The organism is Flavobacterium sp. W22_SRS_FP1 (assembly GCF_052113685.1).
GTDB lineage: Bacteria > Bacteroidota > Bacteroidia > Flavobacteriales > Flavobacteriaceae > Flavobacterium.
The window spans coordinates 57,672-102,339 of sequence record NZ_JBGQOE010000012.1; the positions used below are offsets into that span (position 1 = coordinate 57,672).

Consider the following 44,668-nt stretch of genomic DNA (forward strand, 5'->3'; position numbering starts at 1 on the left):
TCCTTTTCTAGACGGTATTTGTTTACTCCTATGATGATATCTTGTGAGCTGTCAATACGCGCTTGTTTTCTGGCGGCAGCTTCTTCAATCCTTAGTTTAGGAATCCCCGCTTCAATCGCCTTAGTCATTCCGCCAAGCTCTTCCACTTCTTCGATTAGTTTCCATGCATTTTGCGCGATTTCATGCGTCAAAGTTTCTACATAATAGCTTCCGGCCCAAGGATCAACTGTTCTTGTGATTTTGGTTTCTTCTTGTAAGTATATCTGTGTATTTCTTGCAATCCTTGCCGAAAAATCAGTTGGTAATGCTATAGCTTCGTCAAGTGCATTGGTATGTAGGGATTGTGTACCTCCAAATGCTGCTGCTGAGGCTTCAATGCAGGTACGGGCCACATTATTGAAGGGGTCTTGCTCTGTTAAACTCCATCCGCTTGTTTGGGAATGGGTTCTTAAAGCCAATGATTTGTCATCTTTTGGATCAAACCGTTTTACTAATTTAGCCCAAATCATTCTCGCGGCGCGCATTTTGGCTATCTCCATAAAATGATTCATACCTATAGCCCAGAAAAAGGAAAGACGCGGGGCAAAGTCATCTATTTTCATACCGGTTGATAAACCGGTTTTGATGTATTCTAATCCATCAGCAAGGGTGTAAGCCAATTCAATATCGGCCGTTGCACCTGCTTCCTGCATATGGTAGCCAGATATCGATATGGAATTGAATTTAGGCATTCGTTTGCTACTATATTCAAATATATCTGCAATGATCTTCATCGAGGGAGCAGGAGGGTAGATGTAAGTGTTACGCACCATAAATTCCTTAAGGATGTCATTCTGTATGGTTCCTGAAAGTTGTTCTGGTTTTACGCCTTGTTCTTCAGCTGCCACGATATAAAATGCCATTATGGGTAATACTGCGCCGTTCATGGTCATGGATACCGACATTTCATCTAATGGAATCTGGTCAAACAATACTTTCATATCTTCAACAGAATCGATTGCTACGCCTGCTTTCCCGACATCTCCAACGACGCGTTCATGATCTGAGTCATAGCCGCGGTGCGTGGGTAAATCAAATGCAATAGACAACCCTTTTTGACCCGCAGCAAGATTACGTCTGTAAAAAGCATTGCTTTCTTCGGCTGTTGAAAATCCGGCATATTGTCTAATTGTCCAGGGACGACGAACATACATAGTTGTGTATGGCCCCCGTAAATTGGGTGCGAAGCCAGCCGCAAAATCAAGATGCTTGAGATTTTCAATATCTTTTTCGGTATAGGTTTCTTTGAGTTCGATTCCTTCTGCGGTTAAGTAATTTTCGGCCAAAGAATTGGGAAGATCGTTTTTCGATTTTTTAACTTGTAATTGGATATGTTTTAGATCATTTCTTATCATTTCTGATTCTGATTTACACGATTCGTAGTTGATTGCTTTGGTTGGTTTTTATTCTAAATCGAGACGTTCCTGCTCAATTTTTTCAGCCAGTCGTTTTTCGATAATTGGGGTAATCAAGGTCTTTCGCGGTTTTATTTTTACAAAAGGGAACAATTCTAAATCATGTTTCATTTTGTCATCTTGGTTGGGATATTTATTGGTTCCTAACAACACTTCTTTTCCTGAATCAAAAAGTTCCTGTTCCTTGTCTGCACTCTCCTGTATTTTTCTTTTGATGACCCCTTCGTTCAGTTGTTTTAGAAAACCACCTGTAGCCTCGATATCTTTAAACAAGAGCAATGCTTTTTCAGCTAGCTGACTGGTGAGCGTTTCTATATAATAACTTCCGTCTGCAGGGTTATTCACTTTGTCAAAATAACTTTCGTTTTTAAGAACCAACAGTTGGTTGCGTGCGATTCTATCTGCAAATTCATTGTCCTTGTGATACAATGAGTCATAAGGTAAATTAGCAATGGCATTAGCACCACCTATAATTGCCGACATACATTCGGTGGTGGTTCTCAACATGTTTATATTGTAATCGTAAAGGGTTTTATTTCGTTTTGTAGGCGAAACAAGAAGATGGCATTCTAAATTATGGTTGTACTCTTTGGCTATTAAATTAAATAGTAAGCGGAATGCACGCAACTTGGCAATTTCGAAAAAGTAATTTGTTCCTACCGAAACCTCGAAGACGATCGGTTTATTGATAATTGGCATTCTATTGAAATATTCATTGGCGTGCGCGAGGGCATAGGCAATCTGCTGGACCATATTGGCTCCGGCATTTTGGTATAACCCAGCATCAATACTTATTATTGAGCTGTCTGGAGTCGCAGTGATTATGAGGTTAAGCGTATCAAAATTGTTTTTGTCCTTGGTTTTAAACCAATTTCCCTCTTTAGCTAATTGTCCTATGGGATCCAGATTGTAAAACGCTTTAGCCTTTTTTTGCAAGACTATAACATCAATTTTTTTAACGAAATCGATTGAAATAAAGTTAAAGTTGAAATAAATGGCGACCTTTTCCAGAGGCAATTTTTCCAATAGCTTTGCAACATCAATTTTTTCGTCGGTAATGGTGAAGCGAAGACTTTCGGCACCACGGGATAATGAGTCCATAGCTCTTTCCACCGATTTATCGATATCGAAAACAAAAATATTTTGGCAAATCTTGCATTCTGAAGCTTTTGTGGTCACAGGAAAAACTTTTGTCAACTCATCTTTATGATAAAAAGGTTTTACTTTAATATCTTCAGCTGAAGTCCAAATCAGGGTTTCATTGTAATCTGCACCCTTGAGTTCAAACTGTATTTTTTGTTTCCATTGCTTGGAGCTAACCGGATCGAAACTTTCGAATAAAGTAGTGGCCATTTTAATTGTTGTTTTTAATAATTCAAGATTTGGTGTCATTTTCAATGCTATCACCTTCTAACTCTATGATATATATATCCTCGTTTTCCTTCTTCATATAGTACTTCTCACGAGCGTATTTTTCTATTTGTTCTGGATTTTTCAACTGTTTTATTTGTTTTTCGTCTTTCTTTATTTCCTCCTTGTAGTATTCTTTGTTGTCCTCGAGCTCATTGACTTGGTTGTCTAAAAAACGATGGTCAAAATAAGAATAGTTGTCCAGGAAAATCATCCAAGACGAAAAAAACAACAATACCCATACATATTTATTCCTCAGGAATTTAAACCAAGATTTGTCCTTATGTGGATTTATCATTTTATTTTTTTTAGCCCCGATGGCCCCGATATCTCAGGCTTTTTAACTTGGACAAAGGGTAAAGCGGGAAGCGGCTCCTGATTCTTCCTAATATTGGGAAGAGATAATGGAATTATATTTAGGTTAAAATTACAATAAAATTATAGAATTCTTTGATTTATTACCGCACGAACTACATCTATGGCTACAGTATTATACCTGTCATTGGGTATGATAATATCAGCAAACGCTTTTGTTGGTTCTATAAATTGTTGATGCATAGGTTTTAAGGTATTTTGATAACGTGTTAAAACCTCGTCCATATCTCGTCCGCGGTCTGCGACATCTCGCTTTAATCGACGGATTAATCTTTCATCAGAGTCTGCATGCACATAAATTTTTACGTCAAAAAGATCTCTTAGCTCTGGATTAGCTAAAATCAAAATTCCTTCCACAATCATTACTTTGCGGGGGTGGGTAGTAATTGTGTCTTCCGTTCTATTATGGGTTAAAAAAGAATATACGGGTTGGTGGATTGTTTTTTCTTCTTTTAGTTCTTTTAGATGTGACACTAATAAGTCAAAATCAATGGCCCTAGGGTGGTCAAAATTAATAAGAGCCCTTTCGTCAAAACTTAAGTTATGGTTCTCCTTGTAGTAGGAGTCTTGAGAAATAATACCTACTTCTTTTTCAGGTAATTCATTCATAATTTGATGAACTACGGTCGTTTTTCCGCTTCCTGTTCCGCCTGCAATCCCTATAATGAGCATAAATGGTTGTGTTATTTATTGGTACCGCAAAAATAGCGTTTTTATTGGGAGTGAATTTTATTTTTTTAAATCTTTTAATGATTTATAGCGTTTTAATATGGAGCTAATCCAACTGTCTGTTTCAAGTTTTTGCTTGAATTACTTTTCTTCTTTTGCCCTTCAAGGAGCTTCCTTTGGTCGCTCTTTCTGGACTAGAAAAAAGTGTATTTCAAGCGGCAAAGCTTTTCACGTCCATTTGGGCTAGGTTGGCTGTTTTTCATATTGGAGATTAGCTTTTTAGAAATGTTTAAGTTCTATTGCGATTTAAACGGAAAAAGGAGCCTTTTGTTTGGCTCCTCTTTCTCACGTTCAATTATCTGGTATTATTTGTTTTTCTTCGATTTAATCATCATTTCCATTTGGTCCCAAAGCTCCTCAGGAATATCTTCGAGCATATTAAATTCCCCAGCACCTTTTAGCCATTCGCCGCCATCGATTACTACGACTTCACCGTTAATATACGCGGAGAAGTCAGAAACCAGATAAGCAGCTAAATTAGCTAGTTCCTGGTGGTCTCCCACGCGTTGTACGGGAACTTTTTTAGCCATATCAAATTTTTCGGCAAGATCTCCGGGTAACAATCTGTCCCAGGCACCTTTGGTTGGGAATGGTCCGGGCGCTATTGCATTAGAACGAATTCCGTATTTGCCCCATTCTACGGCAAGACTTCTGGTCATGGCCAGAACTCCCGCTTTGGCGGTTGCACTTGGTACAACATAGGCAGAACCCGTAAAGGCGTAGGTAGTTACAATATTCAAAATCGTGGAAGAGCTTTGCTTAGTTTCTATCCAGTGTTTTCCGAAAGCGAGGGTGCAATTTTTGGAGCCTTTCAAAACGATATCAATGACGGTGTCAAAAGCATTCGCAGAAAGTCTTTCTGTCGGCGAAATGAAATTCCCAGCGGCATTGTTTAGTAATACATCCACTTTGCCAAAGGCTTTCAAAACGCCTTGCAGCATATTTTCGACTTCATTATAGTGGCGTACGTCGCACTGTAGCGGTAGACAGATTCCGCCCGTTTCAGACTCCAGTTCTGAAGCAGTATTTTTTAGTTTGTCAAAATCTCTGGAAGTAATGGCCACCTTTGCACCCAATTCCATAAAATACTTAGTCATTGCTTTTCCTAACCCACTGCCTCCACCAGTAACAACAATTACTTTTCCTTTTAATGCGTCGTCACGTAACATTTTGTCTGTATAGTTCATATCGTATTATGTTTTTCAATTGTAAATATAGCAAAAAATACTATGCGTGCATAATAAATAAATAGTACTTAAATTATATACTGCACAATCTTTTGGCAGCTTGCTCTAAAGTGGCATTGTCTTTTGCAAAACAAAAACGGATCAAGTGCAGGTCTTTTTTATTCTCATAGAAAGTCGAAATAGGTATAGCAGCGACTCCATGTTCTGTAATTAATCTTTTGCAAAATTCTACGTCATTTTCAGGGGAGATAGCAGAATAGCTGGCTACTTGGAAGTAGGTTCCTTCACAAGGCTTGAGTTCAAACCTGCTATTCGTAAGTAAAAGTCTAAAATAGTCTCTTTTTTCCTTGTACATACTGCTAATTTCCTGAACGGAAACGAGGTCCAAATACTCACTAATGGCTACCTGAGAAAGACTATTGACACTAAAAACTAAAAACTGATGTACTTTTTTTATTTCTTTCATTAAATGTTCTGGCGCAACGAGGTAGCCCACTTTCCAACCTGTTACGTGAAATGTTTTACCGAAAGAGGAAACCATCACGCAGCGATTTAGGAGCTGGCTGCGCGTATGTGCCGAAATGTGTTTTTCTTCAAATGTGATGTATTCATACACTTCATCCGAAAGTAAAATTATTTCGGGAAATTTCATCAATATATTTCCTAAGGCCTCAAAATCTAATTCTGTTAGAATTTTCCCCGTTGGATTATGAGGATTGTTGATTATAATCATTTTGGTTTTCGGTGAGCACGCTTTTTCTATCCTTTCCCAATTAGGGGTGTAATCTTCATTAAGGGCAATACGAATGGGATTGGCTTTACATAAAAGTACTGGCGCTTCATAGCAATCATAACTAGGGTCGAGGATAATGACGTCCTCATCAATCTCAATTAAGGCTTGTATTGTTGCGAAGATGGCTTGTGTTGCTCCAGCTGTAACTAGTATTTCGGTCTCTGGATGAAGAATTCTACCATAAGAATTTAGGACTAAAAGAGCTATTTTTTCCAGAAGCGGCGGATATCCCGCCATAGGTAGGTATTGATGCACATCCTTTTTTGCTAGCCCAGCAACAATATTTACTAGTCTTTCGTCAACTGGGAAATTGGGAAATCCTTGCGAAAGATTAATAGCATTGTATTCGTGTGCCATTTTCGACATTACAGTAAATATACTTGTACCAATGTTAGGAAGCTTTGACATACTTTTCTTTTTAATTATTTAAAAGTAGGCAAATGGTTTGACCTTGTAAAGTGTTATTTTTAGATTTATTACTTCAAAAAAACATAAAGCAAAATACAGTTCTGTTTCGATGTTTTTTTAACACAAATAAAACACTCCAATTGAAGTGCTTTATTTGTGAATTTAGGTATTAAAGTTTTATTTTTTTGAATAGGGCATATCGGAACTTACCATATCTCTTATGCAAATGTATTTGCCATCTCTTTTTTCAAATAGACTCATGAAGTTTCCACTCATCATTTTTGTATTTGTGGAGTCAACAACTGTATATCCTCCAATTTCCACAACTTGGTTTCCGTCATTTGCAAGGTGAACTTCTCTGGTCTGGAATGATATTTTTGCTCCTTTTGGGAATGTTGCTAAATCTTCCTTTATGGACTCATGAATTGCCGCCTTACCTTGTAATGGTTTTTTTTCGTTTGAAAAACTGATGGCGTCGTCCGCATAATACATTATCTCGTCTGGATTTCTTGCATTATATGCTGCAGCAAAGGCGTCTTCCGTCGCTTGAATTTCAGTTTTAATGGCATCTTTGTCAACTGTGAATGTTAGAGCTTCTTTTTTTTCATTACAGCCGAGCATTAGAGACATGAGAACCAACAGTAACCCTCCTTTTAAAATCTTGTTTTTCATATTTTTTTTTAAAAAATTTATAATCGCGATTTTATTCTTGAGATAAAGGGATTTAAAATTAATTATAAATTATTGATTGTCAATGTAATAGGAGTTTTTTTTCGAAAAATTACTTTCATACCTTCGAAGTAATGAATTTAGTTAACCAAAGGTATACTGTTTTTTGGAGTGGAGATTGCCAAAATAAGGAGGTAAGAGGCTCAAAAAAAACAGACTATCTTAAAACGTATCTGTTTTGTAATAGTACGGGTTGTGTTCTTTGATTATATGCTTCGTTACCCTTTTGAGCAACATATTTATTTGTCAATACTTTAATCGGAATTAAGTCCGTTATAATATGCCTCCATAAAGGCAGCTTTAGATTCTTTCCAGTTGTAAACACTTTCTATTATAAATAGAGCAACCATTGTTAGTATCACTCCTGTAAGGAAATTTTTTAGTCCGTTCATTTTTTGGTATGTAAATACTTTTGAAATATTTTTTAGTTTGTTTTAGTTGCAGTCGGTTGGTTGTAACCATCATGCCAACCATTAGATATATCTTGTTTAACTTCTTTCCAGCTATAGATAGATTCTATTGCAAAAAAGGCAATCATACCTAATATAAATATCCTAATGTCTCTTTTGGTTATTTTCATTTTAATTAGTTTACGGGTTTAGTTTTTACTAAGATATGAAAATATTCCAGTTGTAATATAAAAATTACATTTTATGGATAATAAAAATTGTTGGACGTTTATGTAAATCAATAGTTTCTTTTTTCCAGGCTACGATTTTCTTGGTTTTGATATACTCTGTTGGTAAGGTGATATCAGTAGCGATGCATAAATGCGTTTCTGGATGCAAGGTTTGCAACAAATCTTCTAATAATTTATTGTTGCGGTAGGGCGTTTCAATAAAAATTTGGGATTGATTTTGTTCGAAAGATGTTTTTTCAAGATTTTTGAAACTTGCTCTCTTTTCGTCTTTTTCAATAGGTAAATAACCATGAAACGTAAAACTTTGTCCGTTCATTCCAGAGGCCATCATAGCCAAGAGGATAGAGGAAGGGCCCACTAAAGGCACCACTTGGATTCCTTTTTCATGTGCCAGTTTTACGATAACCGCACCAGGGTCAGCTACTCCAGGGCAACCAGCTTCACTCATTAACCCCATGTTTTTACCTTCCAACAAAGGTTTAATAAAATCAAGGTGTTCTTTTACTTCGGTGCGTTTGTTTAAAGTAAATAGGACCAGTTCAGATTGCTTTTTTTCCGGGTTTACCTCTTTTATTGATTTACGTGCTGTTTTGTCATTCTCAACAATGTAATGATCAATAAAATCAATGGTTCTTTTAACGGTTTGCGGTAAAACATCCATAGGGTCACAATCTCCCATAGTGGTTGGGATAAGATAGAGTTTTCCTAATGAGGTATTTGGTTTCATTAAAATTGATTTTTGTTTGTAATCTAATTTAGAAATGCAAAGAAAAGCATTAATAAAGAAACAGATAAGTAATTAAAATTTAAAAGAGATCAAGAATTATTGGTGGGTTACTTTTAACTTGTCCGCTATAATATCGCAAACTTCATTTAGCATATTGTAAACAATTTCGAAGCCATTTGGCATACCAAAATAAGGATCTGGAACATCAACATTTTCATTTGGATACAACTCATTCAAAATTATTTGCACTTTATTTTTTTGCTCAGAAGTTTGAGCTAATTCGATTACGTCGTCATAATTGGACTTGTCCATTACATAGATATAATCATAAGCTGCAAAATCATTGATGTTGAATTGCCTTCCTTTTTGCTTTGAAATGTCAAGCTTATTTTTTTTGGCGGTAGAAATAGAGCGCGGGTCCGGAGAATGACCAATGTGCCATGAACCTGTTCCTGCAGAATCTACGTTAAATTTATCTTTGGGAAGTTTAGACGCCATTATACCTTCTGCCAATGGTGATCGGCAAATGTTTCCTAAACAGACCATTAAAATATTTACAGGCATGATGGTATTATAACGTTAATTTTTTGTGGATATCTTCGACAAATTTCTTGAACTGTTTGTCGGTCGCTACTAAGTTGTCCACCGTTTTACAAGCGTGCAATACGGTAGCATGATCGCGGTCGCCAATTTGGGAACCGATATTTGCTAAAGACGCTTTCGTGAATTTTTTTGCGAAAAACATAGCCAATTGTCTTGCTTGGACTACATGTCTTTTTCTGGTTTTTGACTGTAATATTTCAAGATCCAATTGAAAATAATCGGAAACTGTTTTTTGGATGTAATCAATAGAAATTTCTCTTTTTACATTCTTCACGAATTTTTCGACAACACTTTTTGCCAAGTCAATGGTAACTTCTTTTTTATTGAATGAGGATTGTGCAATTAATGAGATAATTGCGCCTTCTAATTCACGAACATTTGATTTGATGTTGCGGGCTACATATTCGATGATTTCTTCTGGAATTTCGACACCATCACGATACAAAATGTTTTTAAGGATCGAAATTCTAGTTTCGTAATCCGGTTGGTGCAATTCAGCTGACAATCCCCATTTGAAACGAGATAATAAGCGTTGCTCTATATCTTGCATGTCAACTGGCGCTTTATCTGAAGTCAGAATAACCTGCTTGCCATTCTGGTGCAAATAATTAAATATGTGGAAAAAAACGTCTTGTGTCCCTGTTTTACCAGAAAGAAACTGAACATCGTCAATAATTAGAACATCAATTAGTTGATAAAAATGAATAAAATCATTTCTGTTATTTTTCTTTACCGAATCAATATACTGTTGTGTAAATATTTCGGCAGAAATATATAAAACTGTTTTATCAGGATGTTTGTCTTTGATCTCCACTCCAATAGCGTGCGCTAAGTGCGTTTTTCCCAGTCCTACCCCTCCAAAAATCAATAATGGGTTGAACGAGGTTCCGCCTGGCTTATTGGCAACAGCCATTCCCGCTGACCGCGCTAATCTGTTTGAATCTCCTTCAAGGAAATTGTCGAAACTATAATTGGCATTCAGCTGAGATTCAATTTTTAAATTTCTAATTCCAGGAATTACAAAAGGATTTCGTAATTCGGGATCTAGATTTTTAAAAGGAGCATCAACATTTTGGGGTTTCATCGGGGCACGGTTCGCACTTGGCAATTGTTCCGTAAACGGTTGTTTATTGCCATAAGTGTTTTCCATTTTGATTTTATAAAGTAACTTCGCATTTTTACCAAGCTCTTTTGTTAAGGCCACTTTTAATAGTTTTACATAGTGTTCTTCTAACCATTCATAAAAGAATTTACTAGGAACTTGAATGTATAATGCGTTATCGGTAAGTTCAACTGACTTGATCGGTTCAAACCAAGTTTTGAATGCTTGGTCCTGAATGTTGTCTTTAATAAAAGACAGGCAGTTTTCCCATACTGATTGAGCAGTTTTGTTCATAGATTCTAGCTGAATTATTTTATTTAGTAGTCGGTATCTTATTAAAAAAATAGCGTGATTTTGGCCATTTTTCGGGTTAACAAATATGTGAACAATTTTCTGTAAAAAAAAATAAATGGGTATATAATTTGTAAAAATATTGTTGTAAGAGTAGTTGAATGAGTAAATTTATTAAATAAAAACTTAAATATAAGTATGAAAGAACATGAATTTAATGTAAGGGTAAGGTACTCTGAAACGGACCAAATGGGAGTGGTTTACCACGGTAATTATGCACAGTATTTTGAGATGGGACGCGTTGAATGGCTTAGAAACATGGGTGTTTCTTACAAGTGGATGGAGGAAAACGGAATTATGCTTCCTGTGGTTTCTTTGAATATAAATTACAAAAAACCGGCACGGTATGATGACCTATTAACGGTTAAAACTATTTTTAAAAGTCAAACTTCAGTCAAGATAGAGTTTGACTATGAAATTTATAATGAGAACAAAGAGTTGTTAACAATTGCTAGTTCTATTTTAGTTTTTGTGGACATGAAAACGTCTCGTCCGACGCTTCCTCCGGACTACGTAAATGAAAAACTTGCTAAAATGTAAAATAATCGGTCTTAAACAAAATTATTCTTTAATTTTTATGTCGATTTCGAATAAAGAGTCAAAAATGTCGAATATCATTTCGGCATTTTTTTTTCGTATTTTTATCTCGATTAAGCCAATTGGCAATCCCGTTTCCTCAGGTATTTCCATTTCCTGGGATACGATTTCTAGTTTTTTTTCTTTGATCACTCTCATAACTTTATTCATGTTTTTATAATCAAATGATATCTGGTAATCTACGTCTATTGTTTTTTCAATTATTTTTGAAGATTCAAGGGTCATTTGAGCTGTAGCTTTGTATGCGGATATTAATCCTCCGACACCCAGTTTTGTTCCTCCAAAAATTCTTACTACAACCACAGCTGTGTTTGTGACTGCAAAGGACTGTATTTGACCATAAATAGGCATTCCTGCGCTATTGCTTGGTTCTCCATCATCATTAGCCCTATAGGAAAGGATTTCTGTACCTATTTGATAGGCATAACAAAAATGGCCTGCGTGGGGATGCTTTTTTCTTAATTGATCGAGAATTGGTTTTAGTTCCTCTTCGGATTGAATGGGAAAACATAACCAAAAAATTTGCTGCTCTTTTCCTTTAGTAGTATCTGTTCCGAAGCAATTGCAATTGTATTGTAGGTATCCTTATTTTTCAATACGTATTCGTCTAAATTATATTTTTATTAAATAGATCCACTACATCTTCTTGGCCTACTTGTAAATTCCATACTTGGAAACCAAGCTGTGCTGCGGCGTCTGTGTTTTCTTTTTTATCATCAACGAACAAAGTTCGTTTGGCTTGCAATTCATGTTTATTTAAAACGTAATTGAAAATTTCCAAATTTGGTTTGCGCATTTCTACTTCAAACGAAAAGTAGACCTGTTCGAAACATTGATAAAAATCACTGTAAAAAGTAGTCCCGCTTTTTTGCTCGAATGTCTCGATATGAATAGCATCCGTATTACTAAGTAAAAAAAGCCGGTATTTTTTGGAAAGCATTTGGAGGAATTCCAAGCGGTACAGTGGGAAGTCCAGTAAAATTGCATTCCAGGCCTCCATAATTTCTATAGTGCTCGCCTGTGGGATCTGTTTCTGAATGCCTTGAAGGAAATCATCTCTTGTGATTTTACCGGTTTCAAACTGAATATTCAAATTGTTCATGTCTTCATTCCATTCTGTCAGTCCTAATTTTTTTAGGCCGTTAACAGTAGCTTGTTTGTCTAAGTTGATAAAGACATCTCCAAAATCAAATATAATTGAATTAATCATGGTTCCTTGCTATTTTAAGTTCATCTTGGCAGATTAATTGATTTTGACAATAACTTTTGCGAAGTGTTGGTGCTTTTGTGCCTTTGATGAAACTCGTTTTTCCTGAAAAAACACGCGCTTCATCCCAAAGATTTGCATCAATAAAAGTCTGTAGTGTTTGTAGGCCACCTTCAATAATTACAGATTGAATTTGGTGCCGATACATTGCTTCCGCCAGTTGCGTCGCTATATTTTTTTCGAGAACAACTATCTCAAAGATAGGGTTTTCTCGGAGAACAACTCTCATTTTTTTTGAAATAACAATAGTTTTGGGTTGATTGTCAAATATATGGCTGTCGTTTGGGATGCGGTTGTTTTGATCTAAAACCACTCTAATAGGGTTGTTTCCCGTCCAGTCGCGAACGTCTAATTTTGGGTTGTCATCGATAACGGTTTGAGTGCCTACCAGAATTGCCTGTTCTTCACTTCGCCATTTATGTACTAATTGTCTTGAATAAGGATTGGTGATCCAGACTGGCTTACTGACGTTGTTATTGAGGCTTTCTCTGAATGTAGAATCAGGCGCTATGAATCCATCTTGACTTTCTGCCCATTTCAAAATAATATAGGGTCTTTTCTTCTGATGGAAAGTAAAAAAACGTTTATTTAGTTCGTTGCATTCATCCTCGAGGATGCCAACGTTTACATTTAGTCCGGCTTCAATCAATTTTTTTATTCCGTTACCGGCTACTTTTACGTTTGGGTCTACGGTTCCGATTACGACATTCGGAATCTTATTTTTAATAATTAAGTCACAACAAGGAGGGGTCTTTCCGAAATGACTGCAAGGTTCTAGACTGACATAAATGGTCGCTTTTTTTAATAGCGATTTGTCTTTTACTGAATTTATGGCATTCACTTCAGCATGAGGTTCCCCTGCTTTTCTGTGCCAACCTTCACCGATTATTTTATTGTCATAAACAATAACACTTCCCACTAAAGGGTTCGGGTAGCTTGTTCCAAGTCCGTTTTTGGCCAATTGTATGCAGCGCGATATGTATTTTTCATGTGTATTCACGATGCAAAAGTAATTATTTTTAAGTTTAGGCCCGAATCATCGGGATTAGTTTTGAAACTTTTGATAATAGTAGCAAACAATTTCTACTTTTGTGGTATAAAAAATAATTACCTACAATAATGGAAAATTTGGTTATCAGGAAGATTGAAAAAAGAGACAATCAAGCTGTCGCAGAATTGATACGTTCGGTTTTTGACGAGATGAGTATCCCGAAAGTGGGAACGGCTTACGAGGACCCTTATTTAGATTTGATGTTTGAGGAGTACAGCAAGCCGAAATCCGTTTATTATGTTGTTGAAAATGAAGGAAAAATAATGGGAGTGGCTGGCGTTGCTCCGCTTGAAAACGAAGCGGAGTCTATCTGTGAACTACAAAAAATGTATTTTCGTCCGGAAACTCGTGGCTTGGGCATCGGAGGTCAAATGATGGCTAAATGTATGCAGAGTGCCAAACAGTTTGGTTTTGAGAAATGCTATTTGGAAACGATGCCTTTTATGCATGCTGCCCAAAAACTGTATAAAAAAACTGGTTTCGTTAATATCGATGCTCCAATGGGATCTACAGGCCACGTGTCTTGCCCTGTCTGGATGTTGAAGGAACTGTAAGTCAAGACGACTAGTTTCTAAATCGATATTTAAATATCCAATACAATGAAAATTAGACAATACCGAGACCTGTTTATTAAAACCCTATCACCAATTCACGGCGAAGGCGAAGCTGAAAGTTTTTTTTACTTGATATTGGAAGCAAAGCATCAGTTGAAAAGAATTGATTTGGCTTTGCGACCAGATATGCATCTTACAGACGCAGAGATTTTGGTTTGGAACATTCTTATCGAGCAACTGAAACTGGAAATTCCGATCCAATACTTATTAGGTAAGACTAGCTTTTATGGTTTGGACTTTGAGGTTAATTCGTCTGTTTTGATACCAAGACCGGAAACAGAAGAATTAGTAGAATGGATTTTAGAAAATCAAAAGCCAAAAGTCAACATTCGAAAGCTTAGAGTTCTGGACATTGGAACTGGAAGCGGTTGTATTGCAATTTCATTGGCAAAGAATATTTCTAACGCAGAAGTTTTTGCCATTGATATTTCTCAAACAGCTGTGTCTACCGCCAAAAAAAACGCGGAAACAAATAAAGTTGAGGTGACTTTTATGACCCAAGACATCCTTCAAACCGATAATTTAGGTCAGCAATTTGACGTCATCGTATCGAATCCCCCTTATGTCCGTAATCTGGAAAAACAGGAAATCAAGAAAAATGTTTTAGATAATGAACCCCATTTAGCGCTTTTTGTCGAGGATACCGATGCATTGATTTTTTACAAGAAGATTTCCGAATTGGCCCAAAAGAACTTGGCTCCAAACGGACAGTTGTTTTTTGAAATTAATCAATATTTGGGTAAGGAAACTATAGCGCTGTTAACCGAAATGGGTTTTAAGAACATCGAATTGCGCAAAGATATTTATGGCAATGACCGGATGATAAGAGCAACTATTCAGTGATCACTGTTCCGTATTACTAAGCTGAAAACTGAATACTGAGCACTTCGATTTTTTTATTCGTAGCGCAAGGCTTCAATAGGATCTAGAACTGCTGCTTTTATGGCGGGGTATAATCCGGAAACTATCGCCACAATAAAGCTGGTTATAAAAGCGGCAAAAATGGCAACCCAAGGAATCACAAAGTCGAAACTAAACGCAGTCGCTATTCCATAACCTATTAAGATTCCTAAAACGATCCCTACCATACCTCCTAGTTGACCTATAAGTAATGTTTCTATGAAAAACTGAATGGCTACAGTAGATTTTTTGGCACCTAAGGCTTTTCTAACGCCTATTTCTCGTGTGCGTTCCGTTACCGAAACGATCATTATGTTCATTAAAGCTATGGAGGATCCCAGTACGGTAATAATTCCAATTAACCAAGACGCAAGGCCCAGGTATTGGGTGATTCCAAGGATTCTATTGATAAGGTCGTCGCTTCGCACCACGCCAAAGTTATTGTCTTTTACAGGACTTAATTTGCGAACATTACGCATCGTAATAGTTGCGTTATCGATAGCTTGGTCTAATAATTCTTTTTTAGTAACCATGACACTCATGGTGTAATTAATATTAGGTGCTGTAAAAAGAGACCTTGCCAACTGAATTGGAATTAAAACCCTCAAATCCTGTTTGTTGCCAAAAGTGGAACCTTTTTCTTTTAGCATACCGATTACTTTAAATCGAGCTCCTCGAATAGAAATTGTTTTATCAATTGGGTTGATGTCTTTCAGGAGTCCTTTTTCAAAATCGGAACCCACAATGCAAACATAATTGTTGTTTTCTATATCAAAGCCCGTAAAGTTTCTTCCCAGACTGGTTTCCAAACCGGAATTATTCATGAAATATTCATCGACACCAAGTACAGTGATTTCTGGGTCGGTTTTGTTAGCTTCATATTTTACTTCTGCATTCGAAGTTGCGGTAAACGAAAGTGAAGTTTCAGAAAATGGATAATTATATTTATTTTTAAAAGCTACTGCTTCGGGATAGGATACAATTGGATTTATGATTTCTCGTTCCTCACGTCCTTGTCTTCGAATAATGTTTTCATATTGTTTGATATTGAAAGTGTTGGATCCCATCGATGCAAAATCGGAGGAAATGGTGTTTTCCAAAGCGGATACTACTGTCAGTACTCCAACCAAGGCGGTAATCCCTATGGCGATAATTAATACGGTAAGAGTGGTTCGTAATATTTGTGTTCTTATGGAACCAACAGCGATCCGTACATTTTCTTTGAATAAATTTAGCATCATGGTAGTTTGACACAAAAATACAATTTTTGTTACAAGTTTGTTTTAGAAGAGTTTTTTTTATTTTAAAAGTAAGATATTTGTTGTAAGAATAATAAGAATTTCGATCTTTAACAAATGGATTTTTTAGAATTCGTAATTTGTAAATTCATTAACATGAAGAAAACTCTTTTTGCCCTTTTCTGTATTCTTTTTTGCAATTCTGGCAACTCACAGAATTTTAAAATCAACAAAACTATTGCTGATAAAATAACAAAATTGCCTTTAGAAAACGTTAATATTTTTAATGATAATGACAATTCGACCACAAACCAAGAAGGATTATTTATGTTTGTTTCAAGTAAAAATGAAATCAATTTCAATTTATTGGGCTATAATTCTATAAAAACTACTTTTAAGGAAATAGAAAAGAAAGACACCATTTACATGGAAGCCAAGGCCCTTGAGCTACAGGAAGTTGTAATAACAAATTTAGAACCATTTATCAAAAAAGTATATGATAAAATGGCGGATAATTATATTTCAAATTACACTTCGAACTTTTTTTTAAGGAATGTGCTTAAAAAAGATAACAGTATCGTCGTGTTACAAGATATTCATGCAAAAAGAGGTAAAAATGCGAGTTCAAAAAATGCTAGTGAGATTGAAGTTTTGAACATGAGAAAAACAAGTTTTTTTGAAAAAAAGGATAGGGTTGATTTTGCATTTCCAAATTTTAAGGAGTTTCTTGGTGGATCATTTCCTGCAATTGACCAAAATATTTTTACCGAAGAAGAATATAATGATGTTGATTACATGAAAATTTTATTTGAAGCGGAAGGAAAAAACGTTCAGGGGCAAATTAGTTCTGGATATTTTATTATTAATAGAAATGATTATGCTGTAGTCGAGTTTTTTCTTGTTTCCTATGACAATCCAGAAGTTGTGCTATATCAAAAATTTAAGTTATCAAGTACACAATACAGAACAACAAAATATGAAAGACTAATTAGATATGCTAAAAACAGTGTTCTAAATAAATATTATCTCAATTTATCTAGACTTGATGCGCAGGTAGAAGTGTTGGCCGATAAAAAAAGCGAGAAAACATTTTATTTCAACTTAACAATGGATTATTTCATTACTAATTCTATCACTAATGAAAAAGTAGAATCTAATTTCGCGGTTGATAAGGATGTTTTTAAAGCGAAGTTTCCATATTCAGCAGATTTTTGGAACAATCAAAATCAATTGCCCTTAACTAAGGAGCTAAAAGACTTTTTAAAACGCGTTTCTGAAAATAAAGACAAAAAGAAGCAATTTGAGATAATTGGGAATTTTTAATTCTTTTTATTTTAAAAACGAGATATTTGCAACAGAATTAAAAAATACGAATTAAATAAAATGGCATCAAAACCAAGTATACCTAAAGGAACCAGAGATTTTTCACCTGCCGAGGTGGCAAAACGACAATATATCATACAAATTATTAAAAGTAATTTTGAGAAATTTGGTTTTCAACCCATAGAAACGCCTTCATTCGAGAACTCCGAAACCCTAATGGGAAAATACGGGGAGGAAGGCGACCGTTTAATTTTCAAGATATTAAACTCGGGTGATTATTTGGCCAAAGCCAATGCATCTCACCTCGAGAATAAAGAAAGTACTAAGTTGACTTCAACTATATCTGAGAAAGCTTTGCGTTATGACTTAACCGTGCCTTTTGCAAGATACGTGGTACAGCACCAAAACGACATTGAATTTCCTTTTAAGAGATACCAAATCCAACCTGTTTGGCGTGCCGACAGGCCGCAAAAAGGTCGTTTCAGGGAGTTTTTCCAGTGCGATGCCGACGTGGTGGGTTCAAAGTCTTTATGGCAAGAGGTAGAATTGGTGCAGCTTTATGACATGGTTTTTACGGAATTGGGATTGAAAGGGACGACTATCAAAATCAATAATAGAAAGATTTTGTCGGGTATAGCTGAAGTAATTGGCGCTTCCGATAAATTGATTGATTTTACGGTGGCTCTCGATAAACTAGACAAAATAGGCGAGGACGGCGTAAAAAAGGAAATGCTCGAAAAAGGAATTTCAGAGGAAGCAATAAATAAAGTACAACCCCTTTTTAATTTTACAGGGACCATTTCAGAGAAAATAGAGAAACTAGCATTGTTATTAGCTTCTTCACAAGAAGGAACGAAAGGTGTGGAAGAGCTGCGTTTCATTTGTGAAAACATAATGAATCTAGGATTGTCATCAGCAATTCTAGATTTGGATGTTACCTTGGCCCGTGGTTTGAATTATTACACAGGGGCTATTTTTGAAGTGGCTCCACCAAAAGAAGTTGCTATGGGATCCATAGGAGGAGGTGGACGATATGATGATTTGACAGGAATTTTTGGATTAAAAAACATGAGTGGTGTTGGGATTTCTTTTGGGCTAGATCGTATTTATCTCGTTGTAGAGGAATTGAATTTGTTCCCGGAAACGGTTACAGCAACGACAAAAGCCTTGTTTATCAATTACGGTGATAGTGAAGCTTTTTATGCTATGAAAGCGATCAAGAAACTAAGGTTGGCCGGTATAAAAGCAGAATTGTATCCAGACAACACAAAAGTTGCAAAGCAGTTTCAGCATGCCGATAAGCGCAAAATTCCCTTTGCAGTCATCATCGGGCAAGATGAAATTGCGTCGAATAGCTTCGCCCTTAAAAACCTAGCAACGGGAGAACAACTTTCACTTGATTTTGAAGGGCTAAAAAAGGCACTTCTGTAAAAAATATTCAGACGTAAAAAAAAGCTTTGTTTAAGTAAACAAAGCTTTTTTTAATATAAGGTAATCACGAATTAATAATTATTCAGTAACCAACCTAATTTAAAGATTAGAACCGACCTCAAAGTTAGATAAAGTAAAACGTATATAATCTTAAAGTTATATTAAAATTTAATCGATAACAATAGAAGTTAATCTCAGACAGTAAATTTTAGAAGACAAACGATAATTACAAAAGAATGACAATTTGACATTTGCTTAGAATTGGCAGTACTTTTGCAATCCATAAAAAAGTGAAAAATGAAGTTTAAAAATATTTTTAAAAATAAAGGTAATATGACTACTGAAAATACAGAAATCGACAAAGAGATGGATGATGTAACATTAGAAAACAATTCAACTGAAGAGATTGTTACTGATGAGTTAAGTGTTGAAGAGCAATTGTCGGAAGACTTAGCTAAAGAGAAAGATAAGTATTTACGATTATTTGCTGAATTTGAAAACTATAAAAGAAGAACTTCAAAAGAACGTATAGAGTTATTCAAAACGGCTAACCAAGAAGTTTTGTTGGCTATGCTTCCTGTTTTGGACGATTTTGACAGAGCAATGGCCGAGATAAGCAAATCAGAAGATGAAGTGCTTTTAAAAGGAGTGCAGTTAATTCATGAGAAATTAAAAAACACTTTAGTTTCTAAGGGACTGGAGCAAGTTGAGGTAAAAGCCGGTGATGCATTTGATGCTGATTTTGCAGAAGCAATAACGCAAATTCCAGCTGCATCAGCTAAGATGAAAGGGAAAATTGTAGATGTTCTTGAAAAGGGATACAAATTAGGCGAAAAAATTATTCGTTTTCCAAAAGTTGTTATTGGGCAATAGTTGATTCGCGATACGTCGCGCCCAGTTAATAAATGAGACGCAATAAATAACGTCTTTATCCGGTAATGCGTTTGGTCGCAATTGTGCCATTCAAAAATATAAAGATGAAAAAAGATTTTTACGAGATATTAGGTATTTCAAAAGGAGCAAATGCTGCAGAAATAAAGAAAGCCTACAGAAAGAAAGCATTAGAACATCATCCTGACAAAAACCCTGACGACAAATCGGCAGAAGAAAAATTCAAAGTAGCTGCTGAGGCTTATGAGGTTTTAAGTGACCCGAACAAGAAAGCGAAGTACGATCAATACGGTCATCAAGCTTTTGACGGCTCTGGAGGTTTTGGCGGCGGCGGTGGTCAAGGCGGAATGAATATGGATGACATTTTCAGTCAGTTTGGAGATATTTTCGGTAGCGCCTTTGGTGGCGGTGGCGGAGGATTTGGTGGCGGAGGTGGTCAACGTAGAACCAAGGGAAGCAACCTTCGTATCAAAGTAAAATTGACTCTTGAAGAAGTCGCAAACGGGGTTGAGAAAAAAGTAAAAGTAAAACGTAAAGTTCAAGCTCCAGGAGTTTCTTATAGAACATGTTCTACCTGTAATGGGCAAGGCCAAGTGATGCGAGTAACTAATACTATTCTGGGAAGAATGCAATCGGCTTCTACTTGTCCTACTTGTGGCGGTTCTGGGCAGATTTTGGATAAAAAACCAGCTGAAGCAGATTCACAAGGAATGATAATTGAGGATGATACCGTTTCTATAAAAATTCCTGCAGGTGTTGTTGACGGTATGCAATTGAAAGTTTCCAATAAAGGAAATGATGCTGCTGGAAATAGTGTTCCAGGAGATTTGATCGTAGCTATTGAAGAGCTTGAGCATGAATTCCTGAAACGTGAAGGAGAGAATCTTCATTATGATTTATATATCAGTTTATCCGAAGCGGTTCTTGGGGTCTCTAAAGATATCGAAGCTATAAATGGGAAAGTGAGAATTAAACTCGAAGAGGGAATACAATCTGGTAAAATATTGAGATTAAAAGGAAAAGGAATTCCAAGCATCAACGGTTACGGGAATGGTGATTTGTTAGTGCATGTGAATGTCTGGACTCCAAAAGTCTTAAACAAGAATCAGAGAGAATTTTTCGAGAAGAATCTGACCGATGAAAACTTTATCCCAAATCCTGAAAAATCAGATAAATCATTTTTCGAGAAAGTAAAAGATATGTTTTCGTAACTTTTAAAAGGCTTAAAGTTAAGTAAGTTTCCCATCCTTGTGAAAACAAGGCTGGGTTTTTTTATGTAACAATAATATCTATTTAGATACTAATTATTTACTTTTACACAAATTCAAAATTCAGCATGAGTACCCTACTTGAAGTCAACAAAGTCGTAAAGCAATATGGTGATTACGTTGCGCTTAATGAAGTTTCTTTGACCGTGCCTACGGGCAGTATATACGGTCTTTTGGGTCCAAACGGGGCCGGAAAAACATCACTGATCCGAATAATAAATCAGATAACCTTACCTGATAGTGGCGAAATCATCCTTGATGGTGAGAAATTGCAGTCTAAGCACGTTCAATATATTGGATATCTTCCGGAAGAAAGAGGTTTGTACACTAGTATGAAAGTGGGGGAGCAATGCTTGTATTTGGCACAAATGAAAGGATTGTCAAAAGCTGAAGCCACAAAACAATTGAATTACTGGTTTGAAAAATTAGAAATTCAAGGCTGGTGGAACAAGAAAATACAGGAACTTTCAAAAGGAATGGCCCAGAAGATTCAGTTTGTTGTGTGTGTGTTGCACAAACCCAAATTATTGATTTTTGACGAGCCTTTTTCTGGTTTTGATCCAGTTAATGCCAACATAATTAAAGACGAAATCCTGGCTTTGAGAGATGAAGGTGCTACTATAATTTTCTCTACGCACCGTATGGAAAGTGTAGAAGAATTATGTGATCACATCGCCTTAATTCATAAGTCTAATAAACTGATAGAAGGAAAACTAGATGATGTTAAAAGACAATTCAAAACTAATAGTTTCGAAGTTGGAATTTTAACCGATAATGTCGAAGGTCTGATGTATGATATTACTGAAAAATTTACCGTCGGTCCTGCCAATTTTAAATCGCTTACAAACGAATTGAAACTCGAAATTAAAATAGGGAATGCCATGCCAAATGAATTACTGAATGTTTTGACACAACGTGGCCAGGTAACTCATTTTATGGAAAAAATACCAAGCGTAAATGATATTTTTATCCAAACTGTCAGCGAAAAGTAATTTATAATTTATAACTCCTATGAGTATTATTTCACTAATCATAAAAAGAGAATTTATTGCTAAAGTGCGCAATAAATCTTTTATAGTTATGACTTTTTTAAGTCCGTTACTTTTTGTTGCTATTGCTGCATTTGTGGGTTATCTAAGTTCCATGAAAGCAGATACGAAACGCATCGCCATTCATGATGAATCTGGTTTGTTCGTCAAAGAATTTGTTGGTCAAAATATAGAAAAGGGGGAATATAAGTACCTTGATTTATCGCTTATTGATACACAATTCTTGAAGGATAGTATTACAAAAGAGAGTTATGAAGGCTTGCTTCTGATTCCCAACACAACTAATGTAGCCGATTTAGAAAGCAAGATTCAGTTTATATCTAATGATAGCCCTAGTATTTTATTTATAGAAAACGTTCAAGGGATTATTGCTAATAAAATCACCAAAATTAACCTTGAAGAGGCAAATTTGGATACCGAGGCAATTAAAAATGCGCAGTCAAAAGTAAATATAAGCCTTGCTAAAGCTTCTGGGGAGCAAAGCGTAAAAGGACTCAATGAAATTAAAATTGTTATTGGTGGTGGATTTGGTTATTTGATCATGATGTTTATCATTATCTACGGAAATATGGTGATGCGTTCTGTGATTGAAGAAAAAACAAATCGAATTGTTGAAATAATTATTTCTTCGGTAAAACCTTTTCAATTGATGATTGGTAAAATCATCGGAACTTCTCTAGCTGGAATTCTGCAGTTCTTCATTTGGGCTGCAATAGGTCTTTCTCTGATGTTTGCCGCTTCGCTATTTTTTGGTGTAAACGTCGGCCCAACGGCGAAAATTCCACCAGAATTGATGCAACAAGCACAGCATGAATTTGCCGGTACAGCCCAGATGTATATCAAAGAGTTGTGGAACTTGCCTATCGCGAGTATTCTCATCGGTTTTGTGGTCTATTTCATAGGAGGCTATTTCTTATACAGTTCATTTTACGCAGCTATTGGAGCTGCTGTCGATAATCAAACAGACTCTCAACAGTTTTTATTGCCCATCATCATGCCATTGATGCTGAGTGTTTATGTTGGTTTTTTCAGTGTAATCAACGACCCAAATGGCACGATAGCAGTTGTTTTTTCAATGATTCCGCTTACATCGCCAATTGTGATGTTGATGCGGATCCCGTTTGGCGTACCTTTGTGGCAAATTGCAATTTCAGTAAGCTTGTTATTTGCGACCTTCTTTTCGGTAGTTTGGTTTGCCGCTAAAATATATCGCGTTGGTATATTGATGTATGGTAAAAAGCCCACATGGAAAGAGTTGTACAAATGGCTTAAGTATTAATTCACTCTCCAAAGAATAGGAATTTGGAGCGAATGGCTTGGTTTTTGTCAGTAATGATTGTACCTGCTATCGCCTTTATCTCTTTGTCCCTAAATGTCGGGACTGCGAGGATACCGGCTCTATCAGGGCTAAAGAGCCAAAATTTGGATTCTTTTTGTCTGCAAACAACCAAATTAACGATTAAACAAAGTATTAGATGCCAAAAATATTAATCATAGAAGACGAAGCCGCCATCAGAAGAGTACTTTCAAAAATACTTTCGGAAGAGAATGATACGTATCAAGTTGAAGATGCAGAAGATGGTGTTGCAGGCTATGAAAAAATAAAAAATAACGACTACGATTTAGTTTTGTGCGATATAAAAATGCCAAAAATGGATGGTGTTGAATTGCTTGAAGCAGTCAAAAAAATAAAACCCGAAATTCCTATCGTGATGATTTCTGGTCATGGTGATATGGAAACGGCGATCAATACAATGCGAATGGGGGCTTTTGATTATATCTCGAAACCACCTGATTTAAACCGTTTATTGAATACAGTCAGAAATGCTTTAGACAAAAAACAACTCGTTGTAGAAAATAAGATTTTAAAGAAAAAAGTTAGTAAAAACTACGAGATGATTGGGGAAAGTGAAGCAATTAATCACATTAAAGTGATGATTGACAAGGTAGCCCAAACTGAAGCGCGAGTTCTTATTACGGGACCCAATGGAACCGGAAAAGAATTAGTGGCGCATCAATTGCATGAAAAAAGCGAACGCGCTAATTTTCCGTTAATCGAAGTCAATTGTGCTGCAATTCCAAGCGAATTGATCGAAAGTGAATTGTTTGGACACGTTAAAGGAGCATTCACCTCTGCGGTGAAAGACCGAGCGGGTAAATTTGAAGCGGCAGATAAAGGAACTATTTTTCTAGATGAAATTGGCGATATGAGTCTTTCGGCTCAAGCTAAAGTGTTGCGTGTGCTGCAAGAAAGCATGATTTCTAGAGTGGGGGCAGATAAAGATATTAAAGTCGATGTTCGTGTGGTTGCGGCGACCAACAAAGATTTGAAAACCGAAATTGCCGAAGGACGTTTCCGAGAGGATTTGTACCACCGTCTGGCGGTTATATTGATTAAGGTACCTTCATTAAACGAAAGACGTGATGATATTCCGCTGTTAATATCTCATTTTACAGATAAAATTGCTTCAGAGCAAAAGAATGCAAAAAAGAAGTTTTCTAAAGATGCCGTCAAACTCCTGCAAGAATACGATTGGACAGGAAATATCCGTGAACTGCGAAATGTGGTGGAACGTTTAATTATTCTTGGCGGAAGCGAAATTTCCGAAAATGACGTAAAGCTTTTTGCAAGTAAATAAAAATAATTATAATGATTTAGAAATTAACTAAAGCGAAGATTTGACATCTGTTTTAATCTTTCAATCTTTTAATTTTTCAATCTTTCAATCATAAGAAATGAAATTAAAAAAATTAAACGAAAAGCTACAAGAAGCATTAATTGAAAATGGCTTAACGGAAGCTAATCAAATGCAGAAAGAAACTTTTTCGACTTTAAAAAGTGGAGCAGATTGTATTATCATTGCGCCAAAAGGAAGTGGTAAAACAACAACTATCGTAATCAATGTGATTCAGCAGTTGGTTTGTGAGGGAGAGCAATCTCCTCGTGCTTTGATAATCGTGGAAGACAAAGCCAAGGTCTTAGAAATGGAGGAGCTTTTTAAAAAGTTTGGAAGATATACTAATATGACCGTTTACGGAGTACACGATAAAGGGGATATGGAATATGATAAAAATTTCATTTCAGGCGGAATTGATGTTTTGATTGGAACTCCTAATAAGTTGAGCGAGATGTTTACTATGGCTGGTTTTAATGTAAACAGACTTAAAATGTTTATTCTTGATGATGCAGATCCCATTTTGCGATTGCGTCATGAAACTAAAATCATGCGTATTTCAAACAGTATCAATAAAACACAGCGTATTATATTTTCGGAGCAGTTGACAGACAGAATTGACACACTAGCCGAGAAAATGTTAGTCGAGCCTTTTTTGTTTGAAATAGAGGAAGACGAAGAAGAAGAGGAAGAGAATGAAGAGCTTGAAAAATAAAATAATATAAAATAAAATACCATGGGATTAATGAAAGTGTTTTCGGGAAGCGAAATTTTAGCATTGGCTTTAAAAGAGAAAATAGAAGCGATAGGAGTTGATGTAGTGAAGAAAGACAACATACAATCCGCACGATTGGCAGGTTTTGGAAGTTCAGGTTCGGCGGTGGAACTTTTTGTTCAGGAAACAGAATATGGCAAGGTGAGCCCTGTTATTGAAGAATTTAGACTGAGTATTTAGCCAAATAGGAATATTTAAAACCCAACCAAAATGAATGTTAGAGAAGCGACAGAATTAGATTATGATTCAATTTGGGACATTTTTAAAATGGTCATTGCAACAGCAGATACCTATGTGTTTAATCCAAATACTTCAAAATCTGATTTAAGAAAGCATTGGTTGTCCAATTATATGCAGACTTATGTAGTTACTGAAGATGAAAAAATTTTGGGTACCTATATTTTAAAACCAAATCAAATTGATTTGGGAGACCATATTGCCAATTGCAGCTATATGGTAAATCCAGATGTTCAAGGTAAGGGCGTTGGAAAATTAATGTGTCAGCATTCTATCGAAGCGGCAAGAGAAAGTGGATTTGAAGCCATACAGTTTAACATTGTTGTCAGTACAAACCAAGCTGCTGTAAATCTATGGAAGAAATTCGAATTTGAGATTATTGGTGTTACACCAAAAGGATTTCGCCATGGAAAATTAGGTTTTGTTGATACTTACATCATGTATAAAAATTTAAAATAATGATTGTCAAAAGCTGTTTTAAAAAAATATAATCTGCGAAATTGCGGGTATAAAAATAAATATGAAATACAAAATGTTGGTTTTAGACATGGATGATACCTTGTTGAATGATGACCATGAAGTTTCGATTGAGAATAAAGAAATGCTTGCTAAAGCAATAGAATTAGGAGTTCATGTGATTTTGGCTTCAGGAAGGCCAACGCCAGCAATGCTAGCATACGCCAAAGAGTTGAACTTGCATAATTCCTATATGATTTCTTATAATGGAGCAGTGATTTCTGATTTAAAAGAAGATAAAATCATTTTTGAACAAACGCTGACTCAAGAACAAATTCATGAATTATATGATTATAGTATAAAAAGCAAAATTCATATTATCACTTATGTTGATGGGGAAATTGTGAGTGAAACGGATTCTGAATACATTGAAATCGAAAGAAAAATAACGGGATTGGTACACAACAAAGTATTGGATTTTAAAGCTGCCGTTCAATCGTCTGCTGTAAAATGTATTTTGCTTGCACAACCAAGTTATTTGAAAGACGTTGAAATTGACCTCAAAAAAGCGATGCCGCATTTGAGTGTAAGTATGTCAAAACCCTTTTTCCTTGAAGTCGCACAAAACGGTATCGACAAAGGGGCAAGCATCAAATTATTAGCAGAAAAACTAAACATTCTTCAAAGTGAAATCATAGCCGTTGGTAACGCGGGCAATGACTTAACAATGATCGAATATGCTGGACTGGGCGTTTGGGTAGATAATGTGACTCCTGAACTTCGTCATAAAGGGGACGTTATTGTTGCTTCAAACAATAATCATGGAGTTGCTGAGGTAGTGAGAAGATTTATATTGAATTAATTCTTTTTTACTCTTTTTAAACTCAATAAATTCAAAGGGTTCATGCCTAAGCCAGTCACGTTTTTTCTAGTAAAACGGGCCACTTTGTCATAAAACAACGGAATTACTGGCGCTTCGTTAAGGATGATTTTATCCATCCTTTGATACAAGATATAGCGCTTTTTGTCATCGGTTCCTTTGAAAGCCTGCTCGTATAATTTATCGAATTCGGCATTTTTAAAATGGGTGTAATTTGGTCCGTTTGGCGAGAAATTTTCACTGTAAAACAGGGACAAATAATTCTCGGCATCGGGATAGTCAGCAATCCAGCTCGCTCTAAAAAAGGAAACTTTACCGGTAGAAATAGCTGATCGCAAAGTAGACGGTGGACTTATATCGACTTGAACATCCAATCCTATTTTTTGCCATTCCCGTTGCAAGAATTCCCCAATATCTACATAGGAGGCGTTAGTGCTCAATTGAATTATTGGGTTTTTATCGCCCGTTGTTCTTTTGTAGTCGTTCACTAATTCTTTTGCTTTTTCGATATTGTAATCATAGCCTTTGGCATTATTGAAGCTTGGCAAACCCATCGGTATCATTCCGTTTACGGCCGGTGTTCCCATATTGTTTCTCAAATAAGTGACCAACTTTTGACGGTCAAAGCCATAATTCATCGCTTGACGAATTCGTAGGTCCATAACAGCTTTGTTGTCTCCATCCATTCTGAAACCTAAATATTCTGTGTTGAGGTATGGCCCCGTGATAAGGTTAACGTCATTTTTGTACTTAGGTTGAAGTTCGCCTATTTGAGTAAGGATTTCGTCTTTATAAGAAGGATCTAGGCCCGAAGTGAAATCCAGCTTTCCTTGTATGAATTGCAGAAAACCACTTTGCTTGTCGGGCAAAAATGTAATGGCGACAGCTTCAAGATAAGGCAAATTCTTGCCTTTTTCGTCTGTTTCATAATACAGTGGGTTCTTTCGCAAAACCAGTTTTACGTTTTCTTCCCATAATTTAAATTGGAAAGGTCCTGTTCCTATTGGATGTGATCGAAAAGCACTACCGTAGTGCTCCGTAATTTCTTTTGGTACCACTGAGGCATATTTCATAGTCATTAATCCAAGGAAAGCAGGGAATGGTTTGATCAGTTTAATCTCAAAGACGCTGTCATTTTTGGCTTTAAAATTTTCGACATTTTGCAAAACCCATCCTCCGGGTGAGGCTACTTTTTTATCCAATAGACGAGCTAAACTGTATTCGAAATCTTGGGCTTTCACAGTCCGAGTACTATCCTTGCCAAATAGAATATGTTTATGGAAAAAGACATCATTACGTAAGGTAAATGTATAGGTTTTTGCATCGGGGGATATAGTCCATGATTTTGCAATATCAGGCTGTATATGCAAGCTGTCATCCAATTGTAATAAGCCGTTGAAAATGTGGTTACAAGCCCAAATATTGGATTGCACTTTTGAAAAAGCGGGATCTAAAGAGGTGATATTGGAGCTTTCATTGTATCTAAAAACGAGCTGGTCTTTGTTTTTAGCACTCTCTTTTCCGCAAGATAGAAATGTTAAAACAATACAAAATACTGATATATAAGGGATTATTGATTTCATTTTGAAAAATATTGTACGTAAATTTGCAAACTCATTTTACAAAGATGTAAATATAATAAGTTACTACTTAAAACGTAGTTTATCCCTATGGAAAACAGAAAAAAAGTTGCCTTTTATACGCTTGGATGCAAACTGAATTTTTCAGAAACATCAACAATTGCTCGAAATTTTCAAGATGAAGGTTTTGACCGTGTTGATTTTGAAGAAGTCGCCGATATGTATGTTATCAATACTTGTTCAGTGACAGAGAACGCAGATAAGCAGTTCAAGCAGGTTGTAAAAAAAGCGATGAAACTTAATGATAAAGCTTTTGTGGCGGCAGTAGGTTGTTATGCCCAATTGAAACCAGAAGAACTAGCGGCTGTTGACGGTGTAGACTTGGTTCTTGGTGCTACGGAAAAGTTCAAAATCTTGGATTACATCAATGATTTGAGTAAAAATGATATGGGTGAAGTGCATTCCTGCGAGATCTCAGAAGCTGATTTCTATGTGGGAAGTTATTCGATTGGTGACAGAACGCGTGCTTTCCTGAAAGTACAGGACGGTTGTGATTACAAATGTACTTATTGTACTATTCCACTAGCAAGAGGGATTTCTCGCAGTGATGAATTAGAAAATGTGTTGAAAAACGCAAAAGATATTTCAGATCAAAACATCAAGGAAATTGTGTTGACGGGAGTGAATATTGGAGATTACGGAAAAGGAGAGTTTGGAAATAAAAAACACGAACATACATTCTTAGAATTGGTTCAAGAATTAGATAAAGTAGAAGGAATCGAAAGATTGCGAATCTCGTCTATTGAGCCGAACTTATTGAAAAACGAAACAATAGAATTTGTATCGAAAAGCAGAACTTTTGTACCTCATTTTCATATTCCATTACAATCTGGAAGTAACGAAATTTTGAAATTAATGAAGCGTCGCTACCAACGCGAAATCTATACGGAACGAGTTAATAAAATTCGTGAAGTGATGCCACATGCTTGCATTGGAGTAGATGTTATCGTAGGTTTTCCAGGAGAAACAGACGAACATTTTTTGGATACCTATCATTTCCTGAATAATATGGACATCTCGTATTTACATGTTTTTACTTATTCAGAGCGTGATAATACCGAAGCTGCCGATATGCCGGGAGTTGTTCCAGCTAATGTACGTTCAAAACGAAGCAAAATGATGCGTGGATTATCAGTTAAGAAACGTCGTGCTTTTTATGAAGGCCAGTTGGGAACTAATAGGACAGTACTGTTTGAAAGTGAAAATAAAGAAGGTTATATTCATGGTTTTACAGAAAACTACATAAGAGTAAAAACACCTTGGAATCCAGAATTAGTAAACATGTTACACGAAATCAATCTAACGAAAATTGATGATGACGGCAATGTGCGAATAGAATTTGTTTCTGCTCTCGTTTAATAATTAAACATAGAAGTCATATAAGTAAAATTAGTCAAACGTCTTAAAGTCGAATGGCCAATCTAGATTATAAAAAACTAGTAAGGGATTAAGTTCGTTAAGTATTACGCTTAATTTTCTTAATCCCTTACTAGTTTAAAAAACTTATTTGACTATATGTTAAAAAACATTACGGGTTCGTAGACCAGATACTGCTATTTTTTATAAAAACGCGTCGGTTTAATTTTAACTGTGCGATAATCAATTCGGCCATATCTTCTGCTTGCATCACTTTTTCAGGGTTGCCATCAGTTAGTTTCAAATCTTTAGCCATTTCTGTAGCAACGGTACTTGGGATTAACGCAGTCGCACGAATATTGTGCTTGCGGACTTCTTGCATCAACGAATCAGTGAGTCCTAAAACGGCAAATTTAGAGGCGCTATAGGCACTTGTCATGGCGTTTCCGTTCAATCCTGCTGTTGAAGAAATATTGAAAATGTCTCCTGTTTGTCTTTCAATCATATTTGGCAATACGGCCCGGGTAACATAATAAGTTCCCATTAAGTTTACTTGAATGATACGCTCCCATTCTTGAGGTTCTAGCTCTAGGAATTTCCCAAAAGCCGCAATTCCTGCGTTATTGATTAAAATATCGATGGTGCCAAATTCAGCTAGTGCTTTTTCAACGGCAGCGTTTACCGAGTTGATGTAAGCAACATCTGCGCTTATTGCAAGCGCTTTTACTCGCAAGGAGCGCGCTTTTGCCGCAACATTATCTATTTCGTCTTGTGTTCGGGCAAGTAAGATCACGTTTACACCTTCTTTGGCTAAGGCCAAAGCAATCGCTTTTCCAATTCCTTTTCCTGCACCTGTTATTAGAGCATTTTTATTTTTTAAGTCAGTCATCTTATTGAAGTTTGTATGTTACCAGCAAAGTTATAGTATTCCTTTTTTTTAAACGAGTTGACAATGTGAATAAATCTATAAAGTTATTGTACTAGGGATGTCTTGTTGAGTAGAACCAATAGATCCCATAAGAAATGGCACAATATGACGATTTTAATGTTCCTGTATTTTTGATAATGGAAAGCCAAAACCAATCCTATAAAAAAAGGACCGACTATTTGTATTAAAGTTCCATAGCTATAATGAATAAGTCCGAAAATAATGCTTGATAAAATGATGGCTAAATAGGTGTTTTTTAATACTATTTCTAATCTAGGAATCAGATACCCTCTAAAAAATAGTTCTTCAGTAATACCAGCAGTTATTGATGTGAACAAGATTAAGGGAATGTTGTTTGTAAAATACTTCATGATTTCATCGATCTTTTGACTTTCGATGTCTGAGCCTGACAATTTAAACATAAGCGAAACCACTAACACCACTAAAACCAGTGTTCCCATTGTTGTAACCACAGATTTTACATAAAAAAGTAATGAATATTTTTTTTCCTTCCAAAGGAGGAAGTTTTGTTTTTCTACGTAAAGGGAGTACATATAAACTAAAAGCAAGCAAAACCAAATAGCTAATCTAGAGATGTAAAATGTGGTTACATAGTTAAAATTAAGTTGTTTAAGAAACGGAAGTGACAATGCAGTAATGGCTAGTAGCAATAGTAAAAATGAAATTCCTCCAATAAGGGTTGACTTCTTCGTTGTCTTTAAATAGTCGGTCATTTTTATTTTAAGTCTAATGTCAGTTTATAAATATCCGTTTCCAGAACCTCTGTATCCTTGTCTTCGCAAAGCAAGAATTCGATTTTCTTCTTTGAATTTTTGAAAACGGTTAGTCCTTCAAATTTATGGCTGTCGCTAATTTTTTTTGTGAACTCCATTTTCATGGTCTCCAGATTGATGCAGCCAATATTACTTCCTAGGATTTCTCCATCGTCGTAGGTTGATTTTGTGTTTTCGGCTGTGGCCAAAAAATAAATTTTTCCCTCAACTAAAACGGCGTCTGTAAAAGTGCTTCGGACTCCTTTTATTTTAGGAAGTTTATAATCGTTTGACATTAAACTGAATTCATCACTTAGTTTTTTTACATGAAGGCTAAACAGGACATTTTTATTTAAAAGACCGTTGCCTCGATTGAATAAAAACCAGTTTTCACCGTCGTAAATGGCACCTTCTAGATTAAAATCTTCGGGATTTACGTTAGCAAAACTTTGCATAACGGCATATAAATCGGCCATAGTGTTGGTTGCTATTTTCTTTTTTTGTTTTAGATCAAATTCGATCATCGTGTTTCTATTAGAGGTAGATCCGGAACCAAATACATAGACGGTGTCTTGATATTGAGTTAAGGATTCGAAATCTGGTTTTTTGCTTTTAGAAATATTTTGGGAAGGGTTTTCTATAAGTGGATAGCTTTTTAAGCTACTACTTTCTATATTATACTCATAAAGGAATCCGCTATTGTCTCCAATTAACAGCAAAGAATTGTCATTGTAGATGAGTCCTGATGCGGAACCTATTCCGATGATCTTAAATAGTAATTCGAGTGTGAATTTTTTCATGAATGTTGTTGTAAAAAGGGATTCCCTAGCCCGGATAGTAGCGAAAATCATTTTAAGCCGCTTTTTTGCGGATTAAAATATTGAAGCGAATAGCCGGAAATAGCTCCTGAAATTCATCAGGTTAGATGCAATAATTTAGTATATTTGAGTGTACAAAGATAAAATATTTCTTATGAAGTCTATTAATCCCGATAATTTTAAAGTGACTGGCAAAATTGATTTATCTAAAATCCCTACGAATTTGTTTAACGAAGCCAGTGATGATGATAAGGAGGAAAAATTAGATAAGGTGCAATTGAAGTTGAGTGCATTGCAGGATGTAATGTATGCGCATAATCGCTATGGTGTTTTGATTTGTCTGCAGGGAATGGACACTTCTGGGAAGGATAGTTTGATTAGGGAAGTTTTTAGGGAGTTTAATCCGCGTGGGGTGGAGGTTTACAGTTTTAAAACGCCAAATTCAACAGAGCTGGAACATGATTATTTGTGGAGGCATTATTTGGCTTTGCCTGAAAAAGGCAAATTTGCTGTTTTTAACCGGACGCATTACGAGAATGTTTTGGTTACCCGTGTGCATCCTGAATACATCTTGAGTGAAAATTTGCCAGGTATTGAAAAAGTAGAAGATATTACGCCTCAGTTTTGGGAAAACAGAATGGAGCAAATCAATAATTTTGAAAAGCACATCACGCAAAATGGGACAATTGTAATGAAGTTTTTCTTCCATTTGAGTAAGGAAGAACAGCGTCAGCGCTTGTTGCGAAGGCTAGAAGAAGAGGAACACCATTGGAAATTCTCAGCAGGAGATTTGAAAGAGCGTGAACACTGGGAGGAATATATGCTCTATTATCAAGAGGCTATTAATAAGACATCGACTGAAAATGCACCTTGGTATATTATTCCCTCTGATGATAAGGATATGGCGCGATATATCGTTGCCAAAATTATTTGGGAGGAAATGCAGAAACATACGGATATCAAAGAACCAGAATTAGATGACAATGTAAAAGCTAACTTTCAGCTGTATAAAGAAATGTTGAAGAAAGAGAAGTGATTTTAGCCATTGCTTTAGCTTTAGATTTAAAAATAATTAAAACAAAAAATGCTCTGAATCTCAGAGCATTTTTTTTTAACTAAAATTAGTTTTACAGTTCAAAACCATAGGCTAATCTTATGCCAACTTGTCTAATTCCTTTTCCTGTAGTTCCATCATTATTCATTTTTGGAAAATCAGAATAGTGTTCGTAACGTAAGGAAACATCAATATATTTTGTTGCATAACCTATACTTGGTGCTAAGATTAATGAAGTATTATTGTAACCGTTAGTCACTGCAAACGCGGCACCAGCTTCTCCCATTACATAAAACTCATCATTCCAAATAAAAGCTTTAAAACCGGCTTTAGCTGGAATAAAACCGAGATCATTTCCTTCAGCTTCGCTTACAAATAAATTTGTAAATCCAGTAGTCAAAGTTAAAGAGTACCTTTTTGTCAAATCATATTGTAATCTGGCATCTGCTCCTAAGGTTAATTTGTATGGATCATTACTAGAGTATCCTCCACTAACACCAAATCCCAATTTGAAACCCTGATCGTAGTTATTAACTTTTTTTGTCTCTTGCCCTTGTACATTATTTGCAAAAATCATTGAAACTGCAAATACAAATAACATTTTAATTTTTCCTGTAATTTTCATAATCGTGTTAATTTGGTTATAATTTGTCTTTTTTGAGCTGTTTAATTGCGCACATATCGACATCTACAAACGTATTACAGGATAGCTGTTGAAATGTTATAGGATTATTTGATTTTGTTACACAATAGTAAACCATAACACAACACAACTAAAAATAGTAGCGTTTATTAATTCAATAATAGAGGGACATTAAAATCGTTCTAATTATATTTGCCATCAAAAAACTGAAATTGAATTTAGCTACCTACACAAAAGAGTTTTCATATAATTTAAGATTGGCCTATCCTATAATTTTGGGGATGTTAGGTCACACCATTGTAGGTATTGTAGATAATGTCATGGTGGGTAAGTTAGGCCCTACGGAGTTAGCGGCTGTTTCTCTTGGGAATAGTTTTATTTTCATAGCGATGTCATTAGGGATTGGGTTTTCAACTGCAATTACCCCATTGGCAGCGGAAGCGGACGGAAAAAAAAGTATTGAAGAAGGACGAAGTGTTTTTCATCATGGATTGTATTTGTGCACGATTTTAGGAGTGTTTCTTTTTGTATTGATATTCTTTTCAAAGCCATTGATTGGCTTCATGGGACAACCTGAAAATGTAGTTGAGTTAGCCAAGCCGTATTTGGACATTGTTGCTTTTTCCCTGATTCCATTGATAATTTTTCAAGGGTATAAACAGTTTGCTGATGGAATGAGTGAGACTAAGTATTCTATGTGGGCTACTATTTTAGGGAATATTGTCAATGTTATTTTGAATTATTTATTTATTTATGGAATTTGGATTTTTCCAGAATTAGGTATTGTTGGTGCGGCTATAGGAACTATTGTCTCTCGGTTTGTAATGCTTGGTTACATGCATTATGTAATGCAAAAAAAGGATAGGTTTCATCCGTTTTTCAAGAAATTTTCTTTAAAAAATATTAAAAGAAAAGTGAATAAAGAAATTATTCGTTTGGGAGCTCCTTCTGCTATGCAAATGTTTTTTGAGGTGGGTCTCTTCACTGGAGCTATTTGGCTTTCGGGTCTTTTAGGAATAGTGAATCAAGCAGCAAATCAAGTTGCACTAAGTTTGGCTAGTTTTACCTTTATGTTCGCCATGGGTTTAAGTGTAGCTGCTTCCATTCGTGTAGGCAATCAAAAAGGCTTGGCTGATTATAAACAATTGCGTATCGTTGCCTTTTCTATATTTTTACTTGCTATAATAGTTGAGACGTTTTTCGCACTGATATTTGTAGTGTTTCATGCACAGCTTCCTGCTTTGTTTGTAGATATGGATAATTTGAAGGACTTTGCTGTAAACACGGAAATGATTGGTATTGCTGGGCAACTATTATTAGTTGCGGCAGTCTTTCAGATTTCAGATGGGATTCAGGTAGTTGTCCTAGGTGCACTAAGAGGATTACAAGATGTCAAAATCCCAATGTACATCACTTTTGTTGCATATTGGGTTGTTGGATTTCCAATATCAATTTATTTAGGTCTCTATACTGAGCTCAAAGGGGTAGGAATTTGGATAGGTCTACTTGCAGGATTATCTATTGCGGCTTTATTTTTGTACCTTCGCTTTGTGAGATTAACAAAAAGGTTACTCGAAGGAAAAACCATAAAATGAATTTGTCCTCACATTTAACTTCTAATTTGTTTTTCTGTTCACTTGACAGCTAAAACATTCTAAAATAAAAAAGATGATATTACTTATTATTATTGGCGTAATCTTATTGATTATGAGCTTTACTTTGAAACAAGACCAAAATCCATTCTCCAAATTCTCCAGCTTAGCGAGAATTATCGGAATTCTATTGATTGCATTGGGTATTTTTTCTTCCGCGTTTAAGCAAATAGATGCTGGAACAGCTGGTGTAAAATCCTTATACGGAAATGTTGAGCCTGGAGTATTAGATCCTGGATTGCATATTATCAACCCTCTTCTGGAAGTAACTGACTTTGACATTCAAACACAAAATTATACTATGTCTTCGGCACCAACTGAAGGAAATCAGCAAGGAGATGATGCTATCAGAGTACTATCTAATGACGGACTTGAAGTGGTAATTGACCTGACTGTTTTATATCGTGTATCTGCTGCGGATGCTCCAACAATTTTTAAAGAAATTGGTGTGAATTATATTGATAAAATTGTTCGTCCTGTTACAAGAACACGTATTCGTGACAACGCTGTTTTTTATGATGCTGTCGCTTTGTACTCAACCAAAAGGAATGAGTTCCAAGATGGTATCTTTAAAAGCATTGAAGCCGATTTTAAAACTAGAGGCCTAGTGCTTGAATCCTTGCTGATTAGAAACATTAATCTTCCAACTTCGGTTAAAAAGACAATTGAAAGTAAAATTAATGCCGAACAAGATGCTCAAAAGATGGTTTTTGTTCTACAAAAAGAGAAACAAGAAGCAGAACGTAAAAGAGTGGAAGCACAAGGTATTGCAGACTACCAAAAAATTATTTCTACTGGTTTGACAAACAAACAATTGCAGTACGAAACGATTAAAGCGCAAAAAGAATTAGCGGCGTCACCAAATACCAAAATCATTTTTATGAACGGTAAAGACAACGGGTCAATAATTCTTTCGGATAAATAGATTTTTTCAAACTTTATTCGGTTATTTGTTCCGCCGTTGGGTCGATATTCCAGTGATGCAAAAAGAACATTAAATATAAATTACAAATGGAATTACCAAAGTTTTTACTGGGTGACAATACCGACTTTCCTGAAGATATTTTCGTCATACACTTGGATTATCCAAGATTCATAATTAATCTTAAAGATGACGAGGTGGAGTTTATCGAAGAAGCCGAAGATCTTGATGAAACAGAATTAAATGCCGAAATGGAAGGACTTATAGTACTGGCAAATGAATTTTACGATAGAGAGGTAAAACTTTACGAGGAATAAATAAAGGATTAGGAAATTAGTTTTCCTTTCCGAAATATTTTTCTAATAATAATTGAGCGGCTGCAAATGGTGATATTTCATCATTTTGCACCGCTTTTTTAGTGGAATCAAGTAATTCTTGAATTTTGGGGTGATTATAAAAATGTAGTTTTATTTGTTCATTGATGGATTCCATCAACCAATACTCATTTTGCTCTGAGCGTTTTTTATAGAAATAGTCGTTGCCTTTAGTAAGTTCCAAAAACTTTTCGATCGTTTGCCAAACGTCAGGGATCCCTTCTTCATTAATAGCGCTGCAGGTAGAGGTTGTAGGTATCCAGCCTGATTTCTTAGCTGGGAAAAGATGTAATGCTCTGTTGAATTCGCTTTTTGCCAACTTTGCTTTTCTGATATTATCTCCATCCGCTTTGTTAATGACGATAATATCTGCCATTTCCATAATCCCGCGCTTAATACCTTGAAGCTCATCTCCTGCTCCCGTAATTTTTAATAATAGAAAGAAGTCTACCATACTGTGAACGGCAGTTTCACTTTGACCTACGCCAACGGTTTCGATTATAATAGTATCAAAACCGCAGGCTTCACAGAGGCTAATTGATTCTCTAGTTTTTCGGGCAACCCCACCTAAGGTTTCTCCTGAAGCCGATGGACGGATAAAGGCATTTTTATCCTTCACTAATTCTTCCATTCGGGTTTTATCACCTAGGATGCTTCCATGAGAAATCGTGCTACTTGGATCAACTGCCAGAACGGCCACTTTTTTCCCTTGTCCCGTTAAGTGTTTCCCAAACGCTTCTATAAAAGTGCTTTTGCCCACGCCAGGAACTCCAGTGATTCCTATTCTGACGGATTTATTTGCGTGAGGCAAACAGGCTTTTATCACTTCATTGGCCCTTTCTAAATGATCAGAATTAGTACTTTCAATTAAAGTAATGGCGCGACTTAATGCCGTAATACTGCCAGATAAAATTCCGGTCACTAATTCTGCAGCTGAAGGTTGTATTTTTCTAAATTTCTGAATATTTTTTACTGCCAAAGGACTGAATATTTCTGGCCGTTCAATTCCAGCTTTTTCTTCTAGAGCAGAATGTTTATTTTTATCTTTTTCCAAAGTTTAAATCATTTTAGTAAAATTAGCACTTAAAGATGAATTATTACTATTAAATTGTCTTTTGTAGAAATAAATTAGAAGGAATAAAAGTGGGAGAGGAAGCTTGGAGATTAAGCGGTTTTTATTCTAGAGTTTTATCTTTATGATGTATGATACTACAAAATTAGTAGATATATTTGTCTCGCTATGATCAACTTCATCCTGATTTTCTTTTATTTGTTTCTGGGACTTGTACTGCAACGTGTAAAATGGTTTCCCAGCAGTAGTTACAAGCTGCTAAACAAGATTGTAATTTATATTTGTCTTCCCGCTTTGGCACTCTATTATATTCCAAAAATTCATTGGGATAATCGGTTGTTATTCCCGATCGGAGTAGCATGGATAGCATTTGGGTTTTCATTTGTGTTTTTTCGTTTTCTTGGAAAGAAATATAAATGGTCTAAAAAGCTTACTGGTTGCTTAATTTTAACTGCGGGACTCGGAAACACCTCTTTTTTAGGGTTTCCAATAATTCAGGCTTTATATGGAGCCGAGGGAATGAAAACGGCTATATTAGTTGATCAGCCAGGTACTTTTGTTGTTCTTTCTACACTTGGTATTCTTGTGGCGACCTTGTATTCGAGAGGAGAACAGAAGGGGGGGCAAATTTTAAAAAAAATCCTGATTTTTCCGCCATTTATAACTTTCGTTCTAGCTTGTTTACTTAATGTATTTGGTTTCGATTTTCACGAATGGATCCAGTTTGTTTTACAAAAAGTAGGAAGTGGTGTTACTCAGTTAGCATTAGTTTCTGTAGGTTTGCAATTGCGGTTTGAGAGCAGAAGCCAGCACTGGAAATTTTTGGGTTTGGGGCTTTTCTTTAAGTTAATGATGACTCCTGCCTTGATCTATTTGTTGTATGTTATTATCTTAAAACAAAATTCTGAAATGATTGATGTCGCCATTATGGAATCGGCGATGGCTCCTATGATAACAGCAAGCATATTGGCAACGACGCATGGTTTAAAACCGCGGCTGAGCAGTATGATGATTGGTTTTGGGATACCGCTTTCTTTTATCACCTTGGCTTTTTGGTATCTTGTTTTACATTTTCTTTAATTTCTTTGATTTCTCTCTTTAAACTTAGATTATGCATACTCTTTCCGATACAGAAGAAAAAATATCAAATCCAGTACTAGCTCAAAAAACGGTTTATTCTATTCTATTTTCCATAGCCTTTGCGCATCTGCTAAATGATTTAATGCAGTCCGTAATTCCAGCGAGTTATCCCATATTAAAAGACAACTTTAATCTTAATTTTACTCAAATTGGGTTGATTACTTTTGTTTACCAACTTACAGCTTCTTTGTTACAACCTTTTATAGGCTTTTATACCGATAATAAACCAAAACCATATTCATTAGTAATCGGAATGCTTTTTACGATATCGGGCTTGGCTTTATTGGCGTTTGCAAATCATTTCTGGATGATTTTGGCAGCAGTATCATTGGTGGGAATTGGGTCCTCTATATTTCACCCAGAGGCCTCTAGGGTAGCATTTTTAGGTTCTGGCGGAAAAAGAGGATTGGCGCAATCTATTTTCCAATTGGGTGGGAATACAGGAAGTGCAATTGGTCCACTTCTAGTAGCAGTTATCGTAGCTCCGTTCGGGCAGTTCTATATCATTTGGTTTATTCTTGCTGGTTTCATCGGAATCTGGGTGTTAGCTAAGATTGCTGTTTGGTATCAAGATCATTTATCGCTACGTGCTTCCAAGAAAATAGTGACTGAAGAAGAGTTTGTTCCATTATCCAAAAGAAAAATCAAAATTTCAATTGGGATTTTATTATTGCTGATATTTTCTAAGTTTTTCTACATGACAAGTATGTCAAGTTATTTTACTTTTTATTTGATGCATAAGTTTGGACTTTCTATTCAGGACTCGCAGTTTCATTTATTTTTGTTTCTGGCTTCAGTGGCGGCCGGAACTCTAATTGGCGGGCCTTTAGGAGATCGTTTTGGAAGAAAATATATTATTTGGGTTTCCATATTAGGAGCAGCTCCTTTTACTTTGCTTTTGCCGTATGCTGATTTGTTTTGGACTGGTGTTTTGTCAGTCATTATTGGGGTTGTTATCGCTTCAGCTTTTTCCGCAATTTTAGTTTTTGCCCAAGAATTAATGCCGGGGAAAGTGGGCATGATTTCGGGATTATTCTTTGGATTTGCCTTTGGAATGGGGGGATTGGGTTCTGCTTTTCTAGGTTATTTGGCGGATAAAACCAGTATTGAATATGTTTATCAAATAAGTTCTTATCTACCGCTTATTGGTATATTTACCTACTTCTTGCCAAACATTAAAAAGAAAGTAATTTCTACTTAAAATTGGGTTTTATTTATGTATGGTCGTAGTTCGATTCATGATTTTTTGATTATTTTTATATGAATTTAAAAACAAAGATCATGGCAACATTGCGATTAGGAGACATAGCTCCAGATTTTGAAGCAGAAACAACATTAGGTAACATACATTTTCATGAATGGTTAGGAGATTCTTGGGGAGTTTTATTTTCGCATCCTGGCGATTTCACACCAGTTTGTACTACAGAGTTAGGAACAGTTGCAAATTATTATCCTGAATTTGTTAAACGCAACACAAAGGTGATTGCATTAAGCGTTGATGGAGTAGAATCTCACTTGGAATGGATAAAAGATATTGAAGAAGTACAAAACGTTACTCTACAATACCCTATTATAGCAGATGAAAGTAAAAAAGTAGCTGATTTGTATGATATGATTCATCCCAACGCTAATGAAACTTTAACTGTTCGTTCCGTTTTTATAATAGGACCTGATAAAAAAGTAAAATTGATACTTACTTATCCAGCATCTACCGGAAGGAATTTTGATGAATTATTGCGTGTAATTGATAGTTTGCAATTAACTGCAAATTATAGTGTAGCCACTCCAGCAAACTGGAAAGACGGGCAAGATGTTGTGATTTCCCCAAGTATAAAAGACGAGGATATTCCAGCAAAATTTCCAAAAGGATTTCAGAAAATAAAATATTATTTGAGGATGACGCCGCAACCTAATAAATAGTAATAAACAAGAGTTAAAAAAGGGAATTCAACAGTAGTTGAGTTCCTTTTTTTTTTGGATTTTGTTTTTAGGAGCAGCAGGATTTGTTTTCAAAACAACTTTTTGTCCTGCTGTTCATTACAATCCTCGCTCTTTATCTTCGCAAGGGCTCGGGATTTTCATTTCCATCAGGGCTATTTATTACGTTTTTGTTTCTAAAAAACCGTCACCCGTTTTGTAAAGAATTAAATCTATATTTGATAGAATGCAATACGATATAAAATAGCGATAATCTATTCATCTTTGGGTGTATAGGCGCTATTTTATATATGGTCTACTAGATAACCGCCTGTTTGGGCAAACAATCCGTAAAAAGAATACAAACAACCTGAATTTGTATTATTTGATAATTAAAGTATAGCGACACCTTTGCATCATAATTTTAAATTTAAAAAAATGAACAAGACAATTTTAATTACGGGCGCAAGCAGTGGCATAGGAAAAGAAACCGCAAAGTTATTTCAATCTAAAGGTTGGAATGTAATTGCTACAATGAGAAATCCTGAAAACGAAACAGAACTAAATCAACTAGAAAATGTTTTAGTTGCTAAACTTGATGTTTTAGATTTAGATTCGATTCAAAATGCGTTTAGAGAAGGTGTTCAAAAATTTGGAAGTATTGACGTATTGCTTAATAATGCAGGTTATGGAGCATACGGACCTTTGGAAGCGTTTAGTAGAGACCAAGTTTTACGCCAATTCAATACCAATGTTATTGGACTTTTAGATGTAACTAAAACCGTTTTGCCTCATTTTAGACAAAACAAAAAGGGTATTGTTATTAATATTTCCTCCATTGGAGGCAAAATGACTTTTCCTTTAGGTTCCTTATATCACGGGACAAAATTTGCCGTCGAAGGTATTTCTGAATCGCTTAACTATGAAGTAGAACAATTTGGAGGACAAGTAAAAATTGTTGAGCCAGGTATGATAGCAACTGATTTTGGAGGTCGATCTTTTGATTTTAGTAATGATGAAAATATGGCTGAATATCAAAAAATTGTAGGTTCGTTGATGACAGCATTGCCCACAATGGCAGAAAATGCTTCGCCTGCAAGTGTAGTGGCAGAAGTAATATTTGAAGCGGCAACAGATGGGAAAAATCAATTGCGATATACAGCGGGTGAAGATGCTAAAATGCTTTTGGCAAACCGTCAACAATTCGATGACGCCGTATTTATAGGTGGTGTAAAATCACAATTTGGACTTTAAAATAGTATAAATATGAATCCAATTGTAAAATATTTCAATGCCGAAAAAGCCGAAAGCCTACTATTTATAGGTTTCGGTGTTTTTGCCATCCTATTGTCAGTCTATTTTTTCTTTTTTATAAAGGAAATTTTTTGGAAAGGTTTAGCTATTCCATTAGTGTTTTTTTCAATAATTCAAATAGTTATTGGGGCAACAATCTATACGAGAAGCCCAAAAGACAATTTACGAGTAGAAACCATTCTAAAATATGAACCAGGTAAAATTCAATCAGAAGAAATTCCAAGGATAGAAAAAGTGATGAAAAACTTTGTCTACTATCGCTATTTTGAAATTACGATGATATTTTTAGGCATCATTTTAATGTATGCTTTATCAAATTATGGCTTTTGGAAAGGCTTTGGTTTGGGGCTTTTTATCCAATGTGCAGTTTTGCTTTCATTGGACTTCTTTGCTGAACGAAGAGGATATATTTATATTCAGTATTTAAAAGATTTAGTTGAGAAAATATGAAAGAAATTATACACCTTCATAGTGTTGCTGATTTATATAAATTATTCAATTTAGGAAATGGTCAACACCCATTAGTAGCTGTTTTGGATTTTAGTAAAGTAACTGAGAAAGTTGAACAATATTCAAAAATATCAACTGACTTTTATTCCATTATGTTTAAAAACTATTGCAAAAATAATATCAAATATGGCAGAAAAGCAATCGATTTTCAAGACGGTAATTTAATATGTATTGCGCCCAACCAAACTATTGAAATTGATAATGAAATTGAGCACAAAGAGAATATAATGGGTTGGGGTCTGTTTTTTCACCCTGACTTGATTAGAGCAACTTCATTAAATGACAAATTAAAAAGCTATGGCTTTTTTAATTACGAGGTTTCAGAAGCACTTCATCTTTCAGACAAAGAAAAAAATATTTTATTTGAATGTGTCCAAAAAATTCAAACGGAACTTCAAGAAAATATTGATGTGCATAGCCAATATATAATTGTCTCTACCATTGAGTTATTGTTGAATTATTGTTCAAGGTTTTATAGCAGACAAATGATTACAAGAAGCCAAACAAACAAGTCAATAATTGCTCAAATAGAAACAATTTTAAACAACTATTTTGCCGAAACTAATGTAAAAGAACAAGGACTGCCAAGTGTTAAGTTTTTAGCTGAAAAAGTTATTTTATCCCCTAGTTATTTGAGTGACCTATTAAAAAAAGAAACGGGTAAAAACGCTCAAGAACACATTCATTTTTACCTTATAGAACAAGCAAAATCGTATTTAATAAATACAGAAAAAAATGTCAATGAAATAGCTTATAGTTTGGGATTCGAATATCCACAATATTTTAATAAACTATTCAAACAAAAAACCGGTAAAACACCATTGGAATATAGAAACCTAAATTGATAAAAAAACCTACCGCTAACAAATTTGCACAGTAGACTAAAAAAGTTCTAAAAAGCCCCTCAACCACGGATGTTGAGGAGCTTTTTTGGTTTTGTTGGTGTTGACTGAGCGGCTCGTTTTTCGATTTTCAACAGACTTTCCTTCTCGACTTCTCGTATGCGACGAAAACCTACTTAAGTAAGAAGAAAAACTGTAGCGTTTAAAACGCGGCTACCAGAAAAATAGTTTTTTTGAAAGTTAAAACTCAGCCTTTTTTATTGGTCAACAATAAACCCGTAATAATTATACCCATGCTGATGATTTGGGTCAAAATAATGGCTTGGTTTAAAAAAAAGTAGGCTAGTATTCCACTAAAAACGGGGATTAAATAATAGATCAATGCCGTTTTATTGGTTCCTATTAGACAAATTGCTTCATTCCATAAATAGTATGAAATTAACGATGCACATATGCCAACATAGGTTGTTGCATAAATGTATTGACCCCTTAAATAATCGGACACAATTATAAATCAAAAACTATAATTTTGTACGATGGAAAAACGAAAATT

The 44,668-nt window shown here is 35.5% G+C and carries 47 protein-coding genes and 1 pseudogene (1 of these 48 running past the window's edge); 25 read left to right on the plus strand and 23 right to left on the minus strand.

Annotated elements, in window-relative coordinates:
• From scpA to dnaA, 12 genes are all read right to left on the minus strand, one after another.
• Window positions 1-1,394: the 5' portion of a methylmalonyl-CoA mutase gene (scpA, locus tag ACEN2H_RS08720; protein WP_441731944.1), read on the minus strand. It extends 739 nt beyond the left edge of the window; the window shows 1,394 of its 2,133 coding nt (coding positions 1-1,394); the start codon lies at window positions 1,392-1,394; its stop codon lies off the left edge, out of view.
• Window positions 1,395-1,442: 48 nt separating this feature from the next.
• Window positions 1,443-2,807: a methylmalonyl-CoA mutase subunit beta gene (locus ACEN2H_RS08725; protein WP_441731993.1), complete on the minus strand. Its 1,365-nt coding sequence runs from the start codon at window positions 2,805-2,807 to the stop codon at window positions 1,443-1,445.
• 22 nt (window positions 2,808-2,829) lie between these two features.
• Window positions 2,830-3,162, minus strand: coding sequence for an FtsB family cell division protein (locus ACEN2H_RS08730; RefSeq protein WP_441731945.1), 333 nt, complete (start codon window positions 3,160-3,162; stop codon window positions 2,830-2,832).
• 140 nt (window positions 3,163-3,302) lie between these two features.
• Complete coding sequence (gene udk, locus ACEN2H_RS08735; RefSeq protein WP_441731946.1) at window positions 3,303-3,911, minus strand: uridine kinase; 609 nt, start codon at window positions 3,909-3,911, stop codon at window positions 3,303-3,305.
• A gap of 362 nt (window positions 3,912-4,273) precedes the next feature.
• The gene (locus tag ACEN2H_RS08740) at window positions 4,274-5,155 is read right to left on the minus strand and encodes an SDR family oxidoreductase (RefSeq protein WP_441731947.1); all 882 of its coding nucleotides are present in this window, start codon (window positions 5,153-5,155) and stop codon (window positions 4,274-4,276) included.
• A gap of 73 nt (window positions 5,156-5,228) precedes the next feature.
• The gene (locus ACEN2H_RS08745; RefSeq protein WP_441731948.1) at window positions 5,229-6,356 is read right to left on the minus strand and encodes a methionine aminotransferase; all 1,128 of its coding nucleotides are present in this window, start codon (window positions 6,354-6,356) and stop codon (window positions 5,229-5,231) included.
• 177 nt (window positions 6,357-6,533) lie between these two features.
• Window positions 6,534-7,028, minus strand: coding sequence for a YybH family protein (locus ACEN2H_RS08750; RefSeq protein ID WP_441731949.1), 495 nt, complete (start codon window positions 7,026-7,028; stop codon window positions 6,534-6,536).
• 311 nt (window positions 7,029-7,339) lie between these two features.
• Entirely contained in the window at window positions 7,340-7,477 is a 138-nt protein-coding gene (locus tag ACEN2H_RS08755; protein WP_441731950.1) for a hypothetical protein, read from the minus strand.
• 32 nt (window positions 7,478-7,509) lie between these two features.
• Window positions 7,510-7,665: a hypothetical protein gene (locus ACEN2H_RS08760; protein ID WP_441731951.1), complete on the minus strand. Its 156-nt coding sequence runs from the start codon at window positions 7,663-7,665 to the stop codon at window positions 7,510-7,512.
• Between the two features lie 64 nt (window positions 7,666-7,729).
• Entirely contained in the window at window positions 7,730-8,452 is a 723-nt protein-coding gene (locus ACEN2H_RS08765; protein ID WP_441731952.1) for an SAM-dependent methyltransferase, read from the minus strand.
• A 96-nt stretch (window positions 8,453-8,548) separates the two neighbouring features.
• Window positions 8,549-9,016, minus strand: coding sequence for a low molecular weight protein-tyrosine-phosphatase (locus tag ACEN2H_RS08770; protein WP_441731953.1), 468 nt, complete (start codon window positions 9,014-9,016; stop codon window positions 8,549-8,551).
• A 7-nt stretch (window positions 9,017-9,023) separates the two neighbouring features.
• Window positions 9,024-10,451: a chromosomal replication initiator protein DnaA gene (gene dnaA, locus ACEN2H_RS08775; RefSeq protein WP_441731954.1), complete on the minus strand. Its 1,428-nt coding sequence runs from the start codon at window positions 10,449-10,451 to the stop codon at window positions 9,024-9,026.
• 195 nt (window positions 10,452-10,646) lie between these two features.
• On the opposite strand from dnaA, the gene ACEN2H_RS08780 reads away from it, so the two are divergent.
• A complete protein-coding gene (locus ACEN2H_RS08780) occupies window positions 10,647-11,048 on the plus strand; it encodes an acyl-CoA thioesterase (protein ID WP_441731955.1) in 402 nt (133 codons plus the stop codon).
• A 21-nt stretch (window positions 11,049-11,069) separates the two neighbouring features.
• Here ACEN2H_RS08780 and ACEN2H_RS08785 read toward each other — a convergent pair.
• From ACEN2H_RS08785 to ribD, 3 genes and pseudogenes are all read right to left on the minus strand, one after another.
• Window positions 11,070-11,701 (minus strand): annotated as a pseudogene (locus ACEN2H_RS08785) (IMPACT family protein).
• A gap of 11 nt (window positions 11,702-11,712) precedes the next feature.
• Window positions 11,713-12,315 (minus strand): HAD family hydrolase, encoded by a 603-nt coding sequence (locus ACEN2H_RS08790; protein WP_441731956.1) that lies wholly within the window; start codon window positions 12,313-12,315, stop codon window positions 11,713-11,715.
• Window positions 12,308-13,372, minus strand: a complete 1,065-nt coding sequence (ribD, locus tag ACEN2H_RS08795; protein WP_441731957.1) for a bifunctional diaminohydroxyphosphoribosylaminopyrimidine deaminase/5-amino-6-(5-phosphoribosylamino)uracil reductase RibD — start codon at window positions 13,370-13,372, stop codon at window positions 12,308-12,310. Before ribD ends, ACEN2H_RS08790 begins: the two co-directional genes overlap by 8 nt.
• Window positions 13,373-13,491: 119 nt before the next feature.
• On the opposite strand from ribD, the gene ACEN2H_RS08800 reads away from it, so the two are divergent.
• Together ACEN2H_RS08800 and prmC are read left to right on the plus strand one after the other, a co-directional pair.
• A complete protein-coding gene (locus tag ACEN2H_RS08800; protein WP_441731958.1) occupies window positions 13,492-13,977 on the plus strand; it encodes a GNAT family N-acetyltransferase in 486 nt (161 codons plus the stop codon).
• Window positions 13,978-14,022: 45 nt separating this feature from the next.
• Window positions 14,023-14,880: a peptide chain release factor N(5)-glutamine methyltransferase gene (prmC, locus tag ACEN2H_RS08805; RefSeq protein ID WP_441731959.1), complete on the plus strand. Its 858-nt coding sequence runs from the start codon at window positions 14,023-14,025 to the stop codon at window positions 14,878-14,880.
• 53 nt (window positions 14,881-14,933) lie between these two features.
• Here the strand turns inward: prmC and ACEN2H_RS08810 are convergent, their stop codons facing one another.
• Window positions 14,934-16,178: an ABC transporter permease gene (locus tag ACEN2H_RS08810; protein ID WP_441731961.1), complete on the minus strand. Its 1,245-nt coding sequence runs from the start codon at window positions 16,176-16,178 to the stop codon at window positions 14,934-14,936.
• Between the two features lie 153 nt (window positions 16,179-16,331).
• On the opposite strand from ACEN2H_RS08810, the gene ACEN2H_RS08815 reads away from it, so the two are divergent.
• The 11 genes from ACEN2H_RS08815 to ACEN2H_RS08865 all read left to right on the plus strand — a co-directional run bounded on the left by ACEN2H_RS08815 (window position 16,332) and on the right by ACEN2H_RS08865 (window position 27,142).
• Window positions 16,332-17,498, plus strand: a complete 1,167-nt coding sequence (locus tag ACEN2H_RS08815) for a hypothetical protein (RefSeq protein WP_441731962.1) — start codon at window positions 16,332-16,334, stop codon at window positions 17,496-17,498.
• A 60-nt stretch (window positions 17,499-17,558) separates the two neighbouring features.
• The gene (gene hisS / locus ACEN2H_RS08820) at window positions 17,559-18,929 is read left to right on the plus strand and encodes a histidine--tRNA ligase (protein WP_441731963.1); all 1,371 of its coding nucleotides are present in this window, start codon (window positions 17,559-17,561) and stop codon (window positions 18,927-18,929) included.
• A 297-nt stretch (window positions 18,930-19,226) separates the two neighbouring features.
• Window positions 19,227-19,802: a nucleotide exchange factor GrpE gene (locus ACEN2H_RS08825; RefSeq protein ID WP_441731964.1), complete on the plus strand. Its 576-nt coding sequence runs from the start codon at window positions 19,227-19,229 to the stop codon at window positions 19,800-19,802.
• Window positions 19,803-19,906: 104 nt separating this feature from the next.
• Window positions 19,907-21,031 (plus strand): molecular chaperone DnaJ, encoded by a 1,125-nt coding sequence (gene dnaJ / locus ACEN2H_RS08830; protein WP_441731965.1) that lies wholly within the window; start codon window positions 19,907-19,909, stop codon window positions 21,029-21,031.
• Between the two features lie 125 nt (window positions 21,032-21,156).
• Window positions 21,157-22,080: an ABC transporter ATP-binding protein gene (locus tag ACEN2H_RS08835; protein ID WP_441731966.1), complete on the plus strand. Its 924-nt coding sequence runs from the start codon at window positions 21,157-21,159 to the stop codon at window positions 22,078-22,080.
• Window positions 22,081-22,099: 19 nt separating this feature from the next.
• The gene (locus ACEN2H_RS08840; protein ID WP_441731967.1) at window positions 22,100-23,416 is read left to right on the plus strand and encodes an ABC transporter permease; all 1,317 of its coding nucleotides are present in this window, start codon (window positions 22,100-22,102) and stop codon (window positions 23,414-23,416) included.
• Window positions 23,417-23,612: 196 nt separating this feature from the next.
• Complete coding sequence (locus ACEN2H_RS08845; protein WP_441731968.1) at window positions 23,613-24,776, plus strand: sigma-54-dependent transcriptional regulator; 1,164 nt, start codon at window positions 23,613-23,615, stop codon at window positions 24,774-24,776.
• A 97-nt stretch (window positions 24,777-24,873) separates the two neighbouring features.
• Window positions 24,874-25,527 carry a DEAD/DEAH box helicase gene (locus tag ACEN2H_RS08850; RefSeq protein WP_441731969.1) on the plus strand — a complete coding sequence of 218 codons (654 nt, stop codon included), beginning with the start codon at window positions 24,874-24,876 and terminating at the stop codon, window positions 25,525-25,527.
• 21 nt (window positions 25,528-25,548) lie between these two features.
• The gene (locus ACEN2H_RS08855) at window positions 25,549-25,767 is read left to right on the plus strand and encodes a DUF2007 domain-containing protein (protein ID WP_091431049.1); all 219 of its coding nucleotides are present in this window, start codon (window positions 25,549-25,551) and stop codon (window positions 25,765-25,767) included.
• 30 nt (window positions 25,768-25,797) lie between these two features.
• Window positions 25,798-26,283, plus strand: coding sequence for a GNAT family N-acetyltransferase (locus tag ACEN2H_RS08860; protein WP_441731970.1), 486 nt, complete (start codon window positions 25,798-25,800; stop codon window positions 26,281-26,283).
• A gap of 61 nt (window positions 26,284-26,344) precedes the next feature.
• The gene (locus tag ACEN2H_RS08865; RefSeq protein ID WP_441731971.1) at window positions 26,345-27,142 is read left to right on the plus strand and encodes a Cof-type HAD-IIB family hydrolase; all 798 of its coding nucleotides are present in this window, start codon (window positions 26,345-26,347) and stop codon (window positions 27,140-27,142) included.
• On the opposite strand, the gene ACEN2H_RS08870 is transcribed toward ACEN2H_RS08865, so the two are convergent.
• Complete coding sequence (locus ACEN2H_RS08870; protein ID WP_441731972.1) at window positions 27,139-28,743, minus strand: ABC transporter substrate-binding protein; 1,605 nt, start codon at window positions 28,741-28,743, stop codon at window positions 27,139-27,141. The two genes, ACEN2H_RS08865 and ACEN2H_RS08870, sit on opposite strands and share 4 nt — an antisense overlap.
• Before the next feature lie 87 nt (window positions 28,744-28,830).
• Here ACEN2H_RS08870 and mtaB point away from each other — a divergent pair, with 87 nt between their 5' ends.
• The gene (gene mtaB / locus ACEN2H_RS08875) at window positions 28,831-30,159 is read left to right on the plus strand and encodes a tRNA (N(6)-L-threonylcarbamoyladenosine(37)-C(2))-methylthiotransferase MtaB (protein ID WP_441731973.1); all 1,329 of its coding nucleotides are present in this window, start codon (window positions 28,831-28,833) and stop codon (window positions 30,157-30,159) included.
• A gap of 169 nt (window positions 30,160-30,328) precedes the next feature.
• Here the strand turns inward: mtaB and ACEN2H_RS08880 are convergent, their stop codons facing one another.
• The 3 genes from ACEN2H_RS08880 to ACEN2H_RS08890 all read right to left on the minus strand — a co-directional run bounded on the left by ACEN2H_RS08880 (window position 30,329) and on the right by ACEN2H_RS08890 (window position 32,657).
• Window positions 30,329-31,045, minus strand: a complete 717-nt coding sequence (locus tag ACEN2H_RS08880; protein ID WP_441731974.1) for a 3-ketoacyl-ACP reductase — start codon at window positions 31,043-31,045, stop codon at window positions 30,329-30,331.
• 83 nt (window positions 31,046-31,128) lie between these two features.
• A complete protein-coding gene (locus ACEN2H_RS08885; protein WP_441731975.1) occupies window positions 31,129-31,818 on the minus strand; it encodes a CPBP family intramembrane glutamic endopeptidase in 690 nt (229 codons plus the stop codon).
• Between the two features lie 2 nt (window positions 31,819-31,820).
• On the minus strand, window positions 31,821-32,657 hold the full coding sequence (locus ACEN2H_RS08890) for a DUF6929 family protein (protein ID WP_441731976.1): 837 nt from the start codon (window positions 32,655-32,657) through the stop codon (window positions 31,821-31,823).
• Between the two features lie 172 nt (window positions 32,658-32,829).
• On the opposite strand from ACEN2H_RS08890, the gene ACEN2H_RS08895 reads away from it, so the two are divergent.
• Window positions 32,830-33,711, plus strand: a complete 882-nt coding sequence (locus tag ACEN2H_RS08895; RefSeq protein WP_441731977.1) for a PPK2 family polyphosphate kinase — start codon at window positions 32,830-32,832, stop codon at window positions 33,709-33,711.
• Window positions 33,712-33,802: 91 nt separating this feature from the next.
• Here ACEN2H_RS08895 and ACEN2H_RS08900 read toward each other — a convergent pair whose 3' ends face one another.
• A complete protein-coding gene (locus ACEN2H_RS08900; RefSeq protein ID WP_441731978.1) occupies window positions 33,803-34,354 on the minus strand; it encodes a hypothetical protein in 552 nt (183 codons plus the stop codon).
• Window positions 34,355-34,584: 230 nt separating this feature from the next.
• On the opposite strand from ACEN2H_RS08900, the gene ACEN2H_RS08905 reads away from it, so the two are divergent.
• From ACEN2H_RS08905 to ACEN2H_RS08915, 3 genes are all read left to right on the plus strand, one after another.
• On the plus strand, window positions 34,585-35,967 hold the full coding sequence (locus ACEN2H_RS08905) for an MATE family efflux transporter (protein WP_441731979.1): 1,383 nt from the start codon (window positions 34,585-34,587) through the stop codon (window positions 35,965-35,967).
• Between the two features lie 73 nt (window positions 35,968-36,040).
• Window positions 36,041-36,949: a prohibitin family protein gene (locus tag ACEN2H_RS08910; protein WP_441731980.1), complete on the plus strand. Its 909-nt coding sequence runs from the start codon at window positions 36,041-36,043 to the stop codon at window positions 36,947-36,949.
• 86 nt (window positions 36,950-37,035) lie between these two features.
• Window positions 37,036-37,263 (plus strand): hypothetical protein, encoded by a 228-nt coding sequence (locus tag ACEN2H_RS08915; protein WP_441731981.1) that lies wholly within the window; start codon window positions 37,036-37,038, stop codon window positions 37,261-37,263.
• Window positions 37,264-37,279: 16 nt separating this feature from the next.
• On the opposite strand, the gene meaB is transcribed toward ACEN2H_RS08915, so the two are convergent.
• On the minus strand, window positions 37,280-38,374 hold the full coding sequence (meaB, locus tag ACEN2H_RS08920) for a methylmalonyl Co-A mutase-associated GTPase MeaB (protein WP_441731982.1): 1,095 nt from the start codon (window positions 38,372-38,374) through the stop codon (window positions 37,280-37,282).
• 186 nt (window positions 38,375-38,560) lie between these two features.
• Between meaB and ACEN2H_RS08925 the strand changes: the two genes are divergently transcribed.
• The 6 genes from ACEN2H_RS08925 to ACEN2H_RS08950 all read left to right on the plus strand — a co-directional run bounded on the left by ACEN2H_RS08925 (window position 38,561) and on the right by ACEN2H_RS08950 (window position 44,118).
• A complete protein-coding gene (locus tag ACEN2H_RS08925; protein ID WP_441731983.1) occupies window positions 38,561-39,472 on the plus strand; it encodes an AEC family transporter in 912 nt (303 codons plus the stop codon).
• A gap of 31 nt (window positions 39,473-39,503) precedes the next feature.
• The gene (locus tag ACEN2H_RS08930) at window positions 39,504-40,733 is read left to right on the plus strand and encodes an MFS transporter (RefSeq protein ID WP_441731984.1); all 1,230 of its coding nucleotides are present in this window, start codon (window positions 39,504-39,506) and stop codon (window positions 40,731-40,733) included.
• An 80-nt stretch (window positions 40,734-40,813) separates the two neighbouring features.
• A complete protein-coding gene (locus ACEN2H_RS08935) occupies window positions 40,814-41,452 on the plus strand; it encodes a peroxiredoxin (protein ID WP_441731985.1) in 639 nt (212 codons plus the stop codon).
• A 435-nt stretch (window positions 41,453-41,887) separates the two neighbouring features.
• Complete coding sequence (locus ACEN2H_RS08940) at window positions 41,888-42,703, plus strand: SDR family oxidoreductase (RefSeq protein ID WP_441731987.1); 816 nt, start codon at window positions 41,888-41,890, stop codon at window positions 42,701-42,703.
• 12 nt (window positions 42,704-42,715) lie between these two features.
• On the plus strand, window positions 42,716-43,213 hold the full coding sequence (locus tag ACEN2H_RS08945) for a hypothetical protein (RefSeq protein ID WP_441731988.1): 498 nt from the start codon (window positions 42,716-42,718) through the stop codon (window positions 43,211-43,213).
• A complete protein-coding gene (locus ACEN2H_RS08950) occupies window positions 43,210-44,118 on the plus strand; it encodes a helix-turn-helix domain-containing protein (RefSeq protein WP_441731990.1) in 909 nt (302 codons plus the stop codon). The genes ACEN2H_RS08945 and ACEN2H_RS08950 overlap by 4 nt, the downstream gene beginning before the upstream one ends.
• 244 nt (window positions 44,119-44,362) lie before the next feature.
• On the opposite strand, the gene ACEN2H_RS08955 is transcribed toward ACEN2H_RS08950, so the two are convergent.
• Window positions 44,363-44,620 carry an EamA family transporter gene (locus ACEN2H_RS08955; protein ID WP_441731991.1) on the minus strand — a complete coding sequence of 86 codons (258 nt, stop codon included), beginning with the start codon at window positions 44,618-44,620 and terminating at the stop codon, window positions 44,363-44,365.
• Window positions 44,621-44,668: the final 48 nt, after the last annotated feature.

Coding starts and splice junctions, on each gene's coding strand:
- ACEN2H_RS08815 (WP_441731962.1), top strand. CDS start 16,332: ATGAAGAAAACTCTTTTTGCCCTTTTCTGTATTCTTTTTTGCAATTCT.
- ACEN2H_RS08935 (WP_441731985.1), top strand. CDS start 40,814: ATGGCAACATTGCGATTAGGAGACATAGCTCCAGATTTTGAAGCAGAA.
- ACEN2H_RS08870 (WP_441731972.1), bottom strand. CDS start 28,743: ATGAAATCAATAATCCCTTATATATCAGTATTTTGTATTGTTTTAACA.
- udk (WP_441731946.1), bottom strand. CDS start 3,911: ATGCTCATTATAGGGATTGCAGGCGGAACAGGAAGCGGAAAAACGACC.
- ACEN2H_RS08780 (WP_441731955.1), top strand. CDS start 10,647: ATGAAAGAACATGAATTTAATGTAAGGGTAAGGTACTCTGAAACGGAC.
- ACEN2H_RS08910 (WP_441731980.1), top strand. CDS start 36,041: ATGATATTACTTATTATTATTGGCGTAATCTTATTGATTATGAGCTTT.
- mtaB (WP_441731973.1), top strand. CDS start 28,831: ATGGAAAACAGAAAAAAAGTTGCCTTTTATACGCTTGGATGCAAACTG.
- ACEN2H_RS08750 (WP_441731949.1), bottom strand. CDS start 7,028: ATGAAAAACAAGATTTTAAAAGGAGGGTTACTGTTGGTTCTCATGTCT.
- ACEN2H_RS08770 (WP_441731953.1), bottom strand. CDS start 9,016: ATGCCTGTAAATATTTTAATGGTCTGTTTAGGAAACATTTGCCGATCA.
- ACEN2H_RS08930 (WP_441731984.1), top strand. CDS start 39,504: ATGCATACTCTTTCCGATACAGAAGAAAAAATATCAAATCCAGTACTA.
- ACEN2H_RS08850 (WP_441731969.1), top strand. CDS start 24,874: ATGAAATTAAAAAAATTAAACGAAAAGCTACAAGAAGCATTAATTGAA.
- ACEN2H_RS08790 (WP_441731956.1), bottom strand. CDS start 12,315: ATGATTAATTCAATTATATTTGATTTTGGAGATGTCTTTATCAACTTA.
- ACEN2H_RS08915 (WP_441731981.1), top strand. CDS start 37,036: ATGGAATTACCAAAGTTTTTACTGGGTGACAATACCGACTTTCCTGAA.
- ACEN2H_RS08740 (WP_441731947.1), bottom strand. CDS start 5,155: ATGAACTATACAGACAAAATGTTACGTGACGACGCATTAAAAGGAAAA.
- ACEN2H_RS08730 (WP_441731945.1), bottom strand. CDS start 3,162: ATGATAAATCCACATAAGGACAAATCTTGGTTTAAATTCCTGAGGAAT.
- ACEN2H_RS08745 (WP_441731948.1), bottom strand. CDS start 6,356: ATGTCAAAGCTTCCTAACATTGGTACAAGTATATTTACTGTAATGTCG.
- ACEN2H_RS08760 (WP_441731951.1), bottom strand. CDS start 7,665: ATGAAAATAACCAAAAGAGACATTAGGATATTTATATTAGGTATGATT.
- ACEN2H_RS08945 (WP_441731988.1), top strand. CDS start 42,716: ATGAATCCAATTGTAAAATATTTCAATGCCGAAAAAGCCGAAAGCCTA.
- ACEN2H_RS08765 (WP_441731952.1), bottom strand. CDS start 8,452: ATGAAACCAAATACCTCATTAGGAAAACTCTATCTTATCCCAACCACT.
- ACEN2H_RS08880 (WP_441731974.1), bottom strand. CDS start 31,045: ATGACTGACTTAAAAAATAAAAATGCTCTAATAACAGGTGCAGGAAAA.
- ACEN2H_RS08860 (WP_441731970.1), top strand. CDS start 25,798: ATGAATGTTAGAGAAGCGACAGAATTAGATTATGATTCAATTTGGGAC.
- ACEN2H_RS08810 (WP_441731961.1), bottom strand. CDS start 16,178: ATGATGCTAAATTTATTCAAAGAAAATGTACGGATCGCTGTTGGTTCC.
- ACEN2H_RS08825 (WP_441731964.1), top strand. CDS start 19,227: ATGAAGTTTAAAAATATTTTTAAAAATAAAGGTAATATGACTACTGAA.
- ACEN2H_RS08925 (WP_441731983.1), top strand. CDS start 38,561: ATGATCAACTTCATCCTGATTTTCTTTTATTTGTTTCTGGGACTTGTA.
- ACEN2H_RS08940 (WP_441731987.1), top strand. CDS start 41,888: ATGAACAAGACAATTTTAATTACGGGCGCAAGCAGTGGCATAGGAAAA.
- dnaJ (WP_441731965.1), top strand. CDS start 19,907: ATGAAAAAAGATTTTTACGAGATATTAGGTATTTCAAAAGGAGCAAAT.
- ACEN2H_RS08725 (WP_441731993.1), bottom strand. CDS start 2,807: ATGGCCACTACTTTATTCGAAAGTTTCGATCCGGTTAGCTCCAAGCAA.
- ACEN2H_RS08800 (WP_441731958.1), top strand. CDS start 13,492: ATGGAAAATTTGGTTATCAGGAAGATTGAAAAAAGAGACAATCAAGCT.
- ACEN2H_RS08835 (WP_441731966.1), top strand. CDS start 21,157: ATGAGTACCCTACTTGAAGTCAACAAAGTCGTAAAGCAATATGGTGAT.
- dnaA (WP_441731954.1), bottom strand. CDS start 10,451: ATGAACAAAACTGCTCAATCAGTATGGGAAAACTGCCTGTCTTTTATT.
- ACEN2H_RS08865 (WP_441731971.1), top strand. CDS start 26,345: ATGAAATACAAAATGTTGGTTTTAGACATGGATGATACCTTGTTGAAT.
- ACEN2H_RS08855 (WP_091431049.1), top strand. CDS start 25,549: ATGGGATTAATGAAAGTGTTTTCGGGAAGCGAAATTTTAGCATTGGCT.
- ACEN2H_RS08840 (WP_441731967.1), top strand. CDS start 22,100: ATGAGTATTATTTCACTAATCATAAAAAGAGAATTTATTGCTAAAGTG.
- ACEN2H_RS08890 (WP_441731976.1), bottom strand. CDS start 32,657: ATGAAAAAATTCACACTCGAATTACTATTTAAGATCATCGGAATAGGT.
- hisS (WP_441731963.1), top strand. CDS start 17,559: ATGGCATCAAAACCAAGTATACCTAAAGGAACCAGAGATTTTTCACCT.
- prmC (WP_441731959.1), top strand. CDS start 14,023: ATGAAAATTAGACAATACCGAGACCTGTTTATTAAAACCCTATCACCA.
- ACEN2H_RS08885 (WP_441731975.1), bottom strand. CDS start 31,818: ATGACCGACTATTTAAAGACAACGAAGAAGTCAACCCTTATTGGAGGA.
- ACEN2H_RS08900 (WP_441731978.1), bottom strand. CDS start 34,354: ATGAAAATTACAGGAAAAATTAAAATGTTATTTGTATTTGCAGTTTCA.
- ACEN2H_RS08950 (WP_441731990.1), top strand. CDS start 43,210: ATGAAAGAAATTATACACCTTCATAGTGTTGCTGATTTATATAAATTA.
- ACEN2H_RS08895 (WP_441731977.1), top strand. CDS start 32,830: ATGAAGTCTATTAATCCCGATAATTTTAAAGTGACTGGCAAAATTGAT.
- ACEN2H_RS08845 (WP_441731968.1), top strand. CDS start 23,613: ATGCCAAAAATATTAATCATAGAAGACGAAGCCGCCATCAGAAGAGTA.
- ACEN2H_RS08755 (WP_441731950.1), bottom strand. CDS start 7,477: ATGAACGGACTAAAAAATTTCCTTACAGGAGTGATACTAACAATGGTT.